At 46.9% G+C, this 43,843-nt stretch carries 43 protein-coding genes, 2 tRNA genes and 1 rRNA gene; 1 reads left to right on the top strand and 45 read right to left on the bottom strand.

Annotated features, from left to right (window positions below; translation table 11 throughout):
- Positions 1-344 precede the first annotated feature (344 nt).
- From lysS to metG, 35 genes are all read right to left on the bottom strand, one after another.
- On the bottom strand, positions 345-1,835 hold the full coding sequence (gene lysS / locus KNO76_RS12920; RefSeq protein ID WP_214704540.1) for a lysine--tRNA ligase: 1,491 nt from the start codon (positions 1,833-1,835) through the stop codon (positions 345-347).
- A 148-nt stretch (positions 1,836-1,983) separates the two neighbouring features.
- Positions 1,984-2,922: a tRNA dihydrouridine synthase DusB gene (gene dusB / locus KNO76_RS12915; protein WP_051546003.1), complete on the bottom strand. Its 939-nt coding sequence runs from the start codon at positions 2,920-2,922 to the stop codon at positions 1,984-1,986.
- A gap of 70 nt (positions 2,923-2,992) precedes the next feature.
- Positions 2,993-3,490, bottom strand: coding sequence for a 2-amino-4-hydroxy-6-hydroxymethyldihydropteridine diphosphokinase (gene folK, locus KNO76_RS12910; RefSeq protein ID WP_026824800.1), 498 nt, complete (start codon positions 3,488-3,490; stop codon positions 2,993-2,995).
- Positions 3,487-3,852 (bottom strand): dihydroneopterin aldolase, encoded by a 366-nt coding sequence (gene folB / locus KNO76_RS12905; RefSeq protein ID WP_026824799.1) that lies wholly within the window; start codon positions 3,850-3,852, stop codon positions 3,487-3,489. The genes folK and folB overlap by 4 nt, the downstream gene beginning before the upstream one ends.
- A complete protein-coding gene (gene folP, locus KNO76_RS12900; RefSeq protein WP_214704527.1) occupies positions 3,845-4,630 on the bottom strand; it encodes a dihydropteroate synthase in 786 nt (261 codons plus the stop codon). The genes folB and folP overlap by 8 nt, the downstream gene beginning before the upstream one ends.
- 11 nt (positions 4,631-4,641) lie before the next feature.
- Positions 4,642-5,460, bottom strand: coding sequence for an aminotransferase class IV (locus KNO76_RS12895; protein WP_214704525.1), 819 nt, complete (start codon positions 5,458-5,460; stop codon positions 4,642-4,644).
- Positions 5,444-6,028 (bottom strand): aminodeoxychorismate/anthranilate synthase component II, encoded by a 585-nt coding sequence (gene pabA / locus KNO76_RS12890; protein ID WP_214701497.1) that lies wholly within the window; start codon positions 6,026-6,028, stop codon positions 5,444-5,446. Before pabA ends, KNO76_RS12895 begins: the two co-directional genes overlap by 17 nt.
- The gene (locus KNO76_RS12885) at positions 6,025-7,404 is read right to left on the bottom strand and encodes an anthranilate synthase component I family protein (protein WP_353047888.1); all 1,380 of its coding nucleotides are present in this window, start codon (positions 7,402-7,404) and stop codon (positions 6,025-6,027) included. The genes pabA and KNO76_RS12885 overlap by 4 nt, the downstream gene beginning before the upstream one ends.
- A 94-nt stretch (positions 7,405-7,498) precedes the next feature.
- Positions 7,499-8,452: a cysteine synthase A gene (cysK, locus tag KNO76_RS12880; protein WP_214885826.1), complete on the bottom strand. Its 954-nt coding sequence runs from the start codon at positions 8,450-8,452 to the stop codon at positions 7,499-7,501.
- 84 nt (positions 8,453-8,536) lie between these two features.
- A complete protein-coding gene (gene hslO / locus KNO76_RS12875; protein ID WP_285800446.1) occupies positions 8,537-9,466 on the bottom strand; it encodes an Hsp33 family molecular chaperone HslO in 930 nt (309 codons plus the stop codon).
- A 19-nt stretch (positions 9,467-9,485) separates the two neighbouring features.
- The gene (locus KNO76_RS12870) at positions 9,486-10,250 is read right to left on the bottom strand and encodes a type III pantothenate kinase (protein WP_026824792.1); all 765 of its coding nucleotides are present in this window, start codon (positions 10,248-10,250) and stop codon (positions 9,486-9,488) included.
- Between the two features lie 92 nt (positions 10,251-10,342).
- On the bottom strand, positions 10,343-12,367 hold the full coding sequence (gene ftsH, locus KNO76_RS12865; protein WP_214885825.1) for an ATP-dependent zinc metalloprotease FtsH: 2,025 nt from the start codon (positions 12,365-12,367) through the stop codon (positions 10,343-10,345).
- 105 nt (positions 12,368-12,472) lie between these two features.
- Positions 12,473-13,018: a hypoxanthine phosphoribosyltransferase gene (hpt, locus tag KNO76_RS12860; RefSeq protein WP_026824790.1), complete on the bottom strand. Its 546-nt coding sequence runs from the start codon at positions 13,016-13,018 to the stop codon at positions 12,473-12,475.
- 35 nt (positions 13,019-13,053) lie between these two features.
- The gene (gene tilS, locus KNO76_RS12855; protein WP_214885824.1) at positions 13,054-14,301 is read right to left on the bottom strand and encodes a tRNA lysidine(34) synthetase TilS; all 1,248 of its coding nucleotides are present in this window, start codon (positions 14,299-14,301) and stop codon (positions 13,054-13,056) included.
- A 69-nt stretch (positions 14,302-14,370) separates the two neighbouring features.
- Positions 14,371-14,442, bottom strand: a tRNA-Glu gene (locus KNO76_RS12850).
- 9 nt (positions 14,443-14,451) lie between these two features.
- Positions 14,452-14,528: transfer RNA gene (locus KNO76_RS12845), tRNA-Met, on the bottom strand.
- 141 nt (positions 14,529-14,669) lie between these two features.
- On the bottom strand, positions 14,670-17,282 hold the full coding sequence (locus KNO76_RS12840) for a YhgE/Pip domain-containing protein (protein ID WP_214885822.1): 2,613 nt from the start codon (positions 17,280-17,282) through the stop codon (positions 14,670-14,672).
- A gap of 203 nt (positions 17,283-17,485) precedes the next feature.
- Complete coding sequence (locus KNO76_RS12835; protein WP_026824787.1) at positions 17,486-17,989, bottom strand: S1 domain-containing RNA-binding protein; 504 nt, start codon at positions 17,987-17,989, stop codon at positions 17,486-17,488.
- 75 nt (positions 17,990-18,064) lie between these two features.
- Positions 18,065-18,439, bottom strand: coding sequence for an FtsB family cell division protein (locus KNO76_RS12830; protein WP_034770769.1), 375 nt, complete (start codon positions 18,437-18,439; stop codon positions 18,065-18,067).
- 42 nt (positions 18,440-18,481) lie between these two features.
- Positions 18,482-18,754, bottom strand: coding sequence for an RNA-binding S4 domain-containing protein (locus KNO76_RS12825; RefSeq protein WP_026824785.1), 273 nt, complete (start codon positions 18,752-18,754; stop codon positions 18,482-18,484).
- Positions 18,751-20,166: a bifunctional methyltransferase/pyrophosphohydrolase YabN gene (gene yabN, locus KNO76_RS12820; protein ID WP_214885820.1), complete on the bottom strand. Its 1,416-nt coding sequence runs from the start codon at positions 20,164-20,166 to the stop codon at positions 18,751-18,753. Before yabN ends, KNO76_RS12825 begins: the two co-directional genes overlap by 4 nt.
- A gap of 1 nt (position 20,167) precedes the next feature.
- Positions 20,168-21,715, bottom strand: coding sequence for a polysaccharide biosynthesis protein (locus KNO76_RS12815; protein WP_214885818.1), 1,548 nt, complete (start codon positions 21,713-21,715; stop codon positions 20,168-20,170).
- The gene (mfd, locus tag KNO76_RS12810) at positions 21,699-25,226 is read right to left on the bottom strand and encodes a transcription-repair coupling factor (RefSeq protein WP_214885816.1); all 3,528 of its coding nucleotides are present in this window, start codon (positions 25,224-25,226) and stop codon (positions 21,699-21,701) included. Before mfd ends, KNO76_RS12815 begins: the two co-directional genes overlap by 17 nt.
- Positions 25,227-25,271: 45 nt before the next feature.
- Entirely contained in the window at positions 25,272-25,829 is a 558-nt protein-coding gene (gene pth / locus KNO76_RS12805) for an aminoacyl-tRNA hydrolase (protein WP_026824781.1), read from the bottom strand.
- Between the two features lie 57 nt (positions 25,830-25,886).
- The gene (locus KNO76_RS12800; RefSeq protein ID WP_214885814.1) at positions 25,887-26,843 is read right to left on the bottom strand and encodes a ribose-phosphate diphosphokinase; all 957 of its coding nucleotides are present in this window, start codon (positions 26,841-26,843) and stop codon (positions 25,887-25,889) included.
- A 45-nt stretch (positions 26,844-26,888) separates the two neighbouring features.
- On the bottom strand, positions 26,889-28,244 hold the full coding sequence (gene glmU / locus KNO76_RS12795) for a bifunctional UDP-N-acetylglucosamine diphosphorylase/glucosamine-1-phosphate N-acetyltransferase GlmU (RefSeq protein WP_214885813.1): 1,356 nt from the start codon (positions 28,242-28,244) through the stop codon (positions 26,889-26,891).
- 185 nt (positions 28,245-28,429) lie between these two features.
- Positions 28,430-28,729: a septation regulator SpoVG gene (spoVG, locus tag KNO76_RS12790; RefSeq protein ID WP_026824779.1), complete on the bottom strand. Its 300-nt coding sequence runs from the start codon at positions 28,727-28,729 to the stop codon at positions 28,430-28,432.
- Between the two features lie 140 nt (positions 28,730-28,869).
- On the bottom strand, positions 28,870-29,694 hold the full coding sequence (gene purR / locus KNO76_RS12785; RefSeq protein WP_214885812.1) for a pur operon repressor: 825 nt from the start codon (positions 29,692-29,694) through the stop codon (positions 28,870-28,872).
- A 73-nt stretch (positions 29,695-29,767) separates the two neighbouring features.
- Positions 29,768-30,631, bottom strand: coding sequence for a 4-(cytidine 5'-diphospho)-2-C-methyl-D-erythritol kinase (gene ispE, locus KNO76_RS12780; protein WP_214885811.1), 864 nt, complete (start codon positions 30,629-30,631; stop codon positions 29,768-29,770).
- Positions 30,632-30,731: 100 nt separating this feature from the next.
- Positions 30,732-30,968 carry a Veg family protein gene (locus KNO76_RS12775; protein ID WP_026824776.1) on the bottom strand — a complete coding sequence of 79 codons (237 nt, stop codon included), beginning with the start codon at positions 30,966-30,968 and terminating at the stop codon, positions 30,732-30,734.
- Positions 30,969-31,050: 82 nt separating this feature from the next.
- Positions 31,051-31,929: a 16S rRNA (adenine(1518)-N(6)/adenine(1519)-N(6))-dimethyltransferase RsmA gene (gene rsmA / locus KNO76_RS12770; protein ID WP_214885810.1), complete on the bottom strand. Its 879-nt coding sequence runs from the start codon at positions 31,927-31,929 to the stop codon at positions 31,051-31,053.
- Positions 31,926-32,486: a ribonuclease M5 gene (gene rnmV / locus KNO76_RS12765; protein WP_214885809.1), complete on the bottom strand. Its 561-nt coding sequence runs from the start codon at positions 32,484-32,486 to the stop codon at positions 31,926-31,928. The genes rsmA and rnmV overlap by 4 nt, the downstream gene beginning before the upstream one ends.
- Positions 32,479-33,765, bottom strand: coding sequence for a 3D domain-containing protein (locus KNO76_RS12760; RefSeq protein ID WP_214885808.1), 1,287 nt, complete (start codon positions 33,763-33,765; stop codon positions 32,479-32,481). The genes rnmV and KNO76_RS12760 overlap by 8 nt, the downstream gene beginning before the upstream one ends.
- The gene (locus KNO76_RS12755) at positions 33,762-34,529 is read right to left on the bottom strand and encodes a TatD family hydrolase (protein ID WP_214885806.1); all 768 of its coding nucleotides are present in this window, start codon (positions 34,527-34,529) and stop codon (positions 33,762-33,764) included. The genes KNO76_RS12760 and KNO76_RS12755 overlap by 4 nt, the downstream gene beginning before the upstream one ends.
- 51 nt (positions 34,530-34,580) lie before the next feature.
- On the bottom strand, positions 34,581-36,542 hold the full coding sequence (gene metG, locus KNO76_RS12750; protein WP_214701480.1) for a methionine--tRNA ligase: 1,962 nt from the start codon (positions 36,540-36,542) through the stop codon (positions 34,581-34,583).
- 331 nt (positions 36,543-36,873) lie between these two features.
- On the opposite strand from metG, the gene KNO76_RS12745 reads away from it, so the two are divergent.
- Complete coding sequence (locus KNO76_RS12745; protein ID WP_012727742.1) at positions 36,874-37,167, top strand: transition state genes transcriptional regulator AbrB; 294 nt, start codon at positions 36,874-36,876, stop codon at positions 37,165-37,167.
- Between the two features lie 16 nt (positions 37,168-37,183).
- Here the strand turns inward: KNO76_RS12745 and rsmI are convergent, their stop codons facing one another.
- The 10 genes from rsmI to rrf form a co-directional block, all read right to left on the bottom strand.
- Positions 37,184-38,053, bottom strand: coding sequence for a 16S rRNA (cytidine(1402)-2'-O)-methyltransferase (gene rsmI / locus KNO76_RS12740; RefSeq protein WP_214885804.1), 870 nt, complete (start codon positions 38,051-38,053; stop codon positions 37,184-37,186).
- Entirely contained in the window at positions 38,025-38,303 is a 279-nt protein-coding gene (locus KNO76_RS12735; RefSeq protein WP_214885802.1) for a GIY-YIG nuclease family protein, read from the bottom strand. Before KNO76_RS12735 ends, rsmI begins: the two co-directional genes overlap by 29 nt.
- On the bottom strand, positions 38,296-39,033 hold the full coding sequence (locus KNO76_RS12730; RefSeq protein ID WP_214885800.1) for a tRNA1(Val) (adenine(37)-N6)-methyltransferase: 738 nt from the start codon (positions 39,031-39,033) through the stop codon (positions 38,296-38,298). The genes KNO76_RS12735 and KNO76_RS12730 overlap by 8 nt, the downstream gene beginning before the upstream one ends.
- A gap of 60 nt (positions 39,034-39,093) precedes the next feature.
- A complete protein-coding gene (gene yabA / locus KNO76_RS12725; RefSeq protein WP_012727746.1) occupies positions 39,094-39,429 on the bottom strand; it encodes a DNA replication initiation control protein YabA in 336 nt (111 codons plus the stop codon).
- Positions 39,430-39,452: 23 nt separating this feature from the next.
- Positions 39,453-40,283, bottom strand: a complete 831-nt coding sequence (locus tag KNO76_RS12720; RefSeq protein ID WP_026824767.1) for a PSP1 domain-containing protein — start codon at positions 40,281-40,283, stop codon at positions 39,453-39,455.
- A 6-nt stretch (positions 40,284-40,289) separates the two neighbouring features.
- The gene (locus KNO76_RS12715) at positions 40,290-41,282 is read right to left on the bottom strand and encodes a DNA polymerase III subunit delta' (RefSeq protein ID WP_214885798.1); all 993 of its coding nucleotides are present in this window, start codon (positions 41,280-41,282) and stop codon (positions 40,290-40,292) included.
- 14 nt (positions 41,283-41,296) lie between these two features.
- Positions 41,297-41,626 (bottom strand): cyclic-di-AMP receptor, encoded by a 330-nt coding sequence (locus KNO76_RS12710; protein ID WP_214885827.1) that lies wholly within the window; start codon positions 41,624-41,626, stop codon positions 41,297-41,299.
- Positions 41,626-42,264, bottom strand: a complete 639-nt coding sequence (gene tmk / locus KNO76_RS12705; RefSeq protein WP_026824764.1) for a dTMP kinase — start codon at positions 42,262-42,264, stop codon at positions 41,626-41,628. The genes KNO76_RS12710 and tmk overlap by 1 nt, the downstream gene beginning before the upstream one ends.
- Positions 42,265-42,267: 3 nt before the next feature.
- Positions 42,268-43,686 (bottom strand): aminotransferase class I/II-fold pyridoxal phosphate-dependent enzyme, encoded by a 1,419-nt coding sequence (locus KNO76_RS12700; RefSeq protein ID WP_214885796.1) that lies wholly within the window; start codon positions 43,684-43,686, stop codon positions 42,268-42,270.
- Between the two features lie 73 nt (positions 43,687-43,759).
- Positions 43,760-43,843: ribosomal RNA gene (gene rrf, locus KNO76_RS14305) — 5S ribosomal RNA — on the bottom strand; the annotation flags it as partial.

Raw genomic sequence — 43,843 nt, 5'->3', positions numbered from 1 at the left:
TTAAATTGACGAAGCTTGCGCTTCATTCAAAAATTGTAAAACTTATTTTTGCCTCATCGTTCAGTTTTCAAAGTTCGTCTGCCGCTCTTGGCGACTCTTAAAATAATACAAGTCATCGACACAGTTGTCAACCACTTTTTTATTTCTTTTCCGCTGCCATCAGCGGCAACGTTTATTACTTTACCGTACACTTCTCATTAACGCAAGGGTTTTTATTAAAGTTTTTCCGAAAAAGTTTTTTATTTATATGTTCTATCCTGTTTAACGGCTTCCTTATGCGTTTCTAGACTGACAAACATAAAAAAGCCAGCTCATACTCACGTATGATCTGGCCCTTCAATTGATTATTGTTGGTGACGCATCGTTGGGAAAAGAAGAACATCGCGGATTGAAGGCGCGTCCGTCAATAACATGACGAGGCGGTCAATCCCGATTCCAAGTCCACCTGTTGGTGGCATACCATATTCAAGTGCCTCAAGGAAATCATTATCGAGTTCATGTGCCTCATCGTTACCCGCTTCTTTTTCAAGCAACTGCGCTTCAAAACGTTCACGTTGGTCGATTGGATCGTTCAACTCTGTAAAAGCGTTCGCATGTTCACGACGAACGATGAATAACTCAAAACGATCTGTGAAACGTGAATCCGTTTCATTCTTCTTCGCCAATGGCGACACTTCAACAGGGTGTCCTGTGACAAATGTCGGTTGAAGCAACGTATCTTCAACTTTTTGCTCGAAGAATTCATTCACGATATGACCAAACGTCATATGATCTTGTACTTCTACACCGTGTTCTTTTGCAAGTGCACGTGCTTCACCATCGGACATTTGTTGCCAGAAGTCGACACCTGTTTCTTCTTTAACGAGGTCGACCATGTGTGCACGTTTCCAACCGATTCCAAGATGGATCGTATCTTCACCGTATTGTACATCCGTTGTACCGAGTACTTCTTTCGCCACGTGTGCGACTAATTCTTCTGTCAAATCCATGATATCGTTGTAATCCGCATACGCCTCATACAATTCGATCATCGTGAATTCAGGGTTGTGTCGCGTAGAGATTCCTTCGTTACGGAAGACACGCCCGATTTCATACACACGCTCTAGTCCACCGACAATCAAACGTTTCAAATGGAGTTCGATTGCGATACGCATGTAAAGTTCCATATCTAATGCATTATGATGCGTTAAGAACGGACGTGCTGCTGCTCCGCCTGCAATCGTGTGTAGCATCGGTGTTTCCACTTCTAGATATCCTTTTTGGTTTAAAAAGTTACGAATCTCTGAAATGATGCGGCTACGCAAAATGAAGGTCTGACGCGAATCTTGATTTGTGATCAAATCGAGATAGCGTTGGCGATAGCGTTGTTCCACATCTTTTAACCCATGATATTTGTCCGGAAGCGGACGAAGCGCCTTCGTTAATAATTCAAACTCTTCTACGTGAATTGAGAGCTCACCCACATTGGTTTTAAAGAGCTTCCCTTTCACACCGACGATGTCACCAAGGTCTGAAGACTTGAACAAGTCAAACGGCTCATCCCCGACATCGTTTTTCCGGACGTAAATTTGAATTTGACCTGTCACATCTTGAATGTGGGCAAAGAATACTTTCCCTTTCCCACGCTTCGTCATGATGCGTCCAGCCAATGTGACTTCTACGTCCTGTTCAGCCAAAGCCTCTTTTTCAATCGATTCATACTGCTCGTGTAATTCACCTGCGTGCGCAGAACGATCAAAGCGGTGACCGAACGGGTCAAGACCGCGCTCACGCATATCGGTCATCTTCTCAAAACGAACCTGCATTTGATCATTCATTTCTAACTCGTGGCTCACTATTCCATTCACTCCTCTATCCATATTGGGTTTCTCTCTAACAAAAAACTGTCGACCCGTTGGCCAACAGCACAGCCGAAGCCGTTCATTCGTTGTGGTGCACTTTTTCGCCAAACAAGCTTACCATAAATTAGTTCTTTTCACTAGTTCACACTTCTGACAGTTGTCGTTCGAGTTGATCGACAAATCCGTAAAGGACCGCCGCGAACGCCTCACGTGATTCTGTTTCATTAATTCGTTTACGGATCGGACCACTGCCCTTGAGTCCTTTCAAATACCAGGCCGCGTGTTGACGCATTTCGCGTACAGCTGTCAGTTCACCTTTAATCGCACTCAATCGATCGAGATGGAGCATACAGATATCGATTTTCTCACGAGCTTGCGGTTCCGGCGGAAGTTCTCCCGTTTCAAGGTACTGGATTGTTTGATAAAGCATCCATGGATTCCCAAGTGCTGCGCGTCCAATCATGACGGCATCCACACCGTACTGGTCAATCACACGTTTCGCGTCCTGCGGGGTCGCGATATCTCCGTTCCCGATAATTGGTACGGTCGCCACTTTCTTCGCCTCGCCAATCCAGTCCCAATTTGCGGTTCCTTCATATTGTTGGGCCCGCGTGCGTCCGTGAATGGCGATGGCCGCCGCCCCACCCGTCTGAGCCGCTTTGACGTTATCCAAAATAAAGATATGATCGTCATCCCAGCCAAGGCGCATTTTCACCGTGACTGGTTTTTCGACTACCTTGGTGACGGCATTGACCATCTCATACACTTTATCCGGGTCGAGTAACCATTTTGCTCCGGCGTCACACTTGGTTACTTTCGGTACGGGACAACCCATGTTGATATCAATGATATCCGCATTTGTGTTTTGATCGACGTATTGTGCGGCTTTGACGAGTGTATCTTTAGAGCCTCCAAAGATTTGTAAACTGAGTGGTTTCTCCCGTTCATCGACATATAGCATACGCATTGTTCGGGTGTTTTCAAGCAAAATCCCTTTATCGCTGACCATCTCCGCACATACGAGTCCCGCTCCGAACTCTTTCGCAATCAAGCGAAAAGCCGGGTTGGTCACGCCTGCCATCGGTGCAAGAACTGCGCGGTTTTTAATATCTATGTTTCCAATCTTAAAGCCAGTCAAGACAACACATCCTTCATTTCACCAAATTCATTAATAACTGCAATCGAACGACATCTTGACGGTCTACTTCCGGTAACGCGTCAAGCCAAGAAGTCACCGTTCTTCCTTTTACAACCAGTTCCGGCGCAATTTCCGTTAACGGGGCGAGCACAAACGCACGCTCATGCATACGTGGGTGCGGAACCGTCAAGTGTTCTGATTGAATATCTTCCCCATTATAAAAGAGGATGTCAAGGTCGATTGTACGTGGTCCGTTCTTAAACAGGCGCTTTCGACCTAGCTCTCGCTCAATTTGTTGAAGGGTTTCTAGCAGTCCGGCCGCTGACTGCGAACTCTCTACCTCGACCACCATATTATAAAACGACGGTTGCTCCGTGTAACCGACAGGAGCCGTCTCATAGACCGATGACTGCTTTGTGACTTTGAGACTCGCTCTCTCCATCTCATCGATTGCAGCAGACAATTGCGCAGCCCGCTCCCCAATGTTCGCTCCTAATGCGATATAAATCATGGTGTCCGTCTCCTTGTCATCTCAATTGCCACCGAGTCGTAATGTCCTGGAATCGGCGGGTCCGGCTTGATGACTTTCACCGTCACACTTTGAATCAACTCATGATGAGCCAAAACAGCTGAAGTAATCCGTTCTCCAAGTGCTTCAAGTAAATTGACCGGATCACCCGTCACAATCTCTTCTGTCAATTGATATAAGCCGGCATAACTGACCCCTTCATTCAAATCATCGGAACGCCCCGCAGGTGCAAGGTCCAGCTCACACATTAAATCCACGTGAAACCTTTGACCGAGACGATTCTCTTCTTCAAACACACCATGATAACCGTAAAAACGCATTCCGTTCACAAAAATTTTATCCATGTCCATCCCCCCCAATCATCGCATCCATCATTTTCGCTGCGCGGGCATTCTCTTTCACATCATGTACTCGTACCCATGAGCATCCCTTCATAATCCCGAGACAGGTTGTCGCAATCGTCCCTTCTACTCGCTCTTCTGTCGGTAAATCGAGCGTGTGCCCGATAAATGATTTACGGGACGTACCGAGTAGCACTGGATAACCAAGACGAGTGATTGCATCGAGATGATTCATGAGTTCTAGATTTTGTGCCACGTCTTTCGCGAATCCGATGCCCGGGTCTAACCAAATGTGTTCATTCCTTACACCTGATGCGTGAGCAATCCTAATCGATTCCTGTAAATCACTGACCACATCCTCAATGAAACGGTTATATTCCCGCTTTTTCCGATTATGCATAAGAATGATGGGCACACCATATTCAACGGCGACACGCGCCATCGATTGGTCTCCCCATTTAGAACCCCACACATCATTGATGATTGTCGCTCCCGCCTCTAATGCCGCTCTCGCCACCGTTGGCTTATACGAATCAATCGAGATGGGCACATCAATCTCTTCTGTTAACCTCTTGATGATTGGGACGACACGTTCAATCTCTTCTTCTTCGGATACGAGTTCCGCGCCCGGTCTCGTCGACTCACCACCGACGTCAATCGCATCGGCACCTTCTTGTACGAGCTGATTCGCGTGACGTACGGCTTCCTCGATTGCCGTATATCGCCCTCCATCCGAAAAGGAGTCCGGGGTCACGTTTAAAATTCCCATGATTTTCGTCATACTTCCGCCTCCTATCCAAGTGAACGAATAAGTTCCGTCCACGCTTCTTTAAATCGCACCCCGTCTTTACCGGGGAAGGAGTGATCTCCGTACTGAGTCACCGGGGCAATTTGTTGAATCGAGTTCGTCATCCAGATTTCTTTCGCTACAGATAATTCTTCAAACGTCACGGATTGTTCGACTACAGAGAAATGTTCCATCACCCATTTCCGCGTCACACCTGCGAGCGGTCCGCTCGAGAGTGGTGTCGTGTATAACACATCATCCGGTCCGACCCAAAAGATGTTCGACACGAGACCTTCCACCACGTGTCCATTTTCGTCAGCAAATAGACCTTCCGCATCCGGATTTTGGAGAGCCCGTTTTCCGAGGATATTGTTCATATAATGATGCGACTTTAATCGAAACGCCGCTTCAGGACGACTTCTCGGGAAAGGGATTGGTTCCACTTGTTTCTCCTGTGGTACAACTTCTGCAGGTAACGGTTTTACGATCATTGTGACGTTCGGTGCTTCATAGCGCCCGGCGTACAGACCGAGGGGCGCGACACCTGCCGACACATTTAACCGAATATATAAATTAGGCGCATCATTTTGCCGACACAGTCGTTGAATCGCTGTCTCAATTTCTGCTTTCGTATACGGAAAATCAATCCATAACGCTTCCATGCTCTTATTCAGACGCTCCCAATGTGCATCGAACAAAAACGGCACAAAATTATAGGTCCGTAACGTTTCAAATAAGCCCATTCCATACAAGAAACCATGATCTTCAACCGGAATCAACACCTTCTCTTGCTCGACTATATCGCCGTTATGCCAATACAACATGACGATACTCCTCGATAAAGTTTCGAATCATCTCTTTCCCATGCTCAGTCAAAATCGCTTCAGGATGATATTGCACCCCTTCAATCGGAAGCGTTCGGTGACGGAGCGCCATGATTTCCCCAGTCTCCGTCTCCGCAGTGACCGCTAGACATTCCGGTAGAGTCGAATGCTCCACGGCCAATGAGTGATAACGGGTCACGATTGTCTGTTGAGGAATGTCTTTGAAAATCGATTTTCCGTCATGTTGAATCTTCGACGTTTTCCCGTGCATGAGTCGCTCCGCATGAACGACTTCACCGCCGAACGCTTGCGCAATCGCTTGGTGACCGAGACAGACACCTAAAATCGGAATACGGCCCGCGAACGCTTGGATTGCCTCTACGCTGATCCCTGCCTCATTCGGAGTACAAGGTCCTGGAGAAATGACAAGATAGCTTGGGGAAAGCGCCTCGATTTCTTGAATCGATACTTCATCGTTTCGATACACGATTAGTTCCTGACCAAGTTCACCGAAATACTGCACCAAGTTATACGTGAATGAGTCATAGTTATCAATCAGTACAATCATGTCGTTTCCTCCGCCATTTGCTTCGCCGTCCATAGCGCCTTCGCTTTGGACAGTGACTCTTCATATTCTGAGACCGGGTCCGAATCGATGACGATTCCCGCTCCTGCTTGAACGTATGCGATTCCATCTTTCACGACCATCGTCCGAATCGTGATATTGAAGACGAGGTCGTCATTCCAACTTAACCAACCATACGAGCCGGTGTAGAGTCCCCGGCGAACCGGTTCGAGTTCTTCAATGATTTCCATCGTTCGAATTTTAGGCGCTCCTGTAATCGTGCCACCTGGGAACATCGCTGCCAACGCTTCGGCTCCAGAAATCTCATCACGAATGGTGCCACGTACGTTCGAAACGATATGTTGCACGTGTGAATATTTTTCAATCACCATCAATTCATCCACATGAACGCTACCGTACGCCGCAACTTTCCCGAGGTCGTTCCGCTCCAAGTCAACGAGCATGACATGTTCCGCTTGCTCCTTTTCATTTTCAAGTAGCGTGTTCGCCAATTCCAAATCTTCCGCATCATCTTTCCCACGCGGACGCGTACCCGCGATCGGACGCGTCGAAATGTCAGATTGGTGTTTCTCAAGCAACAACTCTGGTGACGCGGAGACCATTGTCAATGCGTCGTCCACAAAATACCCCATGTATGGAGAGGGATTCATTCGACGGAGAGTATCGTACACCCGACGTGGGTCAGCGAGAAGCGGTTCTGATTGACGAACACTCAAGTTCACTTGAAACACATCACCTTCCACGATATATGACTGAATCTGTTTGACAGCTTCGACGAACTCCTCCTGAGACATGGAGCGCGATTGCTCTACAGGGAGATGTTCCGTCGGTTTGAACGCATAATGCGACTCGACGTTCCACATGGCTGCCCACCGATCCACTTTGCGCTCCACATCACGTTCTGCTGTGACCATTAAGTAAAGGGTCGACGACTCTTCGTCGAACACAGCCACTTCGTCAAATAGAAGAAACGAGACGTCTGGCGTCGATAAATCATCTGCCGCTTGGTTAGGGAGACGTTCAATCGTCCGAGCCACATCATAACTGACATAACCGATCATACCACCGAAAAATGGAGGGGTCCCTTCTGGACGTTCAGCCTCAAACCGCTTCCGAACTTCACTGGCCAATTCGAGCGGTTCCCCGTACATCGTTTCAGTCATATTTCCGATTTGAAGGAGACCGACGCCGTCTTTTACATAGAAGCGACCGAACGGTTCAATTCCTGCAATCGTATACCGCCCTGCCCTCCCGCTTTCTAGCCATGCATGGTACGGCTGATCTGCTGTCAACGTCATGTATGTTTCATACATTTTTTCTTTCGTCATCCGCTTCGTTCTGAACGCTGTCGATCTCACATGTCATTCCTCCGTCTATTCATTCATGCTTTTTATTGTACACAAGAAAAGACAGCAACCGAAAGAGAATGTCTCTCGATTACTGCCTAAAATGTTATACCCGACTCTCGTTTGACTCTTCATCAAATTGATAGAGTGGTGTACTCAAGTAACGTTCTCCGTTTGACGGGATGATCGCCAACACGTTCTTCCCTTTACCGAGACGCTTCGCTGTATCAAGCGCCGCCGCAATCGCGGCCCCTGAAGAAATACCTCCGAGCACACCATTTGTGCGCGCTGCTTGGCGAGCATATTCAAACGCTTGTTCTGTCGTGATTTGAAGAACACCCTCGTAAATTTCTGTATCGAGAATGGATGGGACGAACCCGGCACCAATTCCTTGAATTTTATGAGGACCCGGCTTCCCACCAGACAAGACTGGTGAATCAATCGGTTCAACTGCCAAAATCTTCACATCTGGATATTTCGCCTTCACGACTTTTCCTGCTCCGGTAATCGTACCACCAGTACCGACTCCTGCGATAAGTGCATCCACCGTAAGTCCCGTTTCTTCGAACGCTTCCACAATCTCAGGTCCCGTCGTCATTTCATGAACGTTCGGGTTGGCCGCGTTATTGAATTGTTGCGGGAGGAAGTAGCCGTGCTTCTCAGCTTCTTCAGTGGCACGACGAATCGCCCCGCCCATCCCTTCAGACCCTGGCGTCAAGATGAGTTCAGCTCCATATCCACGAAGAAGATTACGACGCTCCATGCTCATCGTCTCAGGCATGACGAGAACGGCTTTGTATCCTTTCGCGGCACTGACCATCGCGAGACCGATTCCCGTGTTTCCGCTCGTTGGCTCGATGATTGTATCACCAGGCTTCAAGATGCCGTCTTTTTCAGCCGCTTCAATCATCGCTAGTGCAATCCGGTCTTTGACGCTTGATCCCGGGTTCATATATTCAAGCTTCAGATACACATCGGCATCCTCTAGTCCAGTCATTCCGTTCAATTTCACAATCGGGGTCTTTCCAATCAAGTCTGTCACTGAGTTTACGATTCGCATTACATTTCCTCCTTCATAATTCCGACTATTCCGATATTGTTATCATACCCTATCGAATTGAAAATATGCAATTTGGAACGTTGCTTACGCTTGTGCTTGCTCTTTCATCGTCTCTAATTGTTCCGCTGAGAAATGATACTTTTCCCCACAGAAATGGCAAACCGCTTCGGCTCCACCATCTTCTTCAATCATCTGACGAATCTCTTCTTTTCCGAGACCGATAATGGCGTTTTCCATTCGTTCGCGACTACATGTGCAGTTGAATTGAATCGGATTACGATCGAGGACATCGAGACTATCGCCAAGTAGTAATTGAAGCATCTCCTCTGGTGTCTTTTCTTCACCAATCAAGACAGATACGGGCGGGAACGTCTGAAGTGCTTTTTCGAGCGACTGCACCGTTTCTTCAGAAGCGTTCGGAAGCAATTGTACGATCACACCGCCTGCCGCAAGAATCGATTCGTCTTCCGGTAAGACGAGAACACCGGCTCCAACGACCGATGGCACTTGTTCTGATGTTGCGAAGTAGTACGTGAAGTCTTCACTGATTTCACCTGTTTGAATCTCTGAAGAACCACCAACATAATCTTTCAACCCTAAATCTTTAATGACTGAGATGGTTCCTTTTCCGACGACTTCGCCTACTTTCAACTTCGTCAATCCTTGTTCGTTGACGAACGTTCCACCATCGACACGCGGATACGATACATATCCACGGACATCCCCCGCTGTATCTGCATCCACGATAATTTTCCCGATTGGACCATCACCTTCGACTTTAAGCGTGACGCGTGCTGCACCTTTTTGCATCGCACCAATCATCGAGCCAATTGTCATTGTCCGTCCGAGGGCTGCTGAAGCAACTGGTGTCGTCTGATGACGAAGTTGTGTTTCGTACACTGTCTTTGTCGTACGTGCTGCAAACGCTCGTACTTCTCCGTTGAACCCGAGAGCTCGAACGAGATAATCGTCTTTCATTTGATTGAGTAATGCTTGTTGTTCTGTATGAACCATATACTTTAACTCCTTTAGTTTACTTTTGATTGCGCTCGTAAATGAGGCGGAGGCCTTCGAGTGTCAGGAACGAATCCACATGATCAATCGTTTCTGCATGTTCACTGATCAATCGTGCCAATCCTCCAGTCGCAATGACAGTCGCTTCACCAACTTCACGCTTCATTCGATTCACGATACCGTCCACTTGAGCCACGTAACCATAATACGTTCCGGATTGCATCGCTTGAATCGTATTTTTCCCAACGACCGATGGCGGGGTTGCCAGTTCAATTCGTGGTAGTTTCGCAGCACGCTGATAGAGTGCCTCTACTGAAATCATGATACCTGGTGAGATGATGCCGCCGTGGTAGCGACGTTTCTCATCGATGTAACAATACGTGGTTGCCGTTCCAAAATCAACAATTATGAGCGGACCGTCATACTTGGCGATTCCAGCCACAGCGTTGACAATTCGATCGGCTCCAACTTCGCGTGGATTCTCAACGTGAATGTCTAATCCCGTCTTCACACCTGGACCGACAACGATCGGTCGTACATTGAAGTATCGCTGTGACATTTGTTCAAGTGGAAAAATGACCGGGGGTACGACAGAGGATAAGATGACACCTTCAACCTGCTCAAACGAGACGTTCGATTGGTCGAATAGCGACTTCACAAGCATGCCGTACTCATCAGTTGTTTTCGTACGATCGGTCGAGATGCGCCAGTGGTGTACGAGATTATCTTCATCGTACATCCCGAGAACAATATTTGTATTTCCAACATCAATCACTAAAATCATGATATAGTTCCTCACTTTGTTGTCAATTGCAGTTCGCTCGAATTATAACATGAAAAAAGACGAATGCCTCGTCAAGGGCATTCGTCTACTGATTAACGTGATTCGTTATTCGGACGCTCCGTCGGTGTCGCCTCGGGCTTATCACCTTCAGGCACAACATCCGGTTGGCTTTCTTGAACAGCTTCGGGTTGATCGATGACTTGACCGTGCTGAACGGCTGCCTCATCTTTCTTCGCTGCTTCATCTGAGTCCGTTGATGCATCCACGTCTTCTTCCGGTTCATGCGGGAGATATTCGCGTGTCTTGATCAAATGACGAATCTGTTTCGAATCGAGCGTTTCCACATCAAGCAACGTCTTCGCAACGAGTTCGAGATCTTCACGACGTTCTGTCAAAATCTGCTTCGCTTTCGCATAGCAGTGGTTGATGATGTCACGAATCTCTAAGTCGATTTCTTGTGCGATTGCATCTGAATAATTCTGTTCCGTCTGGAAATCGCGACCAAGGAAGACTTGACCACCGTGGTTCGAACCGAGTTGGAGTGGTCCGAGCTTATCGCTCATCCCATAATCCATGACCATCTTACGAGCAATACCAGTAGCACGCTGGAAGTCGTTGCTCGCTCCAGTCGACACTTCACCAAAGATGACATCTTCGGCGACACGTCCACCAAGGAGACCAACAATCTTATCTTCGAGCTCAGGTTTTGTCATGAAGTAACGGTCCTCTTTCGGGAGCATGACGACATATCCTCCCGCGTTTCCACGTGGGACAATCGTCACTTTGTGTACTTCATCCGCATTCTCAAGTTCGAGACCGATGATTGTGTGACCCGCTTCGTGATAAGCGACAATCTTGCGTTCTTTATCCGAAATGATTCGGCTCTTCTTCGAAGGACCGGCGATGACGCGGTCAATCGCTTCTTCCACGTCGACAACCGATACCGCTGCGCGGTTCGAACGTGCCGCAACGAGTGCCGCTTCGTTCAAGAGGTTCTCTAAGTCCGCTCCAGAGAATCCTGGTGTACGCTGTGCGATTGATTTTAAGTCCACTGTCGAATCAAGTGGCTTGTTACGCGCATGAACTTTCAATACTTCTTCCCGTCCCTTTACATCAGGACGATCGACCGTGATTTGACGGTCAAAACGACCTGGACGAAGGAGGGCAGGGTCAAGAATATCCGGACGGTTTGTCGCCGCAACCATGATAATCCCTTCGTTGTCGCTGAATCCATCCATCTCAACGAGCAATTGGTTCAATGTTTGTTCACGCTCATCGTGTCCACCACCTAGTCCGGCACCACGTTGGCGTCCGACCGCATCGATTTCATCGATAAAGATGATACACGGAGCATTCTTCTTGGCGTTTTCGAACAAGTCACGAACACGTGACGCACCGACCCCGACGAACATCTCAACGAAGTCCGAACCTGAGATCGAGAAAAATGGTACACCTGCTTCACCGGCTACTGCACGGGCCAATAGTGTTTTACCTGTCCCCGGAGGACCAACGAGTAACACACCTTTTGGAATACGTGCACCGAGTTTTGAGAATTTACGAGGATCTTTCAAGAATTCAACGACTTCGATGAGTTCTTGCTTCTCTTCGTCTGCTCCGGCCACATCTTCAAATGTGACACTACGCTTCTCTTGGTCGTATAATTTAGCCTTCGATTTCCCGAAGTTCATCACACGACCACCACCGCCACCACCTTGCGCTTGGTTCAACAAGAAGAAGAACAAGATGAAGATGATGATAAACGGTAAAATCGCAAAGATGATACTGAACCAACTACTGTTCGATTCAGCTTCCTCGATTTGAATATCCGTATTCGCTCGAAGCTGTGTTAATACATCCGCATACTCAGCTTCGTTCGCTGGAATATTTGTTTCATAACGCTGGTCTTCATCTCCTGTAAGATCGCCTGTAATCGAGATAGCTCCCGGGATTTCTTGTACGGTTGCCGTCTCAATCCGATCATCTTCCACATATTCTAGGAATTTCGAATACGAGAGTGTTTCACTCTGACTATTCGGATTCTGCAAATATTGAAGGAACAAGATCAAGGCTAGGAAAATCACACCAAAAACCAATGTGTTTTTCACTGCACGATTCATTCTCTGCCTCCTATTCCGAGAAACGATGTTCTCGCCCATTCAGTATATGCCTATACTTTGGGGATTTCTTTTATCTTACCACGTCACATTTTCAAAAGAAAAATGTTAGCCCCCGTAAACGCTCGGTTTGAGCACACCGACGTAAGGAAGATTACGATATTTCTCTTCATAATCCAAACCGTAGCCAACGACAAATTCGTGTGGGATAACGAAGCCGCTATAGTCTGCTGATAAACCATTTTTACGCCCTGTCGGTTTGTCGAGAAGCGTGACAATCTTCACAGATTTCGCTTTACGGTATTTAAGAAGATCGACGAGATAACCAAGCGTCAATCCACTATCAATAATATCTTCTACAATCAAGATGTCGCGTCCTTCTACAGATGTATTTAAATCTTTGTCGATTTTAACCTCACCTGTTGACGATGTGCCACCATGATACGTCGATACGTCCATGAAATCCATCTCTAAGTGGATGTCCATTTCTTTAACGAGGTCCGACATGAACGGCATCGCGCCTTTCAATACACATACGAGAAGCGGGAACTCTTCTTTATAATCTTCGCTAAGTGTTCCGGCAAGTTCTTGTACCTTTTCTTGAATCTCTTCACGCGAGATTAAAATTTTTTCCATATCGTTGATTAATGACATCTTGAAATCCTCCTCTTTCTGTTTCGACACAATCATCATTTTACCATTAATCGTAGACAATTCGCATCTAATCGTAGACAATTCGCATCCGACTTGTCTAGAAAATCTGAAACTCTTACACCAATAATCGCGAGAATCCGTCCAGAAGCGTCTTCAAGCAGTGGCAGCATCGGACGAATGGATCGATCAATTTTTTCATCAATTAAAATTCGAGCCACTTTTTTTGTCCCTACGGTTAAACGCATCCGATCACCCGGTTTAATTGTACGAATTGTGAGCGGATATGTGATTTCATGTAATGGGATGCCCTCTTCCCCCTCGTCGATAGACAGGGAGATTGTCCGCTCTCCGAATTGAACCACAGTCGGTAGCGTTTCTACTTGAATCGGATGGAGCGGATAGATGCTTAAACGTTGTACAAGATTAAGTACCCTATTCCGCTTGGTCATGAACCATTCCCCCTGGAGATGATAAATGCCTGTATCCTTTTGACTCATCAATAGTTTCTCGATCGCCTCCGTCACATTTACCTCGTAACGAGCGGACAACAACCGACCGACCGTGTACCGTTCGAGCGATGACAAACGTTCAACGTGATCAAGTTTCACATGAAACGCTTTCATTTCGAGTTCTACATATGCCTCCACCCACCGTTCGCACGATTGGTACCGTCTATCCCAGTCGGCACGGGCCACTTTTGCCGCTTCGCTGACTTCTTTCACAACCGATGGCCACGTCTGTTTCAGTTTCGGCACGATCTCATGGCGAATGAGATTCCTTAAGTAGGTGCGTTCTTGGTTTGTTGCGTCTTCGCGCCACTCTAATTCGTTCCGTCGGGCATACTCAATCAGTTGAGCTTTCGACTCATATAACAACGGACGGATGAGTCTCCCGTTACCAAATTTCCGGATTTCGGGAATCCCTTTCACTTCAATCACGTTTCGATGAAGTTGAATGAGCACCGTTTCTAACTCATCGTCCGCATGATGTGCCGTTGCCAATGTGTCATATCCATATTCACTCATGACGTCTTCAAAGAATTGATATCGGGCCTCTCGATATCGCTCTTGTGATTTTCCTTTTTGAAAATCAAGACGCTTCCCATGAAACGGGATTTGATAGGATGCCGCTATATTTGCGACGAACGTATACTCTTCATCTGATGCTTCTCGTAGACCATGATGGACATGAGCCACCGCTACGTTCCATCCTTGTTTGACAAGGCGGTCTAAAAGGACAATCGAATCCACACCGCCAGACACAGCGACGAGCACCTTTTTCATGAATTCCCTCCTTAGGTATAACAAAAGAAGCCATCTCGTTTGAGATGGCTTCTTTTCGCTTAGGCTAAGTGACCCGTACGGGATTCGAACCCGTGTTACCGCCGTGAAAGGGCGGTGTCTTAACCGCTTGACCAACGGGCCTAAATAAAATGGTAGCGGCGGAGGGAGTCGAACCCACGACCTCACGGGTATGAACCGTACGCTCTAGCCAGCTGAGCTACACCGCCATGTTATTGTTGTGTCCTAAGCACATTTTCTATAATAACCAGTCATCATTCGAGTGTCAATTCTTTTTTATATTTTTTTAATAAAAAAATCGTGTATAGCGTCGTCTTCCCCACTATACACGATTTTATAACGTTTTTACATCATGCTTCTGATGCGATTGGGCGATATTTTTTCTTCCATGCGATTCGGAAGTACGCCCACAGCAATGCAAAGCATCCGGCAGCCACAAACGTTAAATAGATGGTAGCTGTCTGCAAGTACTGTGCACCGTCTGCCGATAGAATTTCTTTATACCCAGCAACCGTATATGTCATTGGAAGCAGTGCATTGAACGGTTGTAACGCTCTTGGAATCAATTCGAGCGGGAACGTTCCCGCAGACGTCGTCAATTGCAAAATCAACAAGACGATTGCCACAAAACGCCCCGGATTTCCGAGCGTTGTCACGAGCAACTGCACGATAAAGAGGAACGTGATGCTCGTCAACCAGCTGAAACCTAAAAATTTCAACGGCTCGCTCACTTCAAGACCGAGTAGTTGCACCATTGCCACATCGAGAATTAAGGCCTGAAGGAATCCGACGACAACGAGAACGCCAGACTTCGATATCACCCATGACAGACTCCGTTTTGGACGCCCCACTGGATCGTACAATGGATAGACGATCGAGAGAAGGAGTGCCCCGACAAAGAGTCCAAGTGACATGAAATACGGAGCGAATCCTGTACCGTAGTTCGGCACTTCGTGAATCGAGTTGTCGACGAGCGCAACCGGACCTGCCATCATCTCCACATTATTGTCAGTTAACCCGATATCTGCATCTTCCGCGCCTTTTAATAAGGCGTCACGAAGTTCATCGCTGCCGGATGCAAGGTCTGTCATCCCATCGGCGAGTTCACCGCTACCGGATTGAAGTTCTTGTCCACCGTCTGCTAACTGACTCGCGCCATTCGCTAGCTCACTTGTTCCGGCACCAGCATCCTGCGCGCCGTCTGCAAGCTCACGACTACCGGATTGAAGTTTTTGACCGCCATCAGCTAACTGATTCGCGCCGTTGGCTAACTCGCTTGTTCCGGCACTAGCGCTCTTCGCACCATCCGCAAGCTTCACACTTCCCTCAGAGAGTTGTCCAGTCGCGGCTACGAGCTTATCACTGCCTGTTACGAGTTCATTCGTCCCATCTTGAAGTTGCGTCGCACCTTGATTGAGTTTCGAACTGGCTGCCACAAGCTCTTGTGAGCGACCGGCCGCTGTTTGCGTGCCTTGCTCGATTTGACTAGAGCCACTGGCTAATGCTTTAGCGCCTTCGACCAATTTTGTTTGACCTGTGCTTAATTCAGAAAGTCCTGACAAAAGTTCTCCAGCACCTGCCTCTGCTTGCTCTAGACCAGCAGCTAATGAGGTTTGTCCATCCTTCACTTTCGTCGCACCAGCAGCTAATTGATCAAAACCTGCCGCCGTTTCTTGTTTTCCATCTCTTAGTTGCGCAGCGATGGCTTGAAGCATTTCAGGTGACACGGATTGACCCGATTCGGCGAGTGCCGTCAGTTGTCCAATCAACTCATCTTGCTTCGCGGTCAACTCAGATTTCATTTGTCCGATTCCATTGACCAATTCCGTCTGACCCACGACAAGTGCCGCGTTACCGTCTTTCGCGGTGGTCAATGCACCCGCAAGTTGATTTGCGCCGTCATTTAATGCGGACGCACCCTCTTTCGAGCGTTCAATTCCTGCAGAAAGGTCTTGAACGCCTTGGTTCAACGTTTTTGCACCTGTATGCAGTTCATCTAGTTTTGATGCAAAAGTTCCTGTGCCTTCAACGAGTTGACTCGTTCCGTCTTGTAACGCGTAGGCACCATCGCTGACACGATGTACACCATCTGAAAGAGAGGCTGAGCCTTCATGAACTTGTTGACTCCCATCTGCAAGTTCAGAGGAACCATCAACCAGTTGAGTCACGCCATCCTTTAATTGACTTGCTCCATCTGCGAGTTCACGCTGTTTCGAAGCGAGTAATTTTGTTCCTTCTGCTAGCTCAGAGGAACCATCGGCCAACTGGGCGATCCCATCATTTAACTGACTTGCTCCATCTGCGAGCTCACGTTGTTTCGAAGCAAGTAACTCCGTCCCATCCGCCAATTTGACGGCACCGTCTTTAGCTGTTTTTGAGCCTTCTGCAAGTTTTGTTGCACCGTCTGCCGCTTCATCAAGTCCGTCGGCTACGTCATTCAGCCCATCTTTCAACGCACTGACGTACTGTTTCGATACCTCGGTCGAAAGCTCCGCTTTTACTTGCTCCATCGCGGAACCACCGATTTGCGCAGCTAAGAAATTATACGATTCATTCGCAATATACTTCAATTCAAGTTGCTCTGGATTTTCATCCAAAGCTGTCGTTGCTTTTTCCGAAAAGTCTTCCGGAATCTCAATCGCCATATAGTAATCATGGTCTTCCAATCCAGATTCCGCTTCTTTTTCGGTCGTCTCGACAAACTCGAACGCTTCCGACTTCAATAACTTGTCAATGAGATCGTCCCCAATCTCAAGCGACTCCCCTTCAAACGTTGCCCCTTTGTCTTCATTGACGATGGCGACCGGCAAATCTTTCATCTGTCCGTAAGGATCCCAGAAAGCCCATAAAAACATACCGGCATACATTAGCGGTACGAGTGCGACTGCGAGAATCGGGACCAACACACGTGGGTTCTTAAAGATACTCCGCCACTCCGCCGTCCACAGTTTCCATCCATTCATTTTTCTCTCCACCTTCACTTATAAAACATAACTATTTTTTCATGTTCCCTATTTTGCTCCCTTCCCCGAAAAAAAGCAACTATTTTAGTTATTTTTCATAATTTTTTTTCAAAACAAAAAAAGTCGCGAACAAAAATGTTCACGACTCGTCTTATATTAAGACCTATATAGTTACGAGTAGAAGCTAATTGGTATTCGAAGGATTACCCGCGTTTGGCTCCACGTCCACCGCGTTTCGAATCTGTTTGACGTTTCAAAGTCGTAAGACGCTCGTCGCTATCTTTCAAAAATTTACTCATCAATGTATCAAATGTTTCTGGCTCGCGGCGCTGCGGTTCGCGACGACCACCACCACGTGGGCCACCACCGCTGCGTCCACCAGGACGTGGACCGCCTTGACTAGGGCCGCCCGGGCGTGGACCACGAGAGAAACGCTCACCGGCCGGACGCTCAGGACGTTCGCTTACAGGGCGGTCTACTGCTTTTTTGATGGATAATCCAATTTTCCCATCGCTTTCGACGTTCAATACTTTCACCGTGACTTCTTGACCGACTGTCAACACTTCATTGATATCTTTGACGTAAGAGTCTGCCACCTCACTGATGTGCACTAAACCTGTTTTGCCGTTCGGGAGCTCGACGAACGCTCCGAAATGCGTAATCCCTGTGACCTTACCTTGTACCTTGCTTCCTACTTCAATTGACATAAAATAATGTACTCCTTTTTTTGATTGATTCTTTACAATTATACGAGTCGTTTCCTCAACGGTCAACGAACCAACTTATTCTTCTGGTGAGAAGTAGAAAATAATCTCTCCATCTTTAGAGAAAAGCAGCTCATTTCGCGCTAAGTTTGCGATATAATCTTCATCTTGTAATCGCTCCGCTTGCTCTTTCAATTCATCTTGCTCGTCTTGTTGTTCACGCAACTCTACTTTTGCTTGAGCGTATGCTTGTTGTTGGTCCGACACATAGCCGACTTTTGAAAAGTAACTTTGCCCAATCAAGACCATAACAAATAAAAATAGGAGTGAGGCCGCTGCCAAACGACGGCGAAGATGAATTCGCCGCCGATGTGTGTCTTTTTCCAGCTGTTCTCTACGCTCGTCTAGCGCACGAATGCGCCGTTGTCGATCCATCGGATTACGTCCATTCATCGCCTCATCCCCCTCCTCTTAATACACTAAGTATACTTTTTTTTACGAGTTGATACTACCATCCATCTTCTCTTCTTTAAGTAAACGATACATTTCTTTCGCATCTTCTTTACGTGCATGTTCCGCGATTGAATCAATAACGACCGTAACAAGCTTATTTCCGAACCGAATTTGTAGTTCATCTCCGACTTTGACGTCTGTGCTCGCCTTTGCGACTTGTCCATTCAATTGAATCCGTCCCTGATCTGCTACTTCTTTCGCTAACGTACGACGCTTGATCAAACGTGATACCTTTAAAAATTTATCTAGTCTCATAAACCTTTCTCCTTTGCCTCGTTCCAAAGTTCATCCATTTGTTCGAGTGTCATCTGCTGAAGGTCCCCATTTACTTCAATGAATTCGAATCGACGTTTAAACTTTCGGTTCGTCTGTTCTAGAGCTTGCTCGGCATTCAGCCCAACGTATCTCGCGATATTGACGATGGAAAACAATACATCTCCTAATTCTGATTCGTCACCAAGTTCCTCACGCCATTCGTTCAATTCTTCTTCGAGCTTCGTGAAGGCCCCGGATACGTCATCCCACTCAAACCCTACTTGGGCGGCTTTCTTTTGAAGTTGTTCCGCCCTCATCAATGAAGGTTGGTCGATGAGCACACCATCGAGATGCGATTGTTTCTTTTCCCCTTTTTCGGCTTGTTTAATCGTGTTCCAATTTTTCACGACCTCGGAGGCGTTTTCAACTGTGATGTCCCCAAAGACGTGTGGATGACGACGTACCATCTTTTCACTAATCGAACCAATCACATCACGAATATCAAAGTACCCTTCATCTGCACCGATTTGAGCATGTAACATGACTTGGAGCAAGACGTCGCCCAGTTCTTCAATAATCGCATTATCATCTTCTGCATTGATGGCTTCAATCAGTTCGTACGCTTCTTCCAGTAAATACTTCCGAAGCGACTCATGTGTCTGTTTGCGGTCCCAGGGGCAGCCGTTCGGACCCCGAAGTGTTGCAATAATCTGTTTGAGTGTCGCAAAATCTTTCGCCAAATACGATTCGTCGACGAGCGGTGGCACATAGAGCGTCGTCAAATTGTTCACTTCCGCCACACGGTCCATCTCGAATAGCGGAATGTGTTCAATTCGTTCTTGTGTAGTTCCTGCAGCGGTCACAAGGGTGACGGGATGCTCATCCGGATAACGCTCCATTAGCTGCACTTTGACATCCCCTGCTACAAATCCATCGTACACTTGACCAATAAGAATGTGCTGGGTGACCTGCAGTCGTTCAAGGTCGAGGGCTGTCGCATCAAGCAGTTGAAATCCATTGATTGGATCGATTTGAAGCGCTTGAAACATCGCGTCTAAAAAGCTTTGACCGCCAAGCACATGAAGATCGGCTCCGCGTTCCACCAACAGTTCAACGGTCCGTTCTGCTACGAAAGGATGACCCGGTACAGCATATGTGATCGCCATTTCTTCACATTTATTCATTAATGTCTCAACAATCTGATTATAGACCTCTTCAAATGTTTCGCTTGATTCGTAAATCGAATCAAAAGAATCGAATACGAGCCCTTCTGATTCTAACTCACGAACGACCGGATGCTCTTTCGTCCGCAACCAGACGAGTGGTTGCTGTTTTAAATGGCGGTACACACCGAGTGGTAATTGATTTAACTCGCCGGACCCGAGTCCGACCACCGTGATTGTATAACCCATATCAGTTCTCCTTTTTTTCAAGCACATCGAGTAGACGACTTCCGAACGGAATCAACTCCCATTCCGCAAGTGACAACATCCGTGTGCTCCATAATCTCCATATATAGAGGACGGCCCCACTACTCACCATCCCGATCAACCATCCGAAAGCAGTGATTCTTGAATCGACCCACATCTGACCAACCCAGTTTAACACGGCAATGAGGAATAGCATGGGTACCAGGGCTTTCCATAGCGATTTGTAATGTTTCGACCGAAACGAGCCGAGCGGAATCGAACGGTCGAGCGCTTTAAAGTTATAGAATGCCATCGCCAAAAAGCCGATTGAGGTACCAATTGCCGCCCCCTCAATCCCATAGATTGGCACAAGCCATGCATTCGTCACACTCTTCACCAAAATCGCGACGACCATACTACGAGCGGCGACCCATTCTCGATCAATCGCCTGCAAACAAGTCATACTTACAATCGCCAAAGAGGCAGCGAACGTACTTGTAGCTAAAAACATAAGTGCTTGTGTTCCTGACTCATCTTCAAATAGTGCCACGTTCAAGAAGAACATGACCCCTATCAAGCCGATTGTCGCTGCACCAGCAATCGCAGTCGTCACCCGAATCATCGAACGGAGTCCTTGTGTCGTCTTTTGTAGATGTCCCGCACGATAATGACGGACGAGCATCGGCACATTCGCCATCCCGATGGTCGTCGTGAACAGGATGGCGAATTGGACGAGCGGGTATCCCCGATCAAACACTCCTTTGCTCACCTTCGCGTCATACGTCCCCCCCATCAAATTGACGATGGTGAAAGAGTCGACAAGTTGCATCCATAGAATCCCGAGTGAGGCAAACCCCACCGCAAATCCTGTTGTCAGCAAAAGTCGCATCCCACTTCGAAACGTGGCTCGTCGCACCCTTACAATCCGTATTCCTCGTGCACGATAAACCAGAAAGGCAATCGCTACGATTCCACCAATGAGTGTCGCACCGTACGCATATTGGCTAAGCGTATAGGCATCTTTTCCGAGTCGTACCCCGAACCATAATAGTGACAGCATGACTGTGACGCGGACAAAGTTTTCGAGCACTTGTGACCATGCACTCGGTCGTAAGTCATCTCTCGATTGAAAAGCGCCACGTAATACGGCCGAGGCTGGCATAAGTAAATAACTTAAACTGATCACCCGGAGTGCCGGTGCCAGCTGCTCATCTCCTAGCCATCCGGCAATGGTCGGTGCGAATACCCATACCGTAACAACGAGGACAATCGATAGTAGAAACAGCGCATAAAAGCTCCCCCATAGCACTTCCAACTTTCGATTTTCCCCTTTTGTCCCGACACCAATTTTCGCAATAACGACTGGCATCGCATAAATCCCGAGTGAAGCCACGATCGCAGCGAATGGATAGACGGTTTGATAGGCATAGAGCCCGAAGTCACCCGCTAAGTTTTGATACGGGACACGATAAGCGAAGCTAATCAGTTTCGACACGTAGCCGGCAATGGCGAACAAGACGACGCCTTGCGCAAATTTACTTGGCGACTGCATCGCCTACCAACCGCTTCGTCAGTTCCTCTAATACAGTATCGGCATCATTTAGGAGCTCTGTTAGGGGGACACGGCCACTGAGCGATAGTTTCAACGCCCCATCTTCTTGACCCACCCCAAGTTTGCGACCGAGCGGCATTGTCCATTCCATGAAGGATGATACATCAAGTGCAGCTGTCGACTCTTTTGATAAGACGATTTCAATGCGTCCCGGTGTTTGCTTGATCCGACTCACTTTTGCCAGTTCTCCGTAAATACGTAAGCGCGTCAGTTGAATGAGAAGCGCGACCGGTTCAGGGAATTCACCAAATCGCTCAATCAATTCGTCTTGAAGGGCGAATAATGCGCTTGGCGTATCCGCATATTTGAAACGTTTGTACATCTCGATTTTTAATTCACTATCCGACAAATAATTATCTGGGATATACGCATCCGCTTGGAATGCAATTTCCGGCTTGAATACGACTTGTTTTGCTTGTCCACGCATTCGGTCTTTCCGCTCCTCGATTGCTTCGGAGAGCATTTGTGAGTACAGATCGAAACCGACCGAATCGATAAACCCTGATTGTTGTGCACCTAGCAAATTACCAGCACCCCGAATCGATAAGTCCCGCATCGCAATCTTAAAGCCACTTCCGAGCTCCGTGAACTCTTTAATGGCCTGAAGTCGGCTTTCGGCAACTTCCGTTAAGCGCTTATCTTTTCGATAGGTGAAGTACGCGTAGGCGATTCGATTCGAGCGTCCGACACGACCACGAAGTTGATAGAGCTGCGACAACCCCATCTTGTCAGCATCATGGACGATAAGTGTATTGACGTTTGGAATATCGATTCCCGTCTCGATGATTGTCGTCGAGACTAAAATATCTGCCTCTCCTTCTAAAAAGCTGATCAATTGGCTCTCGAGCTCACTCTCCGTCATCCGTCCATGTGCCGTCGCGATACGCGCGTCCGGTAATAGGGCACGAATTTCTTCCGCTTTTCGTTCGATACCGTCGACACGGTTATAGAGGAAGAACGCCTGCCCACCACGAGCGAGTTCACGCTCTAAAGCTTCACGCAAGACGATTCCGTCATACTCCATGACATATGTTTGGACCGGATATCGATTTTCAGGTGGTGTTTCCAATACGGACAAGTCACGGATTCCAATCATCGACATATGGAGCGTCCGTGGAATCGGTGTGGCAGTCAACGTGAGCACGTCGATATTCGTCTTCAGTTGTTTCAAACGTTCTTTATGTTTAACGCCGAACCGTTGTTCTTCATCGATGATGACGAGACCGAGATTGGCAAACGTTACGTCTTTAGACAACACGCGGTGTGTACCGACGACAATATCAATCGTCCCTTCTTTCAAGCCCTTCTTCGTCGCGGTCATCTCACTTTTCGAGCGGAAACGGCTCATGACCGACACATTGATTGGAAATTCGCTGAATCGTTCGAGCATCGTCTCATAATGCTGTTGGGCGAGGACGGTCGTCGGGACAAGAAATGCGACTTGCTTTCCGGCGAGTACCGCTTTAAATGCCGCCCGAATCGCCACTTCCGTTTTCCCATATCCAACATCTCCGCATAAGAGACGATCCATCGGACGCGAGCGTTCCATATCTGCTTTGATTTCAGCAATCGAGCGAACTTGATCTTCTGTTTCAGCGTACGGGAATGAAGATTCAAACTGACTCATCTCTTCATCGTCCGACGGAAACGCAAAACCAACCGAGGCCTCTCGTGCCGCATACAATTTAATCAACTCATCGGCAATGTCTTCAACCGATTTAGCGACCTTCGATTTGACCTTCTTCCATTCCGTGCCACCCAGTTTATAAATCTTCGGTTCTTTTCCTTCTGCCCCGACATATTTTTGCACGAGATCAATTTGGTCGACTGGTACGTAAAGGGCATCGTCACCAGCATAGACGAGATGAAGGTAGTCCTGATGAATCCCACCGACCTCAATCGTTTTGATGCCTAAGTACTTTCCGATTCCATGGTGCACGTGGACGACATAATCGTTCGGCTTCAACTCTTGGTAACTCTTGATTCGTTCCGCGTTCGTCAAGTTCTTCGTCTGACGTTTCCGTTTCGTCACACGTTTGAACAGTTCTTCTTCTGATACAACGACAAGACGACTCGTAGATAATTCAAACCCACCTTCAATTTGACCGATAATGACGGACACACGTCTCGGTTCTAACTCTCCATCGACATTCGTAAACGTCGAGGAAATCCCATAGTCTGAAAGAAGTGCTGTTATTTTATCTGCACGCGACCGATCTCCCGCGAGCACGACAATTCGTTGATCACCTTGTTGCCAACGTTCCACTTCTTGTTTCAATAAGTGCATCTGTCCGTGAAATGCCGGTAGCGGACGACAGCTCAAATGAACCGTATCGGTCTCAGGTATCCCTGAACGACGAGACGGCAATAATGAGAAGGCCACTTGTTTCAAGTCAAGGAACACTTTATGCATTGGGACGGCGAGCGTATAGTTACTGACCGCTTCCCCTTTTTCGATGAGCGAAGAGAACCACTCGGCGTCTTCCCGGTCCTGCACATCCGCGGCGTCATCAATTCGTGCCACTTCATCCAAAATGAGTACGGCGTCTTTTCCTACGTAATCAAGAAGCGTTGATGTATAAAGAAGTGGCGAATACTTTCCTACTTTATCTGGGAAATCACCACGCTCTAAACGTTCGATATCCGTCACGACTCCTTCATCGAGCGCCTGACGAATCACATCGTTTGTAATCAATTCCACCGTTCTGTCGTATTGCTTGCGAAGAGCGCTACCCGCTTGTTTCAACTGTTCCTCAGTCGCAACAAACTCCGTTGCAGGCGTAATACACACTTCCCCTACCACCCCGAGCGAACGTTGGGTTTCGGCATCAAACGTAAAAATCGAATCAATTTCAGTGTCAAACAAGTCAATTCGATATGGACGCGCTTCTGTGAGCGGGTAAACGTCTAATATACTACCTCGTACGGAAAACTCGCCTGGCGTCGTTACAGTTGCCGTCCGTTCATACCCCATCCCCGACAATTGTTTCGCAAAATCCGCTAAATCGAGATCACTTCCAGGCTTCAACATGACGCGGCTGTCTTGCCATGCTTTTGGACTCGGCATGTAACGTCGTAATCCACCGAGTGGCACGACAACAACGCCTCCTGTTTGGTCAAGGAGACGGGTACGGGCATCGATTCGGGCGGCCAACAGTTCCGGACTAGATGTCAGTGATAGTTCACCTGCTAGCGTCTCATCAATTGGATAAAGCAGTGTTTGATCAGGGCCGATGAGTGACTCAAGTTGATCAAACATTTTTTGTGCTTGATACATATTGTGTGTCACAACGACGAGGCGTCTCGCTGACGATTTCACGAGTCCTGCTAAGACAAGAGCTTTCGCGCTCGTCGTCAGACCCGTTACCAATTGACGGTCCACTTTTTGTAGCCGCTCGCGAATGATATTCGTCTCAGGGAGCGCCACCATAAATCTTTCTAAAGCATTCATTTGTTTTCCTCCAACTCATACGACAAAAAAGGGTGCGATGACCCTTTAGTTGTATCGATTCATCAGTGCTAGCCAATCTGTATCTACAAAATCAGTTGCTGCAGTTACGGCGTTGTCGATTGTCTCGTTCAACTCCGATAACTCATCTTTCCGATAGTTCATCAACACCCAGTCGACAACTTTAATCGGATGCGGGGGACGACCGACACCAAGCTTCAATCGCTTGAATTCAGCGGTTCCTAAATGTTGAATAAGTGATTTGATTCCGTTATGACCACCCGCGCTTCCTTTCGGACGGAAGCGAAGCTTGCCGGGAACCATATCCAAATCATCATAAATCACCAATAAATCGTCAATCTCAATCTTATAATAATCTAAAATGGGACGGACCGCTTCACCCGACAAGTTCATATACGTAAGCGGCTTCACGAGTACAACGCGTTCACCATTGATTCTTCCCGTTCCCATAAGGGCATTAAACTTCGCCTCATTCAGCGAGATGCCATGCTTTTCTGCGAGACGATCAATCGCTAAAAAACCGACATTGTGTCGCGTCATCTCAAACTTTTTCCCGGGATTTCCAAGACCGACGATGCATTTCATATCAATTCCTCCTGAACAAAAAAGCCCAAAGGCGAATGCCTCCGGGCCTCGTTTTTTTTAATCGAATAGTGTACTGACCGATTTATGCTCGTGTACGCGCATAATCGCTTCCCCAAGTAAATGGGCAACCGACATTTGCTTGATCTTGCTCGAGCAAGGGCGACCCGTCAAATCGATGGTATTTAAGACAACCAACTCTTTGATCGATGAGTTGTCGATGCGCTCCATCGCTGGACCAGAAAGAACCGGATGCGTACAAGACGCATATACTTCCTTCGCGCCCGCTTCGACGATGGCATCTGCAGCAAGAGTGATTGTACCCGCTGTATCGATGATGTCGTCAATCAAAATCGCTGTTTTCCCTTCAACGCTTCCAACGATGTTCATGACTTCAGCGATATTCGCTTTCGGACGACGCTTGTCAATGATGGCAATCGGTGCTTTCAAACGTTCTGCCAATTTTCGTGCGCGTGTCACGCCACCGTGATCTGGAGAAACGACCACGATATCTTTCGCTTGAAACTCTTCTGTTTCAAAGTAAGTCGAGATGAGCGGTACACCGAGTAATTGGTCAACCGGAATATTGAAGAATCCTTGAATTTGCGCTGCATGCAAATCCATCGTGATGACGCGTGTCGCACCCGCTACCGTAAGAAGGTCAGCGACAAGTTTCGCTGTGATCGGTTCACGCGAGCGTGCTTTACGGTCTTGACGTGCGTACCCGTAATACGGCATCACGATGTTAATCGTACGGACAGAAGCACGTTTGAGTGCATCAATCATGACGAGCAATTCCATGAGCGTTTCGTTTACAGGCGAGCTTGTTGATTGGATGACATACACATCATCTCCACGAACACTTTCCTCGATGTTAATATAGAGTTCACCGTCACTGAAACGTTTGACTTGGCAATCACTGAGCGGGACACCAATTTCTTTCGCGATTTCTTCAGCAAGCGGGCGGTTCGAGTTTAAGCTAAATAGACGAATTTCTCGTTCGTATACAGTAGACATGTTTAGGATTCTCCTCCATCGTTTTCCATAATGACTGGCAGCAAGTTATCGTTTTGTGTAACCTTCTTTATTCGTTTGGCGTTCGCGTGCAATCGCAAGCGCCTCTTCCGGTACATCATTTGTAATCGTCGAGCCGGCTGCGACAATCGCACCTTTCCCGACTTTTACAGGGGCAATCAAGTTGACATTGCAGCCGACGAATGCATCGTCTTCTACGACTGTCTCAAATTTATTTTTGCCGTCATAATTTACCGTAATCGATCCGCATCCTAAGTTGACACGTTCACCGATCGACGCATCCCCGATATAGCTCAAGTGCGAAGCTTTCGTACCATCACCGAACGTTGATTTTTTTATCTCAACAAAGTTACCGACGCGTGTGTTCGCGCCAAGAACAGCTTGTTGACGCAAGTGAGCGAAAGGTCCGACTTGAGCCTCTTCACCGACCCGGCTGTCTGTCACGACAGACTGGCGAACAACGGCATTGTCTTCAATCACACTGTTACGGATGTCCGAGTTTGGACCAATCACACATTCCGAGCCGATTGTCGTCTTCCCAAGAATGACCGTCCCCGGATAAATGACCGTATCCGAACCAATCACCACATCTGGAGAAATGTATGTCGATGCAGGATCCATAAATGTAACCCCTTCACGCATGAGACGTTCATTCGTCCGTTTCCGCATGATCGCTTCCGCTTGTGACAAGGCCACGCGGTCATTGACCCCAATCGTCTCATCAAACGTCGGTGCTGTATGCGCCGCTACCACTTCGCCCGATTCTTTTGCGATTGCGATGACATCAGGTAAGTAATATTCACCCTGTGCATTATTGTTTCCGACTCGTTTAAGTGCATCGAATAACAATTCGTTATCAAACACGTACGTACCCGTATTGATTTCATTGATGGCGAGCTCTGTCTCAGAAGCATCTTTATGTTCCACGACTTTCGTCACGTTCCCATCTTCACCACGAATCACACGACCGTATCCTGTCGCGTCGTCGGCAATCGCAGTCAGTACAGTGACTTTCGCTTGTTGCGCTTCATGATGAGCGAGAAGGGCTTCTAACGTTTCCGCTGTAAGTAGCGGTGTATCTCCACAGACGACGAGTGTCGCCCCTGATTTACCCGCAAGCTCTGCTTCTGCCATTTGAACAGCATGTCCCGTTCCAAGTTGTTGTTCTTGGACCGCATACTCTACTCGTGTGCCGAGCGTATCTTGTACCGCTTCCGCCCCATGGCCAACGATTACGATTTGACGACTGACACCGATTTGGTCTAACTGGTCGACAACATGCTCAACCATTGGTTTCCCTAGAACCGGATGAAGTACTTTATAAAGCTTCGACTTCATTCGCGTCCCTTTTCCTGCTGCCAAAATGACTGCAAAACGCTCCATTCTTGATTCGCTCCTATCTCACAACAGCTGTGATTGGTCTGTATAGTTCGGCTTATCTGTAACTAAATCCTATTTACACCGTTTCTACTATATCGAAACCGTGCCTTCGTTTCAATAGTTGTACCGTTCCTTAACCATTGAAAACGCAAAAAAACAGCGGTAGGGAACCTAACCGCCGTTTCCTGTCATTCATTCATACCGTAAGATACTTGTTGTGGGTCAAGGACGTCCACACCCATATTGGAATAGGTTTCCAAAACAGCTGCTTCAACTTTCTGTCGCATCTCCCCATTAATCGGATGCGCGATATCGCGAAAAATGCCTTCTGGTGTCCGTTTGCTCGGCATGGCGACAAATAGACCGCTACTCCCCTCGATGATTCGAAGGTCATGTACAACGAATTCATGGTCAAGTGTGATTGAGGCCAATGCTTTCATTCTGCCTTCTGTCGCGACTTTGCGAATTTTTACGTCTGTGATCTGCATGTTTCGCATCCCCTTTATCGTCGTTGTCTACGCCATGGTGTGGTCTTCTGCAAGGTTCAGTTAGTTTCAAACGAACGTCATGACTCCATATTAATAATTCTATACCCTCTAATCATAAAACGAAATTAAAATTTTGCCAATCAATTTAGGAACTGTTCCACATTCCCTCGTGAAATGGTGACGAGACCCTCGTCCGAATCAACATTTGTCAATTTCATCAAACTGACGTATTCGCTGACCATCTTCTTCTCGGCCCCTTCAGCTTCCATCAACACACCGACACCCGCAAGGTTTGCCTCGAATTCATTCAAGAGACTCATCATCCCACGGATTGTTCCCCCGGCTTTCATGAAGTCATCGATTAAAAGTACATTCGCACCGCGTGGCAGACTTCGGCGTGCAAGTGCCATCGTACGAATTGCTTTCGATGAACCAGATACGTAGTTGATACTGACAGTCGATCCTTCTGTGACACGACTATCCGAACGGACGATGACAAATGGGACACCTAATTGTTCGGCAACGGCATAAGCAATCGGGATTCCCTTCGTCGCAATGGTCATGACGACATCAACTTTCCGGTCCGCGAACACAGACGCAAAAACTTGACCCATCGGCTTCACCTGGCTTGGATTACCTAACACGTCGGTTAAGTAGAGGTATCCACCCGGTAACAGACGCTCAGGTTTTGATAACTGATCACAGAGCGTATCAATCATCTCAAGTGATTTGTCTTTACTCCATCCTGGAATAAACATAACACCACCGGCCGCACCAGGAACGGTAACAAGCTTACCAATTCCATCATGAGACAGCGTTTCACTAACAATGACAAGATCTTCGCTAATCGAGGACTTTGCAGCTTTATAACGGCTTGAAAACATCGACAACGAGACAAGCTGATGCGGATGGTCAAGCAAATAACGGGTCATATCGACGAGACGACCACTTCTACGAATTTTCATACGGATTCTCCTTCACTTCTTCATTAATAAACGAATGTTTTAATGAAAATATATCACTTTCATTCGTTTTTGTTCAATGTCTTTTGCCGAGAATCCGAACGACGAACACTTCTGGGCAAAATCCTTTTAAACCGTTATAGATTCGGTACGCTTTTTGCTCGTGTTCAATCAACGCAAAGACAGTCGGTCCACTTCCACTCATGAGAACACCTTCCGCCCCGCAATGACGCATCGTCTCTTTGATTTGTTTTACTTCCGGGTGAAGTTTGAGCGTCACACTTTCGAGCGAATTCCCGAGGTTTTCACAAATTCCGTGAAAATCTTTCTGATGAATCGCTTCCACCATAGCCTCGGTGTTTGGATGATGGACCTCATCCATACGCACAGCCCGATACACATCTGCGGTTGAGACCCCGATTTTTGGTTTGCCGAGCACAACGTAACACGGTGGCGGCGCAGGAACCATTTCTAACCGTTCTCCACGCCCTCGGGCAATCGCCGTCCCCCCGATGACACAAAATGACACGTCAGACCCGATTTCCGCACCGAGCTCCGCTAGTTCCTCTAATGACAAGTTTAATGAGAACAGTTCGTTCATCCCGCGAAGCGTTGCCGCCGCATCACTCGATCCACCGGCAAGACCAGCAGCTACTGGAATTTGTTTATCGAGCACAATCTCGATACCTTGTTGAATATTAAAACGCTCACGCAACAACTCCGCTGCCCGATATGCTAAATTTCGATGATCATTCGGCACATAGGCATGTTCCGATTGAATCCGAATCTCATCCGATTCTAGAACTGTCAACTCCAAACGGTCTGCTAAGTCGACTGTCGTCATTATCATTTCTACTTCATGATAGCCGTCCGAACGCTTTCCGAGAACATCGAGCGTCAAATTAATTTTTGCCGGCGCTTTCACACTAATCGTGCGCATCACGTTCACCCTTCCCATTTGTCTCCTGTTCGACATTGTACCGTAAAAAGGCGCACAAAAAAAGAAGCAGCTGCCAATGCATCCGCTCCTCATTTATAAATCAATTGCCGAATTCAATTTTAACTGTATCCGTTAGGACATCAGCGTAGCTATACGAGACACGCTCAACATTGTGCAACTCTTCGTCTAATTTCACAACGAAGACCGCAGGATATGTCTCAACGAGCGTTCCAAACCGAGTAACGACTTTCTTACGACCGCCGTTTGCTTTCAACGTCAATCGTTCACCAACATGCGATTCGAGTTTCTGTCTGATTTCTTGTAACGTTTTTGGCATACGCTTCACCTCACTGTTACAAGTATAGCATATTTAAATATGAAAATAAAGATTTATATTATAACGACTAGTTTTAAGGTCGTCAACTATTTTTAAGTGGTAAAATTGTGTCAGATAATCGTGCGAATTCTTCTAGGCTCAACGTTTCTCCTCGACGTTTTGGATCGATTCCCGCCTCATGAAGTGAGCGTTCGAGTTCGACTTTATGTTCTTTTCCAATACAGTTTGTCAAGTTGTTCAGAATGGTTTTACGACGTTGTGCGAAGCTTGCGCGCGCGACATCAAAGAAAAAGGCCTCGTCCTTCACCTGTACAGCCGGCTCCTTGCGCATTCGAAGCGTGATGACGGCCGAATCGACGTTTGGTGCTGGAATGAATACGTTTTTCGGAACGATAAAACTGACTTCCGTCTCCGCATAGTACTGAATCGCAATCGATAGTGAACCGTATGCCTTCGTTCCAGGTTTTGCACCAATCCGTTCTGCCACCTCTTTTTGAATCATCATGACGAGTGAACGGAATTTCACACCACTCTCGAGCAATCGCATGATGATCGGTGTTGTAACGTAGTAGGGCAAGTTTGCGACAACGGATATATCTTCAATACCTTCATTTAAAAATTCCTGCTCGACGATTTCACGTAAATTTAATTCTAAAGCATCCCCATGAATCACTTTCACGTGCGGATACGGTGACATCGTATCTTCGAGAATCGGTAAAAGACGTTGGTCAATCTCAAGCGCCACGACTTTTTTAGCGCGCTTGGCCGACTGCTCCGTTAGCGAACCGATTCCGGGACCAATCTCAAGTACTCCGCTTGATTCACTCAGTTCTGCTGCACCGACAATCTTACTTAAAATATTTAAATCGATTAAAAAGTTTTGACCTAGCGATTTTTTGAATGAAAAACCGTGGCGCTCTAAAATTGATTTCGTTCGTTGGATTGTTGCAATGTCTTTCAACCCTGTTCCTCCTCTAATTGAGCAAGTGCCTGCTCCCACTCTTCAATCGTGACGCCGAGCGCCTCGACCCGTTTGACAAATTGTTTGGCGTTCGGCTCACCGATGCGAAGCAGTACGCCGAGCCGTTTCCGACGCGTCGCAGCCGCTGTGCCTCCGATTAAATCAGCCTCTAGTACCATCTTCCGTGTAACGATCGGTTGATCTGTTTCGACACGCGGTTCAAATACCGAACGCAAGACGCGACGAATCGAATTAGGACTCGCGTGTTCTACACCAATTTTCCCACGTTTGTCCTTTGCCTCGGCACGAGGCAGGTGAGCATGCTTACACCCTTTGACCCGCTCCTCGACGATTGCTCGAATCCGGTCCCCCGGGTAATCGGGGTCCGTCAAAATGATAACCCCCCGTTTTTCTTGTGCACGACGAATTCGTTCGATCGTCTGATCAGACACGGCAGAGCCGTTCGTCTCAATCGTATCGACATCGAATACCTCTTGAAGTCGCGCCGTATCGTCACGCCCCTCTACGACGATGATTTCTTGTATTTTCTCACGCATTGTCTGATCCTTCTTTCTCTTCTTCTTGTTTCGGAATCACCCAGATGGTGAGCGGCTTACGACCAAACGTCACGGCCTTTTCCTTTTCATCCATCATGATGTCGATTTTTTGGCCTTTGATTGCACTTCCTGTATCAAGGGCAATCGCCATACCAATCCCTTCAACGTATACGCGGGTCCCGAGTGGAATGATAGCAGGGTCAACCGCTATAATCCGCATTCCTTCAAACAGTATCGTGTCCGTCACATCATATCCACTTCTTGTCAGCACGCGCCCGTTATATGTCACCGTATCTTCCGGATTGTTCGTATAAGCGGTCGCTTCTACAAGCAATTGTTTCGCAGATGAGAAATCTAACACGTCATCCGTTTTGGGCGCCTCAACAATCTCCACTTCGGCTTCCGGTATAAACGGGCTCGATTCATCCGCAGTCGTCGGCTCGGTAGTCGATTCCACGACTTCCTTCGTTCCCACTTTGATGATCTGCGGCGTCGTTTTACGCAACGTTTCCACTTCCGTTTTCGTACGATTTGTAATTGTACCATTTTCCACAGTAAGTGCATACCTTGTCCGTTCAAGTCCAGGAACCCCGACTTGTACCGTTTGCTTCACACCTTCGTCGAGAGTCTCGTCCTCTTCCTCAACCACCTCAAACGGAATCAACTGGCTCTCATATTGAACAACATCACGATTCGTGTTGACCGTAATCGTCAATCCTTCACGAATGGATGTCGACAGGGCTGGTATGACCGTGTCACTTTCCGTCACATCGATGTTCTCATCTGTTAACAGTTGTTTAACGTCTGTTGCCATCGTGTAGATTGTCAACGCATCTTGCCCGACAATCAAATTCACCACAACAACCGGTTGATAACGAATCGTCATCCCATTCGTCACCGGTGTACGCACGGACGGATATACGGTGTCTCCATCCCGCACGGTCACTCCGTAACGCAACAACACGTCCTCCACGGTCCTTTCGCGCGTTTGAATCGACTCGATTTGTCCATATCCAATTTGAAGTGACACCTCATGTGAACGCTCAATCCGGATCAGACGGTCTTCCGGTACATCCCCACTCAGTGCTGGTGTGACGTAATCCGTCTCATCTAACGTGATGTTTAATTCTTCAAGTACCTCGAGAACGGAATCTGCCCTTGTCTCATGCTCAATCACGACACCGTCATCGACGACCTTGATTACTTCAGGCTGTAGCATGACATACGCCACAGAAGCGGTCACGATAACACCTATACTAGCTAGCACACGTTTAATCATGGAAGTCGAAACAGCTTCTTCGCGTTAGCTGTCGTCGCTTCTGCCAGTTCATCGAATGCCATGTCTCGAAGTGACGCAATCTCTTCCGCTACATATTTAACGTATGCCGGTTCGTTCCGTTTTCCACGGAACGGGGTCGGGGTCAAGTAAGGACAATCCGTTTCGACGAGAAGACGGTTCAATGGTACTTCTTGTGCGACTGCTTTCGGAACCTTCGCATTTTTAAATGTGACCGGTCCCCCTAACGAGATATAGAAGTTCAAGTCTAAGCAACGCGGCAAAAGTTCAACGGACATGCTATAACTATGGAACACACCACCGACTTCCTCGGCATGCTCTTCTTCCAAAATATCGAGCACATCAGCCGTCGCTTCTCGATTATGAATGACAATTGGCATATTCGTCCGCTTTGCGATGGCAACTTGTTGGCGGAAGAGACGCTGTTGCACGTCTCTCGGCGACTTGTCCCAGTGATAGTCGAGACCGATTTCACCGAGTGCCATCACTTTCGGATGACTCATAAGTGCTTCAATCCGTGCCAAATCCGCATCTGTACAATCAATCGCATCGACCGGGTGCCATCCGACAATGGCATAGATGTCTTCATGCGCTTCTGCCAACTCGATTGCCCGATCGATGGTCGGCGTATCAAATCCGACGACAAGTAGCGGAGATACTCCTGCTTCTCTCGCCCGCTCGATTGTCTCTCCCACATCCTCGTTGAACTGTTCTGCATTGATGTGCGTGTGTGTATCAATCAACATCTTGTTTCCTCCTTAGAAAAAGAGAGGGAGACCGCGGTCTCCCCCATTTCATTATTTGACGATGGCACCGTTCGGCATCTGGTCTGACACCGTTGCGAGTTCTAGCTTTCCATCACGATCTGCCGCTAAAATCATCCCTTGAGACAGTTCTCCCCGAAGTTTGACCGGTTTCAAGTTTGCGACAACGATGACTTTCTTGCCAACCAAATCTTCAGGGGCATACCATTCAGCAATACCAGACACGATTTGACGCGTCTCTTTCCCGAGGTCGACTTGAAGTTTCAACAGTTTCTTCGCTTTTTTAATCTTATCGGCTTCCACGATTTGACCTACACGGAATTCGACCTGATCAAAGACATCAATCGTGATTTCAGGACGAACGTCTTCATCGACTTCTTCCACTGACGCCGTTTCCGTTTCTTCAATCCGTGCTTTTGATGCTTGACGCATCATTTCTTGGATTGCATCCACTTCTTCCTTCACATCACGACGTGGGAAAATTGGCGTCCCGTCCGTCACAACCGCATTGTTAAAGTCCGCGAATGTATCGAGTGCCTCCCAAGACATATCCTCTCCCTCGAGCCCGAGTTGACGGAACATTTCTTTCGGGGCACGTGTCATGAATGGTTGGATCATAACAGCCACGTGACGTAGAACGCCCGCAAGGTGTGTCATGACAGAAGCGAGTTCTTCACGCTTCGACTCATCTTTCACGAGAACCCACGGTTGTGTCTCATCAATGTATTTGTTCGCACGGCTGACGAGCTGCCAAATATTTGTGAGTGCGACCGAAAATTCCATGTGCTCCATGGCTTCTTCCGTTTTGCGTGTCGTTTCCTTCACCATATTTAACAGTTCCGCATCGAACGCTGTGACATTACCGTTATAGGCCGGAATGTTTCCGTCGAAGTACTTCTTAATCATCGCAACGGTGCGATTCAATAAGTTCCCGAGGTCATTTGCCAAATCGAAGTTCAAACGGTCAACAAACGCTTCCGGAGTGAACGTGCCATCCGCTCCGAACGGCACTTCGCGAAGAAGATAGTAACGGACAGAGTCGAGCCCATAGCGGTCAATCAATGGAATCGGATCGACCACGTTTCCTTTTGATTTCGACATCTTTCCATCTTTCATAAGCAGCCACCCATGCGCAAACACTTGCTTCGGTAACGGGAGGTCAAGCGCCATTAAGAGAGCTGGCCAAATAATCGTATGGAAACGGACGATTTCTTTTCCGACTAAATGGACATCTGCTGGCCAATAGCGGTTGAAGAGCTCGTCATTGTCTGTCCCATACCCGAGTGACGAAATATAGTTCGTGAGCGCATCGACCCATACGTAAACGACGTGTTTCGGGTTCGATGGGACTTGCACGCCCCAATCAAATGTAGTACGCGAAACTGCCAAATCTTGGAGTCCCGGTTTCAAGAAGTTATTGATCATCTCGGTTTTACGAGATTCCGGCAAAATAAACTCAGGATGTGACTCAAAGTATTCAATCAAGCGATCCGCGTATTTGCTAAGGCGGAAAAAGTAGCACTCTTCGCGCACAAGCTCGACTGGATGCCCGCTGTCAGGGCTTTTTCCATCAACGAGTTGTGACTCTGTGTAGTACGTCTCATCCGGAACTGAATACCATCCTTCATACTCACCAAGATAGATGTCCCCATTTTTAAGTAACGTCTCAAAAATATGTTCGACCACTTTCTTATGGCGGTCTTCTGTCGTACGAATGTAGTCATCGTACGAAATTTCAAGACGATCCCATAAAACTTTAATCTCTTCAACGACTTCATCAACGAAAGCCTGTGGCGTCACGCCTGCTTCTTTCGCTTTTTCTTGAATTTTTTGCCCATGCTCATCCGTTCCTGTCAAATAACGGACGTCAAATCCTTTTAAGCGTTTGTAGCGCGCAACCGCATCACCTGCTACCGTGGTATATGCGTGACCGATGTGCAATTTCGCACTCGGATAATAAATTGGGGTTGTAATATAAAAAGTTGGCTTCGCCATGATTTATTCTCCATCCTTTCGACATATGCAATTTCCATTATACACGGTTCGACAAAAGAATTTCCAAACCTAATTGTTTGGAATTTTTTTGCGTTTTCTTCGTCATAAATGTTCCAAAAATACCCTTTCTTTGTTTCAAGTTCAAACTATCGGGGAAATTTAGGTATATATCGTTCTCAATTCGACAAAATTCGAAAATTTACTTTTCCAGATAGTAAGCAGTTGACTGCAATTGGAAAGTTTAGTATGCTTTTTGCTGTAGTCACATTGTCGAATTTTGACGATTCATGTCACCACGAGATTTCGACATCATTGGAGGAGGAAACACAAAATGAAATCTACAGGTATTGTACGTAAGGTGGATGAGCTTGGTCGTGTCGTTATTCCAATCGAATTGCGTCGTACACTCGGTATTGCAGAGAAAGATGCTCTCGAGATTTACGTCGACAACGATCAAATCGTTTTGAAAAAATATAAGCCGAACATGACTTGCCAAGTTACAGGCGAAGTATCAGATGATAACTTCAAATTGGCAGACGGCAAACTCATCTTGTCACCAGAAGGTGCACAACGTGTTCTCGTTGAATTGAAGAACATGCTCGAAAACTACTACAGCGAAGAGTAAGCAAGGATTTCCTTGCTTACTCTTTTTTATGCAGTTGATGGTATGCATCATATACATCGTTGCGGGACTCCCCACGGTCTTTCGCCGTCTGTTTGATTGCTGCATTTGGTTTTAATCCTTCTTTCACATAATGAACTACGTGTTCATACACAGAAAGTGGTTCCCACCACGTAGTTGTAGGGGCCACTTCTGTCGCGCCGCTCACAAGGACGACAAATTCCCCACGAACTTCGCCTTCACACCATTGCAACGCTTCATCTATCGTCCCTCTCAAAAACTCTTCGAACGTTTTTGTTAGTTCTCGACCTAATACAATTTGTCGGTTCCCGAACACTTGTCGAATCGCCGTTAACATCTCTTTCAATCGATGAGGGGCCTCATAAAAAATGATGGTTCCCGGCTCATATTGAACCGATTCTAATACATCAATCCGATCTTTCTTTTTTCGCGGTAAAAAGCCATAATAGAGAAATCGCTCGGTCGCAAGACCGGATGCGACGAGTGCAGTGAGCGCTGCATTGGCACCTGGTAAGACGACAACTGGAATGCTTGCCTCAATGGCTAATCGTACGAGATCACTCCCAGGATCTGAAATACCAGGCATTCCAGCATCTGAGACGACGGCAATCGACTTCCCAGCAACTAGGTCCTCGATAAGCCTTGTCCCACTCATATCTTTATTGTGCTCATGGTAGCTAACCAGTTTTGTCATAATTTCAAAATGGCGACAAAGTTTCATTGTTTGACGTGTGTCTTCTGCTGCGATTAAATCGACTTCCTGAAGTATCCGTACCGCTCGATACGTCATGTCCTCCAAGTTCCCAATCGGTGTCGGTACGATATACAACGTCGGTTGTTCAGTTTGATAACTCTTCTGTGAATTCATTGGTCGTCCCCTCCATCAGTTGCTCTTTTTGTGCGCGGGTCAATTGCTTAATGGACCATTCGTATTGCAGGGCCTCCCGTTTCGTATCGAACGATTGCACGTACCGAAGTCGTACCGGAAGTCGAGCTTTCGTATATTTAGCGCCTTTTCCTGCGTTATGGGCAAGAATTCGTTTATCCACATTTGTTGTATAACCCGTATAGTACGTTCCATCATGACATTCCACGATATACGCATAGTGTTTAGGCATCGAGAATAGCTCGCATCGTTTCTGTATACGTATCGTCTTCTTCATATACAACAAGTGGTGGTAAAATTTTAAGACCTGCTTTTCCATCTTTCGATCCCTCGATTAATAAGGTATTCGCCTCGCGTCCCGCTTTTGGATAAACGAGCTGCATTCGCTTCGGTTCAATTCGATAGGCACGCATCAATGTCAGGATATCGAGTAAACGTTCTGGCCGATGCACGAACGCCACTTTTCCTCCCGGCTTGACGAGTTGACTTGCTGTTTTAATACAATCTTCTAACGTGCACAACACTTCATGGCGTGCAATCGTATGATGCTCATTTTGATTCCGTAGCGACGTATCATTCGCTAAGAAATATGGTGGATTACATGTCACAACATCATACCGCGCATGACCGAGCTGGCTAGCAGCTGTTTTGACATCGTCTTCGACAACCTGAATCCGCTCTTCAAGACGATTAATCTCCATACTTCGATTTGCCATATCGACTAACTTCGATTGAATCTCTACGCCTGTAATCGTCCCTTTTGTACGATATGACAAAAAGAGGGGAATTGCCCCGGTACCAGCACACAAATCAACCAACTGCCCTTTTTGAATAGGTACCCACACAAATTCTGAAAGCAACACCGCGTCTAATGAAAACGAGAACACATCGTCACTCTGAATGATTTTACCTGGACGTCCGAGTAAATCATCGAGGCGTTCTCCATCCTTTACCGTTACCATCATTTCCTCCTTCTACAAAAGAAAGGCGATGGATAGGGAACCCCTATCTATCGCCCCGTATTAATGTTTATTGAGCATCGACAAACAGAAGAGACAGTCTCCATCTTTTCGTACCTGTCCGTAATGGAGGTTACAAATATGGAATCCTTCTTGATAAAGCGCAGCCAAGTTGTTCTGCCCTTTCCCCGACAATGCGATTTGTGAATCACCATTTGTCGTATCAACTTCTGCCAATTGTTCGACTTTTTCGCGCAAGTGATGATTCTCTAGATACATATGCTGATTCTCTTCAAGCAAATAAGCGAGCTGTTCTTTTAGCACGCCTAAGTGCTCCGTTAAGAGTTGCATCTGTTGCTCAATCGCATCTACACGCATCATCACTTCTTTTTTGTCCATTCTTTCCACTGCTCAGCACCCCATCACTGTTTTGACGGTTTTCGTTTAATCGCACCCACCTCAACGAGTTCATCAATTGTATATGTGACGACTCGCGTCCGATCGTGGAGCTCAACTTGAATGAGTTGGTCCAAAATATTGAGACCGATTACCCGACCATCACCTTCTGGAATTTTGATTCGCTTGCCGACGTCTGGTAAATCACGTTTCAATTCTTCGTATGTGTCATTCTCATATTTTAAGCAGCACATCAGACGACCACATACCCCAGAAATCTTGTTCGGATTTAACGAGAGATTCTGATCTTTAGCCATTTTTATGGAGACAGGTTCAAACTCCCCAAGAAATGACGAACAACAAAGAACTCGACCACATGGTCCTATCCCGCTTAGTAACTTCGCTTCGTCACGAACACCGATTTGTCGGAGTTCGATCCGTGTTCGAAACACACTAGCCAAGTCTTTTACCAACTCTCGAAAATCGACGCGACCCTCGGCAGTAAAATAAAAGATTACTTTATTACGATCAAATGTATACTCAACATCGACTAGTTTCATATCTAGTTGATGCTCTCGAATTTTTTCTTCACAGACGGCGTGAGCATCAACGGCTGCCAGTCGATTATCGCGTACGATATCTGCATCCTTTTGGTCAGCGACACGAAGGATTGTCTTCAACGGCATAACAACCTCGTCTTCGCCGAGCTGTTTATCGACTTGGACAACTTCACCGTACTCAATTCCACGTACCGTTTCAACGATGACATGGTTCCCGCGTTTAAGCGTTGCATCGCCTGGTGAAAAGTAATAGATTTTTCCCGCTTCTTTAAAACGGACTCCAACTACTTCAAGCACACGCTTCTATCCTTTCTGCAAATCGAACGAAAGTCGTTCGAACGTTAATTGAGGATTGACGTTTGCCTCGAGTCGTCGAATGGCCGCATGCACACTTTCAATCGCATGTGTGAGTTTAGAGACAGATCGATTTTGGATAAATGCGTTGTATAAAGCAACCTCATTCTTAAATAGCTTCGGAGCATACGTATCTCGCACTTTTAAATGGAGTGCCTCCTCTAGCCAGTGTTCGAATAACTCAAGGCCAACCCGTAACTCATTTCGTCCTTTGAAATGTCCTAACCATTTTTCTTGTGCAAACAAGAGCAACTCTTGAGGTCGTTTCGTCAATACTTCAATTAATTGTACCACTAGCCCGTACGACTGTACAAACCACTCCTGTCCAAGTGCTTCTTTCGCATCATCCCATCTTGGGTAAACGGTCAAGGCAAGGTATGCCAAATCATATGTGCAAGACAGTTCTTCCGACATGGTTTGTGCCAATTGCGCACGGTCGATTGGGCGAAAAGCGAGTTGTTGAGCGCGCGAACGAATCGTCGGAAGGAGTAGATGAGGTTGTGTCGTTACTAAAATAGCAAGCTTTCCGACACCCGGTTCTTCAAAGAACTTCAATAGACTGTTCGCGGCTTGAGTCGTCATCTTATGCGCTTGATGAATAACGTAAACTTGACGATCTCCTTCAGCTCCTCGTAACGACAAGTCACTGAGCAATTGCTGAATTTGCTCTTTTTTAATGCTGGCTCCATCCGGCTCTACTTCGATGTAGTCCACGATGTTTTTTGACTCCATACGTCGACAGTTTCGACACAGCCCACACGGTTCAGCTCCTTGCGGGGTTTCACAAAATAACGCTTTCGCAAACAACGTAGCCGTGTCAATTAAAAATGGCTCATAGTCCCCCGAAAAGATGTACGCGTGGCCCACTTTATTTGAAACGATTGAATTTTTTATGATTTGAGCCACCACTGTTTGGGACTCATGTAATTCCTGAAAACGCATATGCCCAACTCCCATTAAAACTGATGGAATCTTTCAATCGGCAAGACGAAAACAGTCGCACCTCCGACTTGTACTTCGACAGGGTAAGGAATATACGAATCGGCATGTCCCCCCATAGGTGAGATTGGCGTGATCATTTGATCACGACTCGAGCAATTTGATTGAATCACATCCATCAAATCATCGAGACGTTCTTGCGGAATCCCCATCATAAATGTTGTATTTCCTTCTTTTAAAAATCCACCTGTCGTGGCTAATTTCGTTGCGCGGAAATCTCGTTCAACTAATGCGTCGGACAAACGTGCGCTGTCCTTATCGTGTACGATTGCAATCACCATTTTCATCATCTTTTTACGCCTCCTTGTTGTAGTCGTTCGATTGTATAGTCAAGTACCTCATCTTGAATGCATTCAATCGATTGATCAGCGTCAATTCGAATGATACGTTCGGGGTACTGTTTGAGTAAAGTTTGGAATCCTTTGTAGACACGCTCATGGAAGGTCTGATCGCGACTTTCAATCCGGTCAAGTTGTCCACGATCTTTCATTCGTTCATTCGCTCTTTCCGGCCTCAAATCAAACAAAAATGTCAAATCGGGTGTTAAACCGTTTGTTGCCCACTCATTCAGTGACCGAATCTGATCGAGGTCATACTGTAAGCCATATCCTTGATAGGCGATAGATGCATCGATGAATCGATCACAAAGCACAATCGCACCTCTCTCTAATGCAGGACGGATTACTTGTTCCACGTTTTGCGCTCTCGAAGCGGCGTAGAGCATCATCTCAACTCGTGGTGTCATCTCATGATGGTCCGGAGATAATAATACTTCCCGAATCTGGTTTCCGACAGTTGTTCCTCCAGGTTCACGGGTAACAACGATATCGTACCCTTTTTGCTTCAGGCTCTCGACTAATAATTGAAGTTGTGTGGATTTTCCTGATCCATCGGGTCCTTCAACTGTAATAAACATTCCGCTCACTTTTTAAAACTCCTCTACAATAACGTCAATTTGCTCTATCATAACATGCTTACCGGCTTGAAGCTTCCTCCCTAAAGAAATCCATTCCAGGAGTACACGGATTTTCTCTTCTGTAATTCGCTCTCCTTTCAAAATCCATGGGATGCCCGGCGGGTAAGGAATCACCGTCTCTGCTGAAATCGATCCGACAGCCTCTTTAAAGGATACACGGTGTATTGGCTCATCCCCTGCCATCGTATACAGTTCAGATACCCGGTGTGTTGAAGGGAACGGGAAGATGGTTTCATCCTCATCGATTATTGGCACATGAGTCGCAGCCTTTTTCATCAATGTGACCCAATGCTCAATTTCCTGTTTGTTTATTTCCCTTAATGGTAGACACAATAACACGTGGTCAACTGCAGCCAATTCGATGTCTATTCCAATTGATGCAAGGTGCTCATAAAAGACTAATCCATTTTTCGGGTATGTCATGATGGTCACTTTTGTGAAATCGTCCCCGACTTTTACCGAAAAACCTGCACGTTTCAATTCAAGCACGAAAGATACATGACTTTTCTGAATAGAAGACCATGCTTCATCCGTTAAACTTTCTAAATAGGAACGTGCATAATCCAATGAAGCCATAATAAGATAAGATGGACTCGATGTTTGAAAGGATGATAACGCATGTTTCAACTGAACTTCATCGATATCTTCTTTATAATGAATCCAAGCTCCCATCGTTAAGGCAGGTAACGTTTTATGTGCGGACTGTACCACCGCGCTCGCTCCTTCAAAGATTGCAGAACGCTGGGGCAACTGTGGGTGAATCAAATGAGCGCCATGTGCTTCATCGACAAGCAACGGAATGTTTAAATGAGACAAATAATCCGAAATTGCACGAATGTCAGCCATATCTCCATAATACGTAGGAGACGTCAACATGACGGCCCGCCCTCCAGGGAATTCTTGAACGGCTTGTTCAATCGTTTCTAGCGTTACGACTGTTGGAATACCTGTACCACGCTCAATCATAGGCATTAATAAAACCGGTTTTAATCCTAACCATTCAATCGCGTTCCAAACAGACTTATGTGAGTTCCTTTGCACATATACGCGTTCCCCACGTTTTACCGTTGCCGCAAGCATACTCCAATTTCCAACGGTCGATCCGTTGACAAGCCATTTACTTTTACTCGCATACAGGTTACCTAGTGCTGTTTCAGCTTGCTCGATAATCCCGGAAGCATCGTGCAAATCATCTAAATGTGGTAATTCAGTCAGATCATAAGGCATGACTCTTGCGAATGCACTCGGTAATCCATCATTGCCCACCGTACCGTTGTGATGACCCGGTACATGAAAAGACACGCGACGTTCACGTACATGCTGTTCTAAAGTCTCTAGAAACGTAAAAGGGTTTTTCCGAGAAGGAGCCATTTGTTATTCCTCCTAAATTGATGAATATTAAAAAAAAGACGATCAAGCGTATGCTTGATCGTCTTCTACGTTTGCCTGGCAACGTCCTATCCTCACAGGGGGAGATCCCCCAACTACTTTCGGCGCTGAGACGCTTAACTTCCGTGTTCGGCATGGG

Source organism: Exiguobacterium sp. s101, from assembly GCF_018617835.1.
GTDB lineage: Bacteria > Bacillota > Bacilli > Exiguobacteriales > Exiguobacteriaceae > Exiguobacterium > Exiguobacterium marinum.
This window is presented reverse-complemented; position numbering and strand designations above follow the sequence as displayed.

What these genes read in the sequence shown, in the direction of transcription:
- dusB (WP_051546003.1), bottom strand. Translation starts at nt 2,922, where the DNA reads ATGGCAGGCGTGACCAACCCGGCTTTTCGCTTGATTGCGAAAGAGTTC.
- folK (WP_026824800.1), bottom strand. Translation starts at nt 3,490, where the DNA reads ATGATTTATATCGCATTAGGAGCGAACATTGGGGAGCGGGCTGCGCAA.
- folB (WP_026824799.1), bottom strand. Translation starts at nt 3,852, where the DNA reads ATGGATAAAATTTTTGTGAACGGAATGCGTTTTTACGGTTATCATGGT.
- folP (WP_214704527.1), bottom strand. Translation starts at nt 4,630, where the DNA reads ATGACGAAAATCATGGGAATTTTAAACGTGACCCCGGACTCCTTTTCG.
- KNO76_RS12895 (WP_214704525.1), bottom strand. Translation starts at nt 5,460, where the DNA reads ATGTTGTATTGGCATAACGGCGATATAGTCGAGCAAGAGAAGGTGTTG.
- pabA (WP_214701497.1), bottom strand. Translation starts at nt 6,028, where the DNA reads ATGATTGTACTGATTGATAACTATGACTCATTCACGTATAACTTGGTG.
- cysK (WP_214885826.1), bottom strand. Translation starts at nt 8,452, where the DNA reads ATGCGAATCGTAAACTCAGTGACAGACTTGATTGGAAAGACCCCGATT.
- hslO (WP_285800446.1), bottom strand. Translation starts at nt 9,466, where the DNA reads ATGGTTCATACAGAACAACAAGCATTACTCAATCAAATGAAAGACGAT.
- KNO76_RS12870 (WP_026824792.1), bottom strand. Translation starts at nt 10,250, where the DNA reads ATGATTTTAGTGATTGATGTTGGAAATACAAATATTGTTCTCGGGATG.
- ftsH (WP_214885825.1), bottom strand. Translation starts at nt 12,367, where the DNA reads ATGAATCGTGCAGTGAAAAACACATTGGTTTTTGGTGTGATTTTCCTA.
- hpt (WP_026824790.1), bottom strand. Translation starts at nt 13,018, where the DNA reads ATGTCATTAATCAACGATATGGAAAAAATTTTAATCTCGCGTGAAGAG.
- tilS (WP_214885824.1), bottom strand. Translation starts at nt 14,301, where the DNA reads ATGAAAAAGGTGCTCGTCGCTGTGTCTGGCGGTGTGGATTCGATTGTC.
- KNO76_RS12840 (WP_214885822.1), bottom strand. Translation starts at nt 17,282, where the DNA reads ATGAATGGATGGAAACTGTGGACGGCGGAGTGGCGGAGTATCTTTAAG.
- KNO76_RS12835 (WP_026824787.1), bottom strand. Translation starts at nt 17,989, where the DNA reads ATGTCAATTGAAGTAGGAAGCAAGGTACAAGGTAAGGTCACAGGGATT.
- KNO76_RS12830 (WP_034770769.1), bottom strand. Translation starts at nt 18,439, where the DNA reads ATGAATGGACGTAATCCGATGGATCGACAACGGCGCATTCGTGCGCTA.
- KNO76_RS12825 (WP_026824785.1), bottom strand. Translation starts at nt 18,754, where the DNA reads ATGAGACTAGATAAATTTTTAAAGGTATCACGTTTGATCAAGCGTCGT.
- yabN (WP_214885820.1), bottom strand. Translation starts at nt 20,166, where the DNA reads ATGGGTTATACAATCACGGTGGTCGGACTCGGGTCCGGCGAGTTAAAT.
- KNO76_RS12815 (WP_214885818.1), bottom strand. Translation starts at nt 21,715, where the DNA reads ATGCAGTCGCCAAGTAAATTTGCGCAAGGCGTCGTCTTGTTCGCCATT.
- mfd (WP_214885816.1), bottom strand. Translation starts at nt 25,226, where the DNA reads ATGAATGCTTTAGAAAGATTTATGGTGGCGCTCCCTGAGACGAATATC.
- pth (WP_026824781.1), bottom strand. Translation starts at nt 25,829, where the DNA reads ATGAAATGCATCGTCGGTCTTGGAAATCCCGGGAAAAAGTTTGAGATG.
- KNO76_RS12800 (WP_214885814.1), bottom strand. Translation starts at nt 26,843, where the DNA reads ATGTCTACTGTATACGAACGAGAAATTCGTCTATTTAGCTTAAACTCG.
- glmU (WP_214885813.1), bottom strand. Translation starts at nt 28,244, where the DNA reads ATGGAGCGTTTTGCAGTCATTTTGGCAGCAGGAAAAGGGACGCGAATG.
- spoVG (WP_026824779.1), bottom strand. Translation starts at nt 28,729, where the DNA reads ATGCAGATCACAGACGTAAAAATTCGCAAAGTCGCGACAGAAGGCAGA.
- purR (WP_214885812.1), bottom strand. Translation starts at nt 29,694, where the DNA reads ATGAAAATTCGTAGAAGTGGTCGTCTCGTCGATATGACCCGTTATTTG.
- ispE (WP_214885811.1), bottom strand. Translation starts at nt 30,631, where the DNA reads ATGCGCACGATTAGTGTGAAAGCGCCGGCAAAAATTAATTTGACGCTC.
- KNO76_RS12775 (WP_026824776.1), bottom strand. Translation starts at nt 30,968, where the DNA reads ATGCCAAAAACGTTACAAGAAATCAGACAGAAACTCGAATCGCATGTT.
- rnmV (WP_214885809.1), bottom strand. Translation starts at nt 32,486, where the DNA reads ATGCGTGAGAAAATACAAGAAATCATCGTCGTAGAGGGGCGTGACGAT.
- KNO76_RS12760 (WP_214885808.1), bottom strand. Translation starts at nt 33,765, where the DNA reads ATGATTAAACGTGTGCTAGCTAGTATAGGTGTTATCGTGACCGCTTCT.
- KNO76_RS12755 (WP_214885806.1), bottom strand. Translation starts at nt 34,529, where the DNA reads ATGTTGATTGATACACACACGCACATCAATGCAGAACAGTTCAACGAG.
- metG (WP_214701480.1), bottom strand. Translation starts at nt 36,542, where the DNA reads ATGGCGAAGCCAACTTTTTATATTACAACCCCAATTTATTATCCGAGT.
- KNO76_RS12745 (WP_012727742.1), top strand. Translation starts at nt 36,874, where the DNA reads ATGAAATCTACAGGTATTGTACGTAAGGTGGATGAGCTTGGTCGTGTC.
- rsmI (WP_214885804.1), bottom strand. Translation starts at nt 38,053, where the DNA reads ATGAATTCACAGAAGAGTTATCAAACTGAACAACCGACGTTGTATATC.
- KNO76_RS12735 (WP_214885802.1), bottom strand. Translation starts at nt 38,303, where the DNA reads ATGCCTAAACACTATGCGTATATCGTGGAATGTCATGATGGAACGTAC.
- KNO76_RS12730 (WP_214885800.1), bottom strand. Translation starts at nt 39,033, where the DNA reads ATGGTAACGGTAAAGGATGGAGAACGCCTCGATGATTTACTCGGACGT.
- yabA (WP_012727746.1), bottom strand. Translation starts at nt 39,429, where the DNA reads ATGGACAAAAAAGAAGTGATGATGCGTGTAGATGCGATTGAGCAACAG.
- KNO76_RS12715 (WP_214885798.1), bottom strand. Translation starts at nt 41,282, where the DNA reads ATGCGTTTTCAGGAATTACATGAGTCCCAAACAGTGGTGGCTCAAATC.
- KNO76_RS12710 (WP_214885827.1), bottom strand. Translation starts at nt 41,626, where the DNA reads ATGAAAATGGTGATTGCAATCGTACACGATAAGGACAGCGCACGTTTG.
- KNO76_RS12700 (WP_214885796.1), bottom strand. Translation starts at nt 43,686, where the DNA reads ATGGCTCCTTCTCGGAAAAACCCTTTTACGTTTCTAGAGACTTTAGAA.